Annotated in this window: 53 protein-coding genes (1 of these 53 running past the window's edge); 27 read left to right on the top strand and 26 right to left on the bottom strand. The window is 65.7% G+C overall.

The window, feature by feature from the left end:
- The 3 genes in view from KVP10_RS18515 to KVP10_RS18505 are tightly spaced (at most 24 nt apart) and all read right to left on the bottom strand, a layout consistent with a single transcriptional unit that may run on beyond the window.
- A protein-coding gene (locus tag KVP10_RS18515) for a sulfurtransferase (RefSeq protein WP_246600834.1) crosses the window boundary here: on the bottom strand, window positions 1-170 show its 5' end (the start). Its footprint begins 715 nt before the window's first position; 170 of the gene's 885 nt are visible here — the first part of the coding sequence; it begins with the start codon at window positions 168-170; the stop codon falls past the left edge of the window.
- 24 nt (window positions 171-194) lie between these two features.
- Window positions 195-1,565, bottom strand: a complete 1,371-nt coding sequence (gene purB / locus KVP10_RS18510; RefSeq protein WP_217966217.1) for an adenylosuccinate lyase — start codon at window positions 1,563-1,565, stop codon at window positions 195-197.
- A 23-nt stretch (window positions 1,566-1,588) separates the two neighbouring features.
- The gene (locus KVP10_RS18505) at window positions 1,589-3,016 is read right to left on the bottom strand and encodes an FAD-binding oxidoreductase (RefSeq protein ID WP_217966216.1); all 1,428 of its coding nucleotides are present in this window, start codon (window positions 3,014-3,016) and stop codon (window positions 1,589-1,591) included.
- Between the two features lie 164 nt (window positions 3,017-3,180).
- On the opposite strand from KVP10_RS18505, the gene KVP10_RS18500 reads away from it, so the two are divergent.
- The 4 genes from KVP10_RS18500 (at window position 3,181) to KVP10_RS18485 (ending at window position 7,123) form a co-directional block, all read left to right on the top strand.
- Entirely contained in the window at window positions 3,181-3,894 is a 714-nt protein-coding gene (locus KVP10_RS18500; RefSeq protein ID WP_217966215.1) for an IclR family transcriptional regulator, read from the top strand.
- 206 nt (window positions 3,895-4,100) lie between these two features.
- Window positions 4,101-5,468: an MmgE/PrpD family protein gene (locus KVP10_RS18495; RefSeq protein ID WP_217966214.1), complete on the top strand. Its 1,368-nt coding sequence runs from the start codon at window positions 4,101-4,103 to the stop codon at window positions 5,466-5,468.
- 141 nt (window positions 5,469-5,609) lie between these two features.
- Window positions 5,610-6,518: a Bug family tripartite tricarboxylate transporter substrate binding protein gene (locus KVP10_RS18490; protein ID WP_246600830.1), complete on the top strand. Its 909-nt coding sequence runs from the start codon at window positions 5,610-5,612 to the stop codon at window positions 6,516-6,518.
- 260 nt (window positions 6,519-6,778) lie between these two features.
- Complete coding sequence (locus KVP10_RS18485) at window positions 6,779-7,123, top strand: carboxymuconolactone decarboxylase family protein (RefSeq protein WP_217966212.1); 345 nt, start codon at window positions 6,779-6,781, stop codon at window positions 7,121-7,123.
- A gap of 12 nt (window positions 7,124-7,135) precedes the next feature.
- Here KVP10_RS18485 and KVP10_RS18480 read toward each other — a convergent pair whose 3' ends face one another.
- Complete coding sequence (locus KVP10_RS18480; RefSeq protein WP_217966211.1) at window positions 7,136-7,906, bottom strand: GntR family transcriptional regulator; 771 nt, start codon at window positions 7,904-7,906, stop codon at window positions 7,136-7,138.
- 344 nt (window positions 7,907-8,250) lie between these two features.
- Here KVP10_RS18480 and KVP10_RS18475 point away from each other — a divergent pair, with 344 nt between their 5' ends.
- On the top strand, window positions 8,251-9,264 hold the full coding sequence (locus KVP10_RS18475; protein WP_217966210.1) for an ABC transporter substrate-binding protein: 1,014 nt from the start codon (window positions 8,251-8,253) through the stop codon (window positions 9,262-9,264).
- 218 nt (window positions 9,265-9,482) lie between these two features.
- On the opposite strand, the gene KVP10_RS18470 is transcribed toward KVP10_RS18475, so the two are convergent.
- From KVP10_RS18470 to KVP10_RS18430, 9 genes are all read right to left on the bottom strand, one after another.
- Window positions 9,483-10,253: a sulfite exporter TauE/SafE family protein gene (locus tag KVP10_RS18470; protein WP_217966209.1), complete on the bottom strand. Its 771-nt coding sequence runs from the start codon at window positions 10,251-10,253 to the stop codon at window positions 9,483-9,485.
- Window positions 10,250-11,296: an Ldh family oxidoreductase gene (locus KVP10_RS18465; protein WP_217966208.1), complete on the bottom strand. Its 1,047-nt coding sequence runs from the start codon at window positions 11,294-11,296 to the stop codon at window positions 10,250-10,252. The genes KVP10_RS18470 and KVP10_RS18465 overlap by 4 nt, the downstream gene beginning before the upstream one ends.
- Window positions 11,297-11,406: 110 nt before the next feature.
- Entirely contained in the window at window positions 11,407-12,339 is a 933-nt protein-coding gene (locus KVP10_RS18460) for a hydroxyacid dehydrogenase (protein ID WP_217966207.1), read from the bottom strand.
- A gap of 100 nt (window positions 12,340-12,439) precedes the next feature.
- Entirely contained in the window at window positions 12,440-13,339 is a 900-nt protein-coding gene (locus KVP10_RS18455) for an ABC transporter permease (RefSeq protein WP_246600829.1), read from the bottom strand.
- Window positions 13,332-14,120, bottom strand: a complete 789-nt coding sequence (locus KVP10_RS18450; protein ID WP_217966206.1) for an ABC transporter ATP-binding protein — start codon at window positions 14,118-14,120, stop codon at window positions 13,332-13,334. Before KVP10_RS18450 ends, KVP10_RS18455 begins: the two co-directional genes overlap by 8 nt.
- A gap of 293 nt (window positions 14,121-14,413) precedes the next feature.
- Window positions 14,414-15,583, bottom strand: coding sequence for a UxaA family hydrolase (locus tag KVP10_RS18445; RefSeq protein ID WP_217966205.1), 1,170 nt, complete (start codon window positions 15,581-15,583; stop codon window positions 14,414-14,416).
- A gap of 114 nt (window positions 15,584-15,697) precedes the next feature.
- Window positions 15,698-15,979: a UxaA family hydrolase gene (locus tag KVP10_RS18440; RefSeq protein WP_217966204.1), complete on the bottom strand. Its 282-nt coding sequence runs from the start codon at window positions 15,977-15,979 to the stop codon at window positions 15,698-15,700.
- Window positions 15,980-16,308: 329 nt separating this feature from the next.
- The gene (locus tag KVP10_RS18435) at window positions 16,309-17,436 is read right to left on the bottom strand and encodes an FUSC family protein (RefSeq protein WP_217966203.1); all 1,128 of its coding nucleotides are present in this window, start codon (window positions 17,434-17,436) and stop codon (window positions 16,309-16,311) included.
- Between the two features lie 161 nt (window positions 17,437-17,597).
- On the bottom strand, window positions 17,598-18,377 hold the full coding sequence (locus tag KVP10_RS18430) for a transporter substrate-binding domain-containing protein (RefSeq protein WP_217966202.1): 780 nt from the start codon (window positions 18,375-18,377) through the stop codon (window positions 17,598-17,600).
- 464 nt (window positions 18,378-18,841) lie between these two features.
- Here KVP10_RS18430 and KVP10_RS18425 point away from each other — a divergent pair, with 464 nt between their 5' ends.
- Window positions 18,842-19,849, top strand: coding sequence for a pseudouridine synthase (locus KVP10_RS18425; RefSeq protein WP_343218770.1), 1,008 nt, complete (start codon window positions 18,842-18,844; stop codon window positions 19,847-19,849).
- Between the two features lie 164 nt (window positions 19,850-20,013).
- On the opposite strand, the gene KVP10_RS18420 is transcribed toward KVP10_RS18425, so the two are convergent.
- Window positions 20,014-20,916, bottom strand: coding sequence for a LysR family transcriptional regulator (locus tag KVP10_RS18420; RefSeq protein ID WP_217966201.1), 903 nt, complete (start codon window positions 20,914-20,916; stop codon window positions 20,014-20,016).
- Between the two features lie 60 nt (window positions 20,917-20,976).
- Between KVP10_RS18420 and KVP10_RS18415 the strand changes: the two genes are divergently transcribed.
- The gene (locus KVP10_RS18415) at window positions 20,977-22,062 is read left to right on the top strand and encodes a 4-oxalomesaconate tautomerase (RefSeq protein ID WP_217966200.1); all 1,086 of its coding nucleotides are present in this window, start codon (window positions 20,977-20,979) and stop codon (window positions 22,060-22,062) included.
- Window positions 22,063-22,081: 19 nt separating this feature from the next.
- The gene (locus KVP10_RS18410; RefSeq protein ID WP_246600828.1) at window positions 22,082-23,047 is read left to right on the top strand and encodes a Bug family tripartite tricarboxylate transporter substrate binding protein; all 966 of its coding nucleotides are present in this window, start codon (window positions 22,082-22,084) and stop codon (window positions 23,045-23,047) included.
- Window positions 23,048-23,083: 36 nt separating this feature from the next.
- Here KVP10_RS18410 and KVP10_RS18405 read toward each other — a convergent pair whose 3' ends face one another.
- Entirely contained in the window at window positions 23,084-24,373 is a 1,290-nt protein-coding gene (locus KVP10_RS18405; protein WP_217966199.1) for a Glu/Leu/Phe/Val family dehydrogenase, read from the bottom strand.
- Between the two features lie 608 nt (window positions 24,374-24,981).
- Here KVP10_RS18405 and KVP10_RS18400 point away from each other — a divergent pair.
- From KVP10_RS18400 to KVP10_RS18390, 3 genes are read left to right on the top strand one after another with little or no spacing between them, the layout of a single operon-like run.
- A complete protein-coding gene (locus KVP10_RS18400) occupies window positions 24,982-25,797 on the top strand; it encodes a phosphoadenylyl-sulfate reductase (RefSeq protein WP_376810986.1) in 816 nt (271 codons plus the stop codon).
- A 13-nt stretch (window positions 25,798-25,810) separates the two neighbouring features.
- On the top strand, window positions 25,811-26,719 hold the full coding sequence (cysD, locus tag KVP10_RS18395; RefSeq protein ID WP_217966198.1) for a sulfate adenylyltransferase subunit CysD: 909 nt from the start codon (window positions 25,811-25,813) through the stop codon (window positions 26,717-26,719).
- On the top strand, window positions 26,719-28,014 hold the full coding sequence (locus KVP10_RS18390; protein ID WP_217966197.1) for a sulfate adenylyltransferase subunit 1: 1,296 nt from the start codon (window positions 26,719-26,721) through the stop codon (window positions 28,012-28,014). Before cysD ends, KVP10_RS18390 begins: the two co-directional genes overlap by 1 nt.
- 190 nt (window positions 28,015-28,204) lie before the next feature.
- On the opposite strand, the gene KVP10_RS18385 is transcribed toward KVP10_RS18390, so the two are convergent.
- Window positions 28,205-28,690, bottom strand: coding sequence for an acyl-CoA thioesterase (locus tag KVP10_RS18385; protein ID WP_217966196.1), 486 nt, complete (start codon window positions 28,688-28,690; stop codon window positions 28,205-28,207).
- Window positions 28,691-28,867: 177 nt separating this feature from the next.
- On the opposite strand from KVP10_RS18385, the gene KVP10_RS18380 reads away from it, so the two are divergent.
- The 6 genes from KVP10_RS18380 to KVP10_RS18355 all read left to right on the top strand — a co-directional run bounded on the left by KVP10_RS18380 (window position 28,868) and on the right by KVP10_RS18355 (window position 35,003).
- Entirely contained in the window at window positions 28,868-29,590 is a 723-nt protein-coding gene (locus KVP10_RS18380; protein ID WP_217966273.1) for a YggS family pyridoxal phosphate-dependent enzyme, read from the top strand.
- 311 nt (window positions 29,591-29,901) lie between these two features.
- Window positions 29,902-30,735 (top strand): ABC transporter substrate-binding protein, encoded by an 834-nt coding sequence (locus tag KVP10_RS18375; protein ID WP_217966195.1) that lies wholly within the window; start codon window positions 29,902-29,904, stop codon window positions 30,733-30,735.
- Between the two features lie 40 nt (window positions 30,736-30,775).
- Complete coding sequence (locus KVP10_RS18370) at window positions 30,776-31,579, top strand: amino acid ABC transporter permease (protein ID WP_217966194.1); 804 nt, start codon at window positions 30,776-30,778, stop codon at window positions 31,577-31,579.
- 55 nt (window positions 31,580-31,634) lie between these two features.
- Window positions 31,635-32,432: an amino acid ABC transporter ATP-binding protein gene (locus tag KVP10_RS18365; protein WP_217966272.1), complete on the top strand. Its 798-nt coding sequence runs from the start codon at window positions 31,635-31,637 to the stop codon at window positions 32,430-32,432.
- A 178-nt stretch (window positions 32,433-32,610) separates the two neighbouring features.
- Window positions 32,611-33,576, top strand: a complete 966-nt coding sequence (locus KVP10_RS18360; protein ID WP_217966193.1) for a Bug family tripartite tricarboxylate transporter substrate binding protein — start codon at window positions 32,611-32,613, stop codon at window positions 33,574-33,576.
- Between the two features lie 410 nt (window positions 33,577-33,986).
- Window positions 33,987-35,003, top strand: coding sequence for an amino acid ABC transporter substrate-binding protein (locus tag KVP10_RS18355; RefSeq protein ID WP_217966192.1), 1,017 nt, complete (start codon window positions 33,987-33,989; stop codon window positions 35,001-35,003).
- A 160-nt stretch (window positions 35,004-35,163) separates the two neighbouring features.
- On the opposite strand, the gene KVP10_RS18350 is transcribed toward KVP10_RS18355, so the two are convergent.
- The 3 genes from KVP10_RS18350 to dprA all read right to left on the bottom strand — a co-directional run bounded on the left by KVP10_RS18350 (window position 35,164) and on the right by dprA (window position 38,245).
- Window positions 35,164-35,685, bottom strand: coding sequence for a hypothetical protein (locus KVP10_RS18350; protein ID WP_246600827.1), 522 nt, complete (start codon window positions 35,683-35,685; stop codon window positions 35,164-35,166).
- Between the two features lie 87 nt (window positions 35,686-35,772).
- Complete coding sequence (locus KVP10_RS18345; RefSeq protein ID WP_217966191.1) at window positions 35,773-36,681, bottom strand: hydroxymethylglutaryl-CoA lyase; 909 nt, start codon at window positions 36,679-36,681, stop codon at window positions 35,773-35,775.
- A gap of 241 nt (window positions 36,682-36,922) precedes the next feature.
- Window positions 36,923-38,245: a DNA-processing protein DprA gene (gene dprA / locus KVP10_RS18340; protein ID WP_217966190.1), complete on the bottom strand. Its 1,323-nt coding sequence runs from the start codon at window positions 38,243-38,245 to the stop codon at window positions 36,923-36,925.
- A 345-nt stretch (window positions 38,246-38,590) separates the two neighbouring features.
- Between dprA and def the strand changes: the two genes are divergently transcribed.
- Window positions 38,591-39,106, top strand: a complete 516-nt coding sequence (gene def / locus KVP10_RS18335; protein ID WP_217966189.1) for a peptide deformylase — start codon at window positions 38,591-38,593, stop codon at window positions 39,104-39,106.
- Between the two features lie 236 nt (window positions 39,107-39,342).
- A complete protein-coding gene (fmt, locus tag KVP10_RS18330; protein WP_217966188.1) occupies window positions 39,343-40,296 on the top strand; it encodes a methionyl-tRNA formyltransferase in 954 nt (317 codons plus the stop codon).
- Between the two features lie 137 nt (window positions 40,297-40,433).
- Here fmt and rimO read toward each other — a convergent pair whose 3' ends face one another.
- A complete protein-coding gene (gene rimO, locus KVP10_RS18325; protein ID WP_217966187.1) occupies window positions 40,434-41,750 on the bottom strand; it encodes a 30S ribosomal protein S12 methylthiotransferase RimO in 1,317 nt (438 codons plus the stop codon).
- Window positions 41,751-42,206: 456 nt separating this feature from the next.
- On the opposite strand from rimO, the gene rsmB reads away from it, so the two are divergent.
- The 4 genes from rsmB to KVP10_RS18305 all read left to right on the top strand — a co-directional run bounded on the left by rsmB (window position 42,207) and on the right by KVP10_RS18305 (window position 47,303).
- Window positions 42,207-43,496: a 16S rRNA (cytosine(967)-C(5))-methyltransferase RsmB gene (rsmB, locus tag KVP10_RS18320; protein ID WP_425514662.1), complete on the top strand. Its 1,290-nt coding sequence runs from the start codon at window positions 42,207-42,209 to the stop codon at window positions 43,494-43,496.
- A gap of 160 nt (window positions 43,497-43,656) precedes the next feature.
- On the top strand, window positions 43,657-44,220 hold the full coding sequence (locus KVP10_RS18315; protein ID WP_246600826.1) for a DUF4390 domain-containing protein: 564 nt from the start codon (window positions 43,657-43,659) through the stop codon (window positions 44,218-44,220).
- A complete protein-coding gene (locus KVP10_RS18310) occupies window positions 44,175-46,526 on the top strand; it encodes a sensor histidine kinase (RefSeq protein ID WP_376810983.1) in 2,352 nt (783 codons plus the stop codon). The genes KVP10_RS18315 and KVP10_RS18310 overlap by 46 nt, the downstream gene beginning before the upstream one ends.
- Window positions 46,527-46,616: 90 nt before the next feature.
- Window positions 46,617-47,303, top strand: a complete 687-nt coding sequence (locus KVP10_RS18305) for a response regulator (RefSeq protein ID WP_217966185.1) — start codon at window positions 46,617-46,619, stop codon at window positions 47,301-47,303.
- Window positions 47,304-47,470: 167 nt separating this feature from the next.
- On the opposite strand, the gene KVP10_RS18300 is transcribed toward KVP10_RS18305, so the two are convergent.
- The gene (locus KVP10_RS18300; RefSeq protein WP_217966184.1) at window positions 47,471-48,394 is read right to left on the bottom strand and encodes a methyltransferase domain-containing protein; all 924 of its coding nucleotides are present in this window, start codon (window positions 48,392-48,394) and stop codon (window positions 47,471-47,473) included.
- An 87-nt stretch (window positions 48,395-48,481) separates the two neighbouring features.
- Between KVP10_RS18300 and KVP10_RS18295 the strand changes: the two genes are divergently transcribed.
- Both KVP10_RS18295 and KVP10_RS18290 read left to right on the top strand, forming a co-directional pair.
- The gene (locus KVP10_RS18295; protein ID WP_217966183.1) at window positions 48,482-49,288 is read left to right on the top strand and encodes a ComF family protein; all 807 of its coding nucleotides are present in this window, start codon (window positions 48,482-48,484) and stop codon (window positions 49,286-49,288) included.
- A 218-nt stretch (window positions 49,289-49,506) separates the two neighbouring features.
- Window positions 49,507-49,977 (top strand): tRNA (cytidine(34)-2'-O)-methyltransferase, encoded by a 471-nt coding sequence (locus tag KVP10_RS18290; RefSeq protein WP_217966182.1) that lies wholly within the window; start codon window positions 49,507-49,509, stop codon window positions 49,975-49,977.
- A 472-nt stretch (window positions 49,978-50,449) separates the two neighbouring features.
- Here KVP10_RS18290 and KVP10_RS18285 read toward each other — a convergent pair whose 3' ends face one another.
- The 5 genes from KVP10_RS18285 to KVP10_RS18265 form a co-directional block, all read right to left on the bottom strand.
- Entirely contained in the window at window positions 50,450-51,454 is a 1,005-nt protein-coding gene (locus tag KVP10_RS18285) for a Bug family tripartite tricarboxylate transporter substrate binding protein (RefSeq protein WP_217966181.1), read from the bottom strand.
- Window positions 51,455-51,489: 35 nt separating this feature from the next.
- Window positions 51,490-52,527 carry an NAD(P)H-dependent glycerol-3-phosphate dehydrogenase gene (locus KVP10_RS18280; protein WP_343218769.1) on the bottom strand — a complete coding sequence of 346 codons (1,038 nt, stop codon included), beginning with the start codon at window positions 52,525-52,527 and terminating at the stop codon, window positions 51,490-51,492.
- 208 nt (window positions 52,528-52,735) lie between these two features.
- Window positions 52,736-53,248 carry a protein-export chaperone SecB gene (secB, locus tag KVP10_RS18275; protein ID WP_217966179.1) on the bottom strand — a complete coding sequence of 171 codons (513 nt, stop codon included), beginning with the start codon at window positions 53,246-53,248 and terminating at the stop codon, window positions 52,736-52,738.
- Between the two features lie 37 nt (window positions 53,249-53,285).
- The gene (gene grxC / locus KVP10_RS18270) at window positions 53,286-53,543 is read right to left on the bottom strand and encodes a glutaredoxin 3 (protein WP_217966178.1); all 258 of its coding nucleotides are present in this window, start codon (window positions 53,541-53,543) and stop codon (window positions 53,286-53,288) included.
- Between the two features lie 124 nt (window positions 53,544-53,667).
- Window positions 53,668-54,078: a rhodanese-like domain-containing protein gene (locus KVP10_RS18265; RefSeq protein WP_343218768.1), complete on the bottom strand. Its 411-nt coding sequence runs from the start codon at window positions 54,076-54,078 to the stop codon at window positions 53,668-53,670.
- Window positions 54,079-54,167: 89 nt separating this feature from the next.
- On the opposite strand from KVP10_RS18265, the gene gpmA reads away from it, so the two are divergent.
- Window positions 54,168-54,917, top strand: coding sequence for a 2,3-diphosphoglycerate-dependent phosphoglycerate mutase (gpmA, locus tag KVP10_RS18260; RefSeq protein WP_217966177.1), 750 nt, complete (start codon window positions 54,168-54,170; stop codon window positions 54,915-54,917).
- Window positions 54,918-54,966: 49 nt separating this feature from the next.
- Window positions 54,967-56,003, top strand: a 1,037-nt coding sequence (locus KVP10_RS18255; protein ID WP_217966176.1) for a murein hydrolase activator EnvC family protein, incomplete at its 3' end; no start/stop codon positions are given.

Raw genomic sequence — 56,003 nt, 5'->3', positions numbered from 1 at the left:
CCCGGAATGTGGCCGTGCTCGTAGCTCTGGCGGCCTGCCTGGGGCTTGGCCAATTCGAAGCGGCAGTCGCAAACAAGCATGTCGGATTGCGGGCCGGCCAGTTGCCGGGCCAGCTCGGCGACGCTGATCAAGGGAGGAAGGTTCATGGCGTTTTCAGTGCGAGAAGTCATGGGAGGTTTATTCATGCGGCGATGTCATGCTGCATCTTCCATCCAGCCGCTGGACTTTTGTATGGCCAGCGTGCGGTCGATACTGGCCCCAGTCTGGCCGAGATAGTTGATCGGGTCGGTGTAGTCCGTGATTTCCGCGTCGGACAGCACCTCCACGATTTTCGGGTGCTTGCTGATGGCGGTCTTGAAATCCAGCTTGTTTTCGATGCCATGCATCGATGCCTCGTAGATCCATTCGTGAGCGTGGTCTTTCCCGATCTTTTTCCCCAATTCCAGCATGACGCGCTCGGACAGCAGATATCCGCCCATCTTGTTCAGGTTCGCCGCCATGGCATCGGCGTCGACCCGCAGGCCCGCAAACAGATTCCGGGACTGCAGCAGCAGGGCGCCGGCAATCAGGCAGCATTCGGGCAGGGCCTTCCATTCGGTCTTCCAGGCGATGCCGTCTCGTTCATGTTCCTGTAGCATGGCTTCGGTCATCATGGCGGCGTTGTAGCGCAGCGCCCGGGACAGCCCCGCTATGTTTTCGGAAGAGGTGGGGTTGCGCTTGTGCGGCATGGTGGACGAACCCAGCTTGCCCTCGGAAAAGCCTTCTTCCACTTCGGAAAATTCATTGCGCTGCAGATTGCGCAGCTCGTTTCCTATCTTGGACAGTGTCGCGCCCAGCATGCCCAGCACATTGGCATATTCGGCAAAGCGGTCGCGCGCCGGGCCCCAACTGATGTTCGGCACACCCAGGCCGAGGGCCTCGCAGGTCCGCTCTTCGAGGAGCCGGGCGTGCTCGCCCAGAGACGCCTGCGTGCCCACCGCGCCCACCAGCATGCCGACGAACAGGCGCGGCTCGACTTGCCGCATGCGTTCATGGTGGCGTGCAAGTTCATCCAGCCAGATGGCGCATTTATGGCCGAAAGTGATGGGAAGCGCTTGCACCCCGTGAGTGCGCCCCACCATGGGGGTGTCGCGATATTTTTCCGCCAGCCTGGCCAGTTCCTTGCCGCAGGCCTTCAGGTCGCGTAAAAACACGGCATGCGCTTCTTTCAGTTGCAGGACGGTGCCGGTGTCGAGCACGTCCTGGGTGGTCGGCCCGTAATGCACCCATTGGCCATGACTGCCGCAATGTGCGATCAATTGCTTGAGCATCGGAACCAGGGAATGCTTGATGCGCCGCATCTCCGCAGCCATGAGGGGGATATCGATTTTCTCGACGCGGGCGTTCGCCGCAATCGCATCGGCGGCGTCTTGCGGAATGATGCCCAGGGACGCTTGCGCTTGCGCCACAGCGGTTTCAAAGTCGAGCCATTTCTGGACTTTGTTTTCTTCCGAAAAAATTTGCCGCAGCTCGTCTGTGCTCCAGAGATGCTGCATCGTTATCGAGTCAAAGACAGAAGACGTCATGTGTGATTCCTCGTGGGCCTTTATCAGGAGTTGCGCAGGGGCAGCAAGCGGCCTGGGTTGAACAGATTTTCCGGATCCAGGGCAGCCTTGATCCGGTACATGGCCGATATCGCTACCGGGTCTTTGTAGTGCATGAAAATTTCCTGCTTCTGGCGGCCGATTCCATGCTCGGCCGAAATAGAACCTTGCATATGCGCTGCCGTCTCGTGCACCAGGTCGTGGATTGCATCGGCCTGGGCGAGAAAGCTTTCCTTGGCCATCCCGGGAGGCATGCTCTGGTTGAAATGCAGGTTGCCGTCGCCGACGTGCCCGAAGGTGATGCACTGGATGCCGGGCACGATGGCGCTCATCTTCGGGACCGTGGCGTCGATGAAATCCGCGATGCGGGGGATAGGCACGGAAATATCGTGCTTGAGCGATGGCCCTTCCTTGCGTTGGGCTTCGGGGATGCTCGCGCGTATCTGCCACATGGTTTGGGACTGGCGCTCGGACGAAGCCACGGCGGCGTCCAGAATCAGCCCTTGCTCCATGCTTTCGGCCAGTGCCAGTTGGAATTCTTCCTGCAGCGGATATCGAACGGATGTGTCGGATACGTCCACCAGCAGTATCCATGGCCTGGATCCGGGCAGAGGCTCCTGCAAATCCGGAAAATGCCTGAGCACCAGGTCCACCGTGGCCCTGGCCATGATCTCGAATGCCGTGATGCGATCGCCCAGGACATCGCGCAGGCGCGCCAGCAGCGCCACCGCCTGGCGCGCATCTTGTACGGCGATCCAGGCCGTGGCTTGCTGGCGCAGCAAAGGGTAGAGCTTCAGCGTCGCGGCCGTGATCACGCCCAGCGTGCCTTCGCCGCCTATGAATAAATGCTTGAGGTCGTAGCCCGAATTGTCCTTGCGCAGGGGGGAAAGGCCGTTCAGTATGCTGCCGTCGGCCAATACGACTTCCAGGCCCAGCGCCTGCTCGCGCGTATTGCCGTAGCGTATGACCTGGTCGCCGCCGGCATTGGTCGACAGATTGCCGCCTATGGTCGCGCTGCCTTCGGAACCCAAGGTCAGGGGGAACATCCGGCCATGGGCTGTTGCGGCTTCTTGTACACTTTGCAGGATGCAGCCCGATTCAACTGTTATGGTGTTGTCCAGCGGGTTGACTTGCCGAATTCGTCTCATGCGTTCGAGGCTCAGCACGACTTCCTGCCCCGAATCATCCGGGGTCGAGCCTCCGACCAGCCCGGTATTGCCGCCTTGGGGAATGATGGGCGTACGTGCATGGGCACAAGCCTTGATTACCGCGCTGACCTCGGCCGTAGTCCGGGGCCGGACGACTGCGAGCGCGCGGCCGGGGAAATTGCCCCGGTGTTCCAGGTTATAGGCGGCTGTGTCGGCTGTGCTTGTAAGTATGCCGCCGGGGCCGACAATGGTTTCCAGGCTCGTGAATAAGTCATCGGATCGCATGGTGGTGTGCGGGAAAGTCGCGAAAGAGGTTGAACCGCAATAATTTTATTTAATGAAATACGTTTCTTTGAATAAAATATAAGGTAGCGTGTCGCCATGTGGGTGTCAAGGGAAATTGACGCCAATGGCCTGGATGGTCGAACCGAAAATGGAGTAACAAGCCTATGCCCAAAGCCGCGCCAGCGCCCAATCCGCCTTCCGGGGTATTAGCTCGCGGACTGGTAATCCTCGAATGCTTCTCTGAGCAGAATTTGCACCTGCATTTGCGCGAGCTGGCGGCAATGACGGGCCTGGACAAGGCGACTCTTTCCAGGCTGCTGAACACTTTTGTCGAGTATGGCTATGTGCAGCGCGGCCTCGACGGACGGTATGCTCCGGGGCACAAATTCTTGCGCCTGGGGGCGCTGTATCGCACGACTTTCGACCTGGGCCAGCGCGTGCAGCCGGTGCTGCGCAAGATCATGGAACAGACCCAGGAGAGCGTGGCGTTTTATATCCGCGAGGGCGATCAGCGCGTATGCCTGTATCGGGAAAATGTCTCCCGCGACGTCCGCTATGTCTTCGAGGTAGGCACGCGCGTTCCTTTGTCCGAGGGAGGCTCGGCGTCCCATGTGTTGCGTGCCTACACGGATCGCAGCAGCCCGATCACGGATGACGTGCTGGCGAAGGGCTATGCGATTACGCGCGCCGAAAGATCGCCCGAACTTACCTCTGTGTCGGTGCCGATTTCCGAGCACGATGGCGCCTTGCTGGGCGCCATACAGATCACCGGCATCCTGAACCGGCAGACCACGGAAGAACAAGTACAAGCCGCGGGCATCGCGGTCAGCTTGCTGGAAGAACACGGGTTTTCATCGCGCCCTCGTACTGCTGCCTGAGCCGGCTCATCGTCCGCCGGCTGGCGGATAGCCGCCGCACCGCTGCGGCTGGTGGATTTATGTCCAGGTAAGGCGGATCGGCCTGCCTGCCGGATTTCCGGGCGCCCAAATTTCCCGAGCACTGCTGCTTCCGATTGCATTCGGAGAAAACTTGTGTCATAGTAAATTCATTAAATGAAATAAATTTCATTAAATAAAATATCACTATGGCAACTCGGGAAAGCGCGCTGTGTGGATATCTTGCTTCGCTGGAGCAAGGAGAATTCTCTGCAAGGACACGGCATCGCGTTGCCCTGGCGTTGCTGGACTGGTTCACTGCCGGCTGGTCCGGCGCCGCGATGAAGGGGGCCGAGCGCTTGCGGGGCTTGTCCCGGATGCTGTTTCCGGGCGATGCGTCCGCGCCGGTCTTTGGCGCGGACCTGTGGCTGACGCCGCTGGGCGCGGCGTTCTGCAATGCAGGGATCGCGCATTTGCGCGAAATAGACGACGCGCATCGTACGGCGATGCTGCATCCGGGGATTGTCGCAATTTCCCCGGTATTGGCCATGGCCGGCACTGTGCGCATGACCCGGCGCCGCTTCACGGCTGCCATCGCGGCGGGATACGAGATGGCGATCAGGGCCGGGGAGGCCCTGGGTGCCGAGCACTCCACGAAATTCCACGCCACCGCCACCGCGGGAACCCTGGGCGCCGCGGCAGCGTCCGCCGTGGCGCTGGGCTCGAATGCCGAAACGCTGCATGATGCCCTGGGCATAGCCGCAACGCAGGCGGCCGGCCTATGGCAATTCATGGACGACGGCGCCCAGGATTCCAAGGTATTGCATCCGGCCATGGCGGTTCGCAACGGCATGACTGCCGCATACGCGGCGCAGTCGGGGTATCCGGGGGCGCGCGCATTCATGACGGGCCCCAGGGGCATGCACGCATTGCTGCACGGCAATGGCCCGCTCCAGCGGCTCGACGAAGACCTGGGGCTGGATGAACTGATAAATACCACGACCAGCAAGCCCTGGCCCGCATGCGCACAGTTGTTCACGCCCATAGGCGCCACCGCCGCATTGATCGAACGCCATGCGATCGATCCGGCGCATATCGCATCGGTAGTCGTATCCATATTCCCGCAGGCCTTGCGTATCGCCTGCGTGGACTGGCCGAGCAAGCCGTCCGAGACTTGCTTTTCGGCACGCTATTGCGTGGCGATCCTGCTCTTGACTCGGCAACTGGGCATAAAAGAAGTCGAGGCGCCCGATTTCAATCGCAGCGGCTTGAACGAGCTGGCGGCGCGCATAAGCGTGCATGCCGAGCCGAAATATGCCTCCGCCTATCCGCAGCGTCGCCCCTGCACGGTAATCATCACCATGAAGAATGGGCAAGTGCTGACCGCAACTCAGGAAATCCGCCGAGGCGACCCGGAAGATCCGCTGGATTGGGATCAGATGGTGGCAAGAATGCAAAGCTTCGCGCCCACGCTGACGGAGCAGCGGGCTCGAGAGATCGCATCCTGGTGCTCGGAGCAGGCGCTTGCGGATGATGCGCGAGAACTCGTGCCGCCACCCGCCTTTGTATATCGATAGCAACCCCCGATCGTGGCGCCTTTAATCCGGCTTCCACTGAATTTCGCAAAAAAGGAGAGTGCAGTGCATTACTGGAGACATATGCCGAGATTCCTGAAAATAGCGTTATTGTCAGCCCTGGTTTTCAGCGCGGGGCCGGCGATGGCGGCAAATTATCCGAGCCGGCCCATCAGGCTGGTGGTCGGCTTTCCTCCGGGCGGAGGCGGCGACTTGTATGGGCGTCTGCTCGCACAAGGCCTGAGCAAGCGCCTGAACAACCCGGTAATCGTCGAGAACAAGCCGGGGGCGGGCGGGAACATCGCCGCCGAGGCCGTGGCCCGCAGCGCGCCGGACGGATATACCTTGTTATTGGCCATGAGCGGCAATGTCGCGGTTGCGCCCGTCGTGCGCGGCGCGAAGCTGCCTTATAAATCGCCCGGCGATTTCGCGATGATAGGGATGGCGGTAGAGGCCCCCTATGGCCTGTTCGTGGCAGCCAAGTCTCCGCTCAAGAGCGGCAAGCAGTTTTTCGACGATACCAAGCACAAAGAGATCACTGTAGGGTCCACATCGCCAAGCAGCGCCGCGCATATGGTGATGGAGATGGTGAAATTCAAATCCAAGGCGAAGATGCTCTACGTCCCGTATAGCGGGTCGGGGCCTGCCGTCACGGATCTGATCGGCGGCCAGATCGAGGGCTTCTTCGTCACGGCGCCGCCGCTGGTCGGGCAGGTCAAGGGCGGCATCCTGCGCTTGTTGGCGATTACCGGCGACAAGCGCTCGCCTGTAATACCCGATGTGCCGACGTTCAAAGAGCTGGGCGTGCCGGTGAATGTGACGCAATGGTATGGGTTGGTAGCTCCCAAAGGCACCCCTGCCGAAATCCTGGACAAGCTCTCCAGGACTCTTTCCGAGGTCTTGAAAGAGCCCAAGGTGCGCAAAGTCATACAACAGGACGGAGCCGCTGTCGCCGACATACCCAGGCAGCGTTTCGCGGCATACGTGGACAACGATATCGCCGGCTATCGCAATGACATCGACCCCGGGATCCTGGCCTCGCTGGCACACTGAGCGCGTCCGTGCGAGGGCTTGTTGATCGGACTGCTTGATCATGCTCTCGCATGGGTTTCCCGATTTCCGGCTTTCCGGATCCGGCACGGATGCCGCGTGGATTCCGTCGTGACCGTAAATCGCACGGAATGTATGGCGCATAGCTTGTCCGCGGCCTGGAAAGACGCATCGGGTTTGGTTTTCTGACTGTTTTCTAGGTGGCGGCTCATTCGCCGCCAATTAACTACTCTCTCACTACTCTCTGGAATGGAAGCCGTATCATGCTGAATAATTGGGTCGCCCAAATGGAAAACACGCGTGCCGCAGCCGCACCCTTGGCCAAGAACAATCCCAAGCTTCTGGCTGCTTTTCAAGGCCTGAATGCGGCCCAGACCGAAAACGGGGCGCTCGATGCCAAGACGCGCGAATTGATCGCGCTGGCCGTCGCGGTCACTACCCGATGCGACAGTTGCATTGCCGCCCATGCCAATGCCGCCCGCAAGGCCGGCGTGACGGAAGCCGAATTGGGCGATGCCCTGAGCACGGCCATTGCCTTGAATGCCGGCGCGGCATATGTGTATTCCTTGCGCGCCATGGAAGCCCACGGGCAGTTTTCGCAAGCCTGACGGGGCCCCGATTCACTGCGCCATCTTCGGCACGTACTCGTATTCCTGCGTGTTCAGGTACGACAGGCGATATTCCACCGGCTGGTGGTGATAGGAAAACGCGGTGCGATGGATCTGCAGCAGGGCGGTGCCGGGCTGCACTTGCAGCAAGTCGGCGAGGCGCTGGTCGGCGACGCAGGCGCGCACGCGCTCTTCGATGTGGATGACATTCAGCCCGAAGGCGGTCTGGTACAGGCTGTAGATGGTGCTGGGGCGAGTGCGCAGCTGGGCTTCGCTCAGCCCGGCGAACAGCGCCTCGGGCACGGTGATCTCGTCGACCTCCACCGGGGCGCCGTGCAGGCTGAGCAGGTTGGTGTAGGTGAAAACCTTGGCGCTGTGGGCGATGCCGAGCTTGTCGCAGACTTGCTTGTCGGCGCGGGTCTTGGCGAACCGTTCCAGGGTGATGGCCGGTTCGGTGCGCTCGCCGTCGTGCCTGATCACATTGAAGAAGTGAAACAGGTGGTGGTCGCGGCTGTGCATCGCGACGAAGGTGCCGCGGCCCTGGTGGCGGATCAGGATGTTTTCCGCGGCCAGTTCGTCGATAGCCTTGCGCAGCGTGCCTATGGATACCTTGAAACGCTGGCTTAGCTGCTTTTCGGCGGGAATGACTTCGCCGGGTTTCCATTCGCCCGCCGAGAGCCCGGCGAGCATCTGGCGCTTGACCTGCTTGTATAGAGTCAGGCCGACACTCGGGGGGGCTGCGGATTCACGCATGGTCGATGCAGTCTTGTCGTTGTAATTCATGATGGTCGGGCCGCTATTTTAGCGGCGGCAAATCGGGCGCCGGCCGGTTGCGTGATTATAGGCAATAATGCTCGATTGATACACATCATATAGTTGACATCAATATTTCCAACACCTATGATGGGTCGCATATCATCGTCTGCATGCTATATGGTGGATGCCGTGCGGCATTCGCCGCTTCTGGTTCTTCGAATTCTTTGTCCATGAGTCGTCCAGGTCGGGGGCGTGTCGGGGTGAGCATACATCCCGGCGCATACCGGGCCTGATGGCCCGGCCCGCAATGCCGGACGGGTTGTAAGCGGGGCGCGCAATGCGCCTTTCTGAAAATCAAAAAGGAGACAACATTGAAATTCAAGAAAACCGGATGGCCCGCCTGGGCCGCGGCGGCGCTGCTTGCCGCCACCAGCGTCGGTGCGTCGGCGGAAATCAAGGTAGTGCACGTCGCCCAGCAATATGGCATTGCCTATCTGCCGCTCATGATCATGCAGGACCAGCACCTGCTCCAGAAACAGGCCAAGGCCGAAGGGCTGGGCGATATCGAAGTGAAATGGGCCAAGTTCGCCGGCGGCAATGTCATGAACGATGCCATTTTGTCGGGCGACCTGCAGTTCGCGTCGGGCGGCGTGGGGCCGTTCGTCACGCTATGGGCCAAGACCCGCGGCAATATGGACGTCAAGGCCGTCTGTGCCATGGATTCCATGCCGCTGCTGTTGACCACGCGCAACCCTGCCGTGAAGACCATCAAGGACTTCACCGACAAGGACCGCATTGCCCTGCCGGCGGTCAAGGTGTCGATCCAGGCCATTACGCTGCAAATGGCTGCCGAGCAGGCTTTCGGCAAGGGCCAGGAAGGGCGCCTGGACAAGCTTACGGTGACGCAGTCGCACCCCGACGGCATGGCCGCCATGCTTTCGGGCAAGGGGGCGATAGACGCCCACTTCACCTCGCCACCATACCAGTATATGGAGCTTGCCCGGCCCGGCATCCATACGGTGCTGAATTCCTACGACGTCACGGGCGGCCCGCACACCTTCAATGTCATCTGGACCTCGTCCAAGTTCGCCAAGGAAAACCCCAAGACCTACGACGCCTTCCTCAAGGCCTTCGAGCACGCCATCGACTACATCAACCAGGACAAGAAGCGCGCAGCCGAACTGTACGTGCGCTTCAACAAATCGAAGGAGCCGGTCAGTTTCTTCGAGAAAATCCTCAACGACCCGCAAGTCAAGTTCACCACGACGCCCCAGAACACGATGAAGTATGTCGACTTCATGTACCGGACAGGCCGTATCAAGGTCAAGCCTGCCTCATGGAGCGACATGTTCTTCCCCAATATGAAGGGCGCCAACGGCAGTTGATCGCAAGGCCGCACGGGCAAGGCCGGGCCTGGGGCGGCGCGCCGCTCGCCGCCCGGCCTGCGGCGAATCCCCAAGGCCTATGTACTCCGCTGCTCTATGCGCCGCCCCGGTGGCGCGACGGACGATGGCCCTGGTCCGCATCGGGGCTGGCCGTATAAGGACAAGCCCGCATCAGAGCAAGCCCATATCGGGCAAGCCCCTGCCAGGATCGGCGCGTATCAGGACAAGCCCTTGAAGATGGCGCTGGCCCCGCCCACCAGCAGTATCACCCACACTACTTTTTTCACGCCGTGCGACGAGACCTTGTCGTGCAGCAGGTTGCCCAGCAGGAAGCCGGCCAGGGCGACCGGCAGCGCCAGCAGCGCAAGGCGATATACCGCGGGATTGGACAGCAGGCCGGTCGCCGCGAACATGGCCAGGCGTATCAGCGCGGTAGTGCCGATCAGCACCCCGAGCGTGGAGCGCAGCGCGCGCTTGTCGTCGATGCGACCGGCCATATAGATGGTGTAGAGCGGGCCGCCGGTGCCGAACAGGGTCGTGAAGACCCCGCCGCCCAGCCCCAGCGGCAGCGCCAGCCAGGTCGATATCCGCGTAGTCTTGCGGTTGAACACATTGTTCCACAGGAATACCGCCACGACGAACAGGCCCAGCAGCAGGAACAGCGGCTTGGCCGGCGCGCGCACCAGCAGCAGCAAGCCCACGAACGAGCCCGCCAGTATGCCCGGCAATATCCGCTTGAGCTCGGGCAGATCGACATGGCGGCGTTCGCGCAGGTTCAGCACGGTGCACAGCACCAGGTCGATCAGCAGCATCAGGCACACCACGGTGTGCAGCGGCAGCACCTGGATCAGGAAGGGTACGGCGGTGATGGAGGAGCCGAAGCCGGCCAGGCCGAAGATGCAATAGGCGAGCAGGATGGCGCCCGCGGCAAAGGCAAGATGGCTGGCGGGCGGCAGCAAGTGCAACTGGTGCTGCAAGGCTTCTATCATGATCCGCCGTTGCCGTTGCCGTTGCTGTTTGCGGGGCTGGCGGCGCCGGCCAGTTCCTGCAGTTGCTTGTACAGATTGTCGGGCACCTCTATGCCCTCGCGCTCGGCGCGTTCCCGCAATGTGCGGCGCCGGTCGCCGGGCAGGCGCACTTGTTCGTCCTGCAGCATGGCGGCCAGCAGGGTTTCGATGCGTTCGTAATAAACGTCGGTGCCGGCCAGCGCGCCCGGGTCTATGGCCAGGAAGAACTGCCCCAGGCGCGGCTGGTTGCCTTCTTCGGTGAAGAACGAATCGGCCTCGAAGCCGAAAGCGGCGCCGCTCAGGGAGCAGGCCAACAGTTCGACCATCAGGGCCAGCATGGCGCCCTTGACGCCGCCCATGGCCAGCATGCTGCCGGCCAGCGCTTCTTTGGCGTCGGTGGTGGGCTGGCCGTTGCGGTCTACCGCCCAGTTGGAGGGTATGGGCTTGCCCTCGCGGGCGGCGACCATGATCTTGCCGCGCGCCGCTTCGCTCAGGGCCAGGTCTATGACCACCGGTTCGGCGCCGCGCCGCGGGAAGACCGCGGCAATGGGGTTGGTGCCGAATAGCGGGGTCTTGCCGCCCCAGGCGGGCATGGCGGCAGGCGAATTGCCGAAGGCCAGGCCGATCATGCCGGCAGCGGCGACGGGCTCGAGGTGGATGGCAGCAGCGCCGAAGTGATTGCTGTTGGTCACCGCGGCGCAGGCCACGCCGTATTCGCGGGCGCGCTCGACGATGCTGTGTACGGCCAGTTCGCAGGCTTCGAATGCCATGCCGTACTGGGCGTCGATCAGGCAGGCGCCGCCGCGGGCCTGCGCGACTTTGGCGATGGCGTCGCGGCGCGTGCGGCCGTTGCGCAAGAATGTGGCGTATTGCGGCACGCGCGAGACGCCATGCGAGGCCAGGCCCCGGGCGTCGGCAGCGACCAATGCGCGGGCTGCGGCCTGGGCGGCCCGCGGACTGGCGCCGGCGGCCTCCAGCCCTTGCGCGGCCAGCGCGGCGAGTTCCTGCTGCGGGATCAGTGCCATGGAATAGGCTCCTTCGAAATGATTGCGAAATAAAAAACGGTGTTCATGGCGCCGGCCGCCCGGCCCGATGGGCTTGGGGGTATGCGAGGCGCGACGGGAGTGAAGCCATCTCAGCGCGGCGCGGACATGAATTCTATGACTCTATCGGCGATCAGGCTGCTGACCCGCACATTGGATTCGGCCGTGACGCCGGCGATGTGGGGGGTCAGCAATATATTCGGCGCGTCGGCCAGCGGGCCGCCGCCCGGCAGCGGTTCCTGGGCGTATACGTCGATGGCCGCGCCGGCCAGGCGCCCCGCCTTCAGGGCCGCGCCCAGGGCGGCTTCGTCCACGATGCCGCCGCGCGATGTGTTGATCAGGATTGCGGTCTGCCGCATGCGCGACAGGGCTTCGCGGCCGATCAGGCCGCGAGTCTGTTCGGTGAGAGGCACATGCAGGGAAACCACATCGGCCTGTGCCAGCACTTCGTCCAGGCGCGCCGGGCCAACCCCCGCCTGGCCCCAGGCGGCAGCGTCGGGCGCGAGCATCGGGTCGTGGGCGACGACCTGCATGCCCAGGCCCTGAGCCAGGCCGGCGGTGAGCCGGCCGATGCCGCCGAAACCCACCAGGCCCAGGCATTTGCCGGAGATCTCGCGGCCTTGCGACAGCGCGGCCCGGGGCCACTCGCCCGCAGCGGTCGCCGCGTTGCCGGCCCAGTATCCGCGCAGCAGCGCCATGGCCGTGCCGATCACGTATTCGGCCACGGCCTGGGCATTGGCGCCCGTGGCGGGAATGACCTCGATGCCGCGGCCGGCGCAGGCCGGAACGTCGATGTTGTCCAGCCCGACCCCCAGGCGGCCGACCACGCGCAGCCCGGGCGCCGCTTGCAGCAGGGCCGCGTCGACCCGACTGCGATTGCGCACGATCAGGGCGTCGGCCTGCGCCAGCGCGGCCAGCAAGGCCGGCCTGTCGTCCACCAGGGCAGGGTCGTAAGTGGTGTCGAAGACCTGCGCCAACTTGTCTACTGCCGCCTCGTCCATGAATTCCGAGATGACGAGCTTCATTGTGTTTCTCCGGCGGCTTGCCGCCATAGTGTGCCCACCAGGGCGTTGCGTGGGCCCGCCGCCGGCGCCGGGACGCCGCGCTGCGGGGTGGTTGCGGGGCTCATTCCTGCATGCCCCACCTGCGTATCGTGTGCTGTTCGATCAGGCGGAAGATGAAATGCTCGACGAACAGGCCGATCAGGATCACGGTCAGCAGGCCGGCGAACACGCTGGGGATGTCCAGCTCGTTCTTGTTCTCGTAGATGAACCAGCCCAGGCCGCCGCTGCCCGAACTGACGCCGAACACCAGTTCGGCGGCGATCAGGGTGCGCCAGGCGAAGGCCCAGCCTATCTTCAGGCCGGAAAGAATGGCGGGGAAAGCCGCCGGGATCAATATCGCGAACACATAGCGAAAGCCCGACAGGCCATAGTTGCGCCCGACCATGCGCAGCGTGGCGCTGACGGACTGGAAACCCGCGTGGGTATTGAGCGCCACGGCCCAGAGCACGGAATGGATCAGCACGAAGACCAGGCTGCCGGTGCCCAGTCCGAACCACAGCAGTGCCAGCGGCAGCAGTGCGATGGCCGGCAGGGGGTTGAACATGGACGTGATGGTTTCCAGGAAGTCGCGCCCGAGGCGCCAGCTTATGGCCAGTATCGTCAACAGGGCCGCCAGCACCAGCCCGGCGGCATAGCCGATGAGCAGGACGTGGATGGAAAACCAGGCCTTCTGGATCAGGCCGCCGCTCTCGATGGCGACGATGAAGGCCTTTACCGTGGCCGAGAAGGTCGGGAACAGCAGTTCGTTGTGGATGGCTCGCGCATAAACTTCCCAGATGACGGCGAGTATCACCAGTATGAAGATCTTGCGCGCGGCATTGTTGTCGCAGATTTTTTCCCAGGTGGTCAGGGGTTTCTCGACCACGCCGAAATCGCCGCTGACTTCGCGCTTGTGGAGGATCTCGGGCCGCGGGAAATTCTCGATCGGAGCCTGGCGCGGGGACATTGCGGAATCAGACATTGCTCGCCTCCTCGGACTCGACGGGTTCGGAAAACAGTATGGAGTTGATGCGCTCGGACAGGTGCACGCCGTTGGCGTCGCAGGTGTCCTCGCCGCTGCTGTTGAGCTCGGCCGTCACCTGGCCGGGATGCGGCGACAGCAGCAGGATGCGCGTGCCTATCTTTACCGCTTCTTCGATGGAGTGCGTGACGAACAGCAGCGTGAAGCGCGTGTCCTGGCCCAGCAGCAGGAGCTCGTCCTGCATCTTGCGCCGCGTCAGGGCGTCCAGGGCCGCGTAAGGTTCGTCCATCAGCAGGATATCGGGTTCCATGGCCATGCCGCGGGCGATGGCGACCCGCTGCTTCATGCCGCCCGAAAGCTGGTGGGGATAATGATCGGCAAAGGCCGCGAGCTTGACCAGCTCTATGTATTGCATGGCCTTTTCTTCGGCTGCCTTGCCCTTGAGCTTGCGCGAGGCCAGCAGCGGGAACATCACGTTCTGCTTGACCGTCTTCCAGGGCGGCAACTGGTCGAATTCCTGGAACACCATCATGCGGTCCGGCCCCGGCCCGTCGATGGTCTTGCCCTTGAGGCGGATCTGGCCTTCGGTGGGCATCAGGTAGCCGCCCACCGCCTTGAGCAGGGTCGACTTGCCGCAGCCCGAGGGCCCCAGCAGCACGAAACGGTCGGCCTGGTACACATTGAAGTCCACCCGGTAGGTGGCAGTGATCAGGTGTTCTTTGGTCTTGTATTGCAGGGTCACCCCGTCCACTTCGAGCAGGGGCTGCGGCATGTCGCTCATCTTGTCTCCTTTGCGGCAATCGGCCCTTATGCTTTTATGTGGCCGGTTATGGCGTAGCGGCGCCGTGAACGGCGCAAGGCTAGTGTCGCACGACGAGTGGCCGGTGGATAGCCATGGCGCCTCGCCCGTGCCCTGGCGAACGAGATATCGCCGGCTGTGCACGGCCGGCGATACGCTGCCTGGGGTTCGTGGCGACGGCTTGCGGCGGCGCGAGGCGCATCTGGCCGATGCGCCCCGGCTGTCGTGTTCGATCTGCCGTACCTGTCGGAGATGCCGCCGGCCGCGCGACCGCCTTACGCGCTTTCGTACAAGCGCGTCATGACGAATTCGCGGTGGCCCAGCGCCTCGGCAGAGGTCAGCCGGCCATTGGCGGTGGCCAGCATCACTTCCAGCAGCTTGTCGCCGGCTTCGTCCAGGTTCATTTCGCGTTGCAGCAGCGGCGAGCAGTCGAAGTCGATATGCTCGCTCATGGTGCGCACGGTACGCGGATTGGCGCTCAGCTTGATGACCGGCAGGATGGGGTTGCCGATGATATTGCCCTGGCCGGTGGGGAAGAAGTGCACTACATAGCCCGAGGCCGCGCACAGCGTCACCATCTCGGCCGCGGCCGAGGAGGAATCCATGAACCACAGGCCCGGATGGGTGGGGGTTTCGGCCTTGTCCAGCACGCCGTCGACCGTGCATTTCTTGCCGATCTTCTGGATGTTGCCCATGGCCTTTTCTTCGATGGTCGTCAGGCCGCCTTCGATGTTGCCCTTGGTGGGCTGGGAATCCGACAGGTCGGAGGTCTTGTGGCGCTCGATGACTTCCTGGTAGCGGTCGAACATGGCCATGAACTGCGATCGGACCTCGTCGTTGATGCAGCGCGCGGCCACGATGTTTTCGCCGCCGGTGATCTCGGTGGTTTCGCCGAAGACCAGGGTGGAGCCCAGGGCGTGCAGCTTGTCGAAGGCGTTGCCCACCGAGGGGTTGGAGCCGCAGCCCGAAGTGGTGTCGCTTTCGCCGCACTTGGTGGAAACCCACAGCTCTTTGATGTTGCAGACTTCGCGCTGTTTTTCGGAAGCCCACTGCACGTATTCTTTCGCCACTTTCGAGGCTTTCATGATGGTTTCGTGGTCGCCGTGGCGTTCGATGCCGAAGCCGGTGACCGGCTTGCCGGTGGCGGCGATGCCTTCGACCACTTTCTGCGTCCAGCCGTCCTCGATGCCTATCACCACTACCGCGGCGACGTTGGGGTTGGATCCCGCGCCGATCAGGGTGCGGAAGTGCAGGTCGAGGTCGGCGCCGAATTGCAGGCGGCCGTAGGGGTGCTGGATGGCCATCGTGCCTTTGATATTGTTCGCGACGGCTTCACAGGCGGCGTTGGACAGGTCGTCCAGCGGCATGATGATGACGTGGTTGCGTACGCCGACGCGGCCGTTTTCGCGGCGATAGCCCAGGAATGTGGTGTTCTGATTGATCATGATCGGTCCATGTATGGGGACATTGATGAATGGAGTGGCGCTTGTTGGCCGCCTGGCTGCCCGATGGGGCGCTGGCGCGGCTGGCCGGGTGTGCCCGCAGGGGCTGGGCCCGCGTTACCAGCGCTTGGTCTTGATGTTGTGCACGTGGGCGTGCTCGCCGGTCTTGATCGGCGCCACGACTTTGCCGATGTCCACGCCGTACTTGAGTACGGTGTCGCCCACGGCCATATCCGTGAGGGCGATTTTGTGGCCGATGGGGATGTCTTGTTTGGCCTTGACCGTGATCATGCGGTCGTCGTCCATGATCCAGGCGTTCAGGTCGGTTCCGGCCTTGATGCCTTCGACGACGGCCACGGCCACCATGTCCTTGGCGTCGTGCAATACGAGATGAATCATTCCAGGCTCCTTTCCTAGGCGTTGATTGCGTTCGTTGTCGGGTGTTGCGATTTCGGGTCATCTTAGATACGAATTCTGCCAAAGTCAACTAGATGACCTATATCTTTTGTTTGAATTTGGATAGGAGGGGGAAAAGGGTGCAAGGCACCGATGTGTACGTTGCTGTGGCTGTGTCCGTCGTGGGGTTTGGTTCTTTAGGCGCGGCCTAGAACGGGGTACCTCCCTGCGGTGCGATACCCCACGCACCTCCGGGAGGCACCCCGTTCTCTCCGCTGGTTTTGTAGACGGTTGGGGGACTGGAGGTCGGCGGGGGAGTGGTTTGCCGGGCGCTATACCTCGAACAGGGCGGAGCCCTGTTCGAGTCCGTGGTCGAGGCCATCCATCTGCTGCAGGATCTGGCGGCACAGCCAGTGGGGGCCTTCCAGGTCGGGGCGTTCGTATGTGGTGGCGGGTGTCGGCGATTGCCGGGTGGGGGCGGGCAGCAGGCTGAGGTCGCCGGCCCGCAGGGCGCGGGCGGTAAGCAGGGCCGCCCTGCGCAGTTCGTGGAGGTCCGTGCGGATTTGCGCCACTGGCGTCGCGGCGCTCGTGTCGCCGGGCGTGAGGGTGAGGCCGGCTCGGCCCGCGTGCGCGGGCGGCCTGTCCGGCACGCAGGCGCAGCCGCCTGATACCAGCATTTCCAGGCCGCTCAGTACCGCGCGGTGGCGGGCTTGTATGGTCTCCAGCACTGCTGGGGGCACGTTGGTTTCTTTTGCGACGGAAGGCATTAGCGATCGCAGTTCGACCAGGCGCTTGCCGAGTTCGGCGTGGCGTTTCAGTTGTTGCTGCAGGTCGAGCGGTGTGCCGGCCAGCATGCGCCGGCAGATTCGCGCTACGCCGCGCATATTGGCCGCCAGGCCGTGGCGCCAGGAATAGGTGGCATAGAACGGCAGCACGAAGGAAAAGGCCAGGGCCAGCGTAATGCCTATCACCACGTCGGCGGTGCGCCATAGTGCGTCCTGCATGGGGGCTTCGCCGTGGCCGGCGACGATGAACAAGGTGATGGCGGTGAGCAGCGCGATGTAGCCGCCGCGGCCTATGGCGTGGTAGCCGCAGATTCCGGCGATCACGGCCAGGAGAAGGTAGTTGAGGGCGGACGAGCCGATGAGGGTGTATTGCGCAATCAGCGCCAGGCCCAGTAGCGCGCCGATGAGCGTGCCGAGGCTGCGGTCGAATGCTTTTTTGCGGATATTGCCCTGGTGCTGCAGGCCGCCTATGACTACCAGCAGCGACACTGTCGCCCACAGGCCGTGGGGAATGTCGATGCCGGTCGTCAGGGCGATGGAGGCCAGCACCGCCAGCGTGACGCGCAGGCTGTGCAGCAGCCGGGCGTGGCGATAGCGATGGGCCGGCGAGGCCAGCCAGCGCGGCAGCGCGGCCAGGACGCCGAGGTGGCGCCGCAGCTTATGCAGCAGCCGCATGGCGCAAGGCCGGGACGTGTGGCTGAGCGTGCGGCGGGACGTGCGGGGCTTGGACTGCGGTCATTGCTGCACCTTTGCGTTGTGTCTGCCTTTTGCCATTATGGCGCGTCGTGGCCCGCCGTGGCCGCGCCCGTCACCTGCCGTCTGCCGCCCGGCATTTGTTATTGCGGCACCCATTTGCCGGCCAGCCTGGCGTATTCGCCGCTGGCCTTGCTCAGGTGCAGCCACTGGTCCACGTACAGTTTGAAGCGCATGTCGCCCGAGGGCAGCAGGTAGCCCATTTCGGCGTATTGCAGCGGCTTGTCGGGGTTGACCGGGCACAGCTTGGGGTTGAGGCGGCTTTGCACCTTGGCCTCGGCCGCCTCGGTCACGAACACGTCGGCGTGCCCGTCGGCGACTTCCTTGAAGATGCCGATATTGTTCTCGTGGGTGATGAGCTGCGCTTTGTTCAGGTGGGTCTTGGCGAAGGTCTCGTTGCTGCCGCCGGGGTTGACGATGACGCGTACGTTGGGCTTGTCGATATCGGCGATGGTCTGGAATTTCTTGACGTTGGTGCACAGCGTGATGGGGGTCTTGCCATTGACCATGTAGGGAGCGCTGAAGTACGCCCGCTGCTGCCGCGCCAGGGATACCGAGATGCCGCCGGCGCCGATGTCGCACTTGCCGGAGGTGAAGTCGTCCATGAGCTTGGCCCAGGAGGTCTTGACGAACTGTGTCTTGGCGCCGAGCGACTTGGCCAGGGACTGCATGAGGTCTACGTCCAGCCCCTCGAACGAGCCGTCGGGGTTCTGGAAGCTGAAGGGCTTGTAGTCGCCGGGGCTGCAGACCCGCAAGGTGTGGCTTTGCATGACCTGGGCCAGGGTGTCGGGGCCGGCCTGGGCCGCCTGGGCGCTTATCGTGGCGGAGACCGCCATCAGAAGCATGGCTGCGAGTTGTTTCATTGCTCTTTCCCTGTATGGACGGGGGCGTGACGCCGCCCCTTGTGCGGCGCGGGCATTCTGCGGCGTCATGAGCCGCCCCGCCGCGGCGGAGGAAGGCGCGCCACGGTATTTTTACGGCATTGCCGCGGCACGGCAATGCGTACTTACGCTCAGCGCTCGAGGGCTGGGCGTGCGGATGCTGCAGGTGGCGGTGGCGGCCGTCGCGGCGGCGTCGTCCGAGGCGGGTGGCGGGGCTTCTCATGGGGCTCTCGTAGAGGGTTCGGGGGCGCGAACTCCTGGCAATTGTCGCCGCGGGTATGACGCGGGTATAAGATAGCGGCGATACCCAAGCACGAAGTCCGCCGCGGAACATGGCCTTGTCGCCTTGCTTTCGGGTTGCGCGCAATTCCGGGGCGCGCATGGCTCCGGGCCATGCTCCGGTCTCGCGCGCGTGCGGGCTCGGTTGTGGCGGCGGCCGCGCCGGTATGGCCTGCGCCGATATTTTCTACAAGGCTGAACACATCATCGATGGTCCTCGATCGCCCGCAGTGACGCGGCCCGGCGACGCGAATGCGCCGCTGCCCATGCGCGACGGCGTCGCGCCCAGCCGCGTATTCCTGCCGCCCGGCTCCTGGGCGAGCCTGCTGGAATTCATGCTGCAGCGCTTCCCCTATGTGGCGCCGGAGGTGCTGCGCGCGCGCCTGGCGCGCGGCGAAATCGTCGACGGTGCGGGCCTGCCGCAGGCGGCCGACGCGCCGTATGTGCCGGGGCGCTGGCTGTGGTACTACCGCGAAGTGCCCGACGAAGAGCCCTTGCCCTTCGACCTGCCGGTGCTGCATCGCGACGAACGCCTGATCGCGGTGGACAAGCCGCATTTCATGGCCAGCACGCCCGGCGGCCGCTACCTGCGCGAGACCGCGCTGTCGCGCCTGCGCGCGGCGCTGGACATGCCCCTGCTCAGCCCCCTGCATCGTTTGGACCGCGATACTGCGGGTGTCTTGCTGTTCTGCGTGGACCCCGCCAGCCGCGGCCGCTACCAGGAATTGTTCCAGTCTCGCCAGGTGCTGAAAGAATACGAGGCGATCGCGCCGCTGCGCGAGGGGCTGGAGCTGCCCTGCGTGCGGCACAGCCGCATACGGCAGATACCGGGGCGCTTCGACATGCAAGAGGTGGCCGGCGAGCCCGACAGCGTCAGCCGCGTCGAGCTCATCGAGCGCCGCGGCGCGCTGGGACGCTACCGGCTGCGTCCCGCCTCGGGCCGCAAGCACCAGTTGCGCGTGCATATGAGCGCGCTGGGCATACCGATCTGCAACGATAGTTGCTACCCCGTGCCGCTACCCCATCCGGCCCGCGACGATTATTCCCGCCCCTTGATGTTGCTGGCCCGCGCCATAGAGTTCGTCGATCCCTACAGCGGCGCCACGCGCCGCTACGAAAGCCGCCGCCGGCTGGAATGGCCGGAGCAGGAGCCGGCCATACTGCCACGCGCCTAGTCGCCGCAATATTGCGCCGCCGCGCCGCCTCATCGCCGCATCGCCGCATCGCCACAACGGCGCAACGGCGCAACGGCGCAACGGCGCAACGGCGCAACGGCGCAACGGCGACAGGGCGACAGGGCGACAGGGCGACGGAGCCACAAGGGCCCGGGATACAGGCGCTAGAGCCGCCCTGGCTCTTTCTTGATCAGGTCGTAGAGCACTTTGGCCGCCGGCGGCAAAGGGAGGCTCTTGCGGCGCAATAGCCCCAAGGTGCGGGAGACTTCCGGTTCGACCAGCGGGATGCCGCGCAGTGTCGAGTGCTTTTTGCGCGGCAAGGCCAGCCGGGGCACGGCGGCCACCCCCAGGCCGGCCTCGACCATGCCGAGCAGCGAGGAGACGTGGGCGACTTCGAAGAAGCTGGCCGGGCGCTTCTCGATCTGCGCCAGGGCGGAATCGATCAATACCCGATTGCCGCTGGCCTTGGCCACGGTCATGAAGCATTCGTCGCAGAGCTCTTCCCAACGCACTTTGCGTCTCGCGGCCAGCCTGTGGTCGGCGCGGACGGCCAGGACGAATCTTTCGGTGAAGACGGGATCGAATTCGAGATCGGCCTCTTGGGTCCCTATGAAATTGATGCCGAAATCCGCCTGCCTGCCGGTTACCGCGTTGAGCACCGTGTTGGCGCTTTCGTCCAGGATACGCACCCGGATGTGCGGGTAGTTCTTGCTGAAGCGCGCAATGACGGCGGGCAGGAAATAATAGGCCGCCGACGGCACGCAGGCCACGGTGATGATGCCGCGCCGATGCGAAGCGATGTCGGCGATTCCCAGCATGGCGCCTTCGAGTTCGTCGAGCGCGGTGCGCGAATGGTCGAGGAAGCTGCGCCCGACGCCCGTCAGGACCACGTGGCGGGTGCTGCGCTCCAGCAGCCTGACGCCCAGTATGGATTCCAGTTTCTCGATGCGCCGGCTCAGCGCGGGAGGGGATATATGCAGGTCTTCGGCCGCAGCGCGAAAGGACAATCGCTCGGCTACGGCGACGAAGGCCTGGAGTTCCTGCAAATCGAAATTGATGCGCGGCATGCAATAGTTCTTGAGAAAGTTGCAATTCACTAATGTCTTGCGCAATTGCATCATAGCCGCATGGAAAAGGAAATACCTTGTGTGCTGATGCGCGGCGGAACTTCGCGCGGGCCTTTTTTTCGCGCCGATGTGCTGCCGCCCGATCGCGCCGAGCGCGACCGCCTGCTGATCGCGGCCATGGGCTCGCCCCATGAACTGCAGATCAACGGCCTGGGCGGGGGGAATTCCCTGAGCAGCAAGGTGGCGATCGTGTCGCCGTCGAGCCGGCCCGGCTGCGATGTGGATTATCTGTTCGCCCAGGTGCTGGTCGATCGCGAACTGGTGGACACCCGGCCCAATTGCGGCAATATGCTCGCCGCCGTGGGCCCCTTCGCGCTGGAGCAGGGCCTGGTGCGGGCGCATTGCGGCGAAACCGCCGTACGGATATTCAACGTGAACACCGGCTCGACGATCGAGGCGCTGGTCCAGACGCCCGGCGGCCGGGTGACATATGACGGCGAGACGCGCATCGATGGCGTGCCGGGCACGGCGGCGCCCGTGATCCTCAATTTCCTGGGCGCGGAAGGCAGCCTGACGGGCAGGCTGTTTCCGACCGGCGCCCCGATGGACATCATCGACGGCGTCGAGGCGACCTGCCTGGATGCGGCCATTCCCCTGATGATCGTGGACGCCCGGTCCCTGGGCCTGAGCGGCGGCGAGAGCCCGCAGGAACTGGACGGCAATGCGCCGCTGCTGAGGCGCATCGAGGCGCTGCGCATCGAGGCCGGGCGGCGCATGGGCCTGGGGGACGTCACCGACAGTGTCGTGCCCAAGCCGGTGCTGGTGAGTCCGGCCGGAGACGGCTTGTCCATACGCTCGCGCTACTTTACGCCGCATCGCTGCCATCGCGCCCATGCCGTGACGGGTGCCATCGGCGTGGCCGGCAGCCTGGTCCTGCCGGGCACGGTATCTTCGGCGCTGCGCGGCGCAGCGCCCTTTTCCCGAGGCGTCGTGTCGGTGTTCCATCCGGCCGGGCGCATCGAGATATCCATCGAACTCTGCAGCCGCGACGGCGTGCAGGGGATCGCCAAGGCGGGCGTGGTGCGCACCGCTAGAAAAATCATGCAGGGAACGGTGTGCATTCCGTCCCCGCTGTCCGATAAATAACCAAGGAAGGAGCAGAAAGATGAAATTCACCAAGACAGCAAGCTGGACCCTGATTTGCGCGGCCGGCATGGTCGCGAATGCCGCGCAGGCCGGCTTTCCCGACCGGCCGCTGACCATCGTCGTGCCCACGGCGCCGGGCGGCGGCAACGATGCGATGGCACGGATCCTGGCCAAGACCATGGGCACCGATCTCGGCCAGGCGGTGGTGGTCGAAAACAAGCCCGGCGCCAACGGCGCGATCGCGTCCAGCTACGTGGCGCGGGCCAAGCCCGACGGCTACACCATCTTGTTCGGCTATATCGCCACGCATGCGATCAATCCCGCGATACGCAAAGTGTCTTATGACCCCGTGGGCGATTTCGCCCCGATCGGCGAAGTGGCGACATCGCCCACCTTGCTGGTGGTCAACGACACGCTACCGGTCAAGACGGTGCCCGAATTGATCGCCTATTCGAAGCAGGCGGGCGCGCATCTGAACTATGCGTCGGCAGGTACGGGGACCGCCCCGCACGCGGCGGGAGAGCTGTTCAAGCTGGCGACGGGGGCGGTGATGCAGGACGTACCCTACAAGGGCTCGGCCCCGGCCATGATGGACACGATTTCGGGCGTCACGCAGGTCATGTTTCCCAGCCTGTTCACGGGCGCGCCGCAGATCAAGTCGGGCCGCGTGCGCGGCCTGGCGGTGGTGGGCGAAAAGCGCTCGCCGCTGTTCAGCAGCCTGCCTACGCTCAAGGAACTTGGCGTCGACGTATCGGTGGACGAGTGGTACGCGCTGTTCGCGCCTGCCCGGACGCCTCCCGCCGTGGTCGCCCGCCTGAACAAGGCCTTGTCCGACGCCCTGCATGACCCCGAGGTGGCGCGCAAGTTCAGCGATCAGGGTGCGACGGTGCAGGGCGGCACGCCCCAGGCTTTGTCGCATCTGGTGAAGACCGACCTGGCCAAATGGAAAAAGGTGGTCGCCGCCACCCATATGTCCGTGGACTGAGGGCGGCGACCGCCGGGTGCAGGCGCGTCGCGCTGCTCAGGGATAGAGCCCGCGCACTTCGCGGGCTTCCAGGATGCGCGAGCAGGCCACGATGTAGGCGGCGGTGCGCATGCTGACGCCGTGCTCGCGGGCCACCGCCGAAATCGAGGTGTAGGCCGAGCGCATCATGGCCTCGAGCCGGTGGTTGATCTCGGTTTCGGTCCAGAAGAAGCTGGAGAAGTCCTGCACCCATTCGAAGTAGCTGACCGTCACGCCGCCGGCATTGGCGATGACGTCGGGGACGATGATGGTGCCTTTGGCTGCCAGGATGTCGTCGGCTTCCGGCGTGGTGGGGCCATTGGCGCCTTCGACCACGATGGCCGCGCGGATCAGGTCGGCGTTGTGGCGGGTGATCTGGCCTTCGAGCGCGGCCGGGATCAGGATCTCGGTCTCGAGCCCCCAGAATTCCTCGGCCGTCAGGCTGTCGCAGTCGGGGGCGCCGGCCACCCCGCCATGTTTTTCGACATGGTCGAGCAGGGCCAGGATGTTCAGCCCCTTGGCGTTGTGCACGCAGCCGGTATGGTCTTGCACGGCGATGACATGGGCGCCTAGCTGGTAGAACAGGCGCGCCGCCGTGCCGCCCACATTGCCGAAGCCTTGCACGATCACGCGCGCGCCCTGCAGGGTGATGCCGTGTTCGCGCGCGGCCTCGCAACCCACCACGAATACGCCGCGGCCGGTGGCCTCGACACGCCCCAGGCTGCCGCCCAGCGCGACCGGCTTGCCGGTGACGACCCCGGTGGCGGTGGCCCCTTCGTTCATGGAATAAGTGTCCATCATCCAGGCCATGGTCTGGGCGTTGGTGTTGACGTCGGGCGCCGGGATGTCTTTATTGGGGCCGATAATGACGCCGATCTCGCTGGTGTAGCGGCGCGTGATTTTTTCGAGTTCGGCCATCGAGAACTTGCGCGGATCGATGCGCACGCCGCCCTTGGCTCCGCCGAAGGGCAGGTTGACCGCCGCATTCTTGACCGACATCCAGGCGGCCAGCGCCATGACTTCGGACAGCGTGACGTCCTGGTGGAAGCGCACCCCCCCTTTGCCGGGCCCGCGCGACACGTTGTGCTGCACCCGGTAGCCCTCGAAATGGGCCACTGTGCCGTCGTCCAGTTCTACCGGTATGTCGACGATCAGGGCGCGCTTGGGGCGCTTGAGCGTTTCGACCCATTTGCCCAGGCGCCCCAGGTAGGGCGCGACCCTGTCCACTTGCTCGAGGTAGATGCCCCAGGGCCCGAGGTTGGCGGGATCCAGATAAGAGGGAAGGGCGTGCGACGCTTGTGTGGACATTTGATGGCCTTTGCTTGGAAGAGACGAAACGGAAATAGGCAATGTCGGTATATGGGCCGGCGGCAATGCCGGAGCCGGGTGTACGGGCCGGCCGCGGCTTGCTTGGCGTCGTCACGGCCGGTGCTCATGCTGATTATAGTGCCGATATATTAATACGTCCCCTTTTTAATCTATAAATAATTAAATAGGGACATATTAAAAAAACAGAAATCGAGTCGCGGGTGTTGCGGCGATGCCCTGTTCAGGCCGGGACGAGGCGCAAGCCGTGCAAGCCCCCCGCGATACAAAAATCGGAACCAGGCTTCTCACCCGCGGCCCATGAGCTTATGTGCGGGGGGATTAATGTCCCGTGACCATAAACAGCTAACGAATAATTCGTTCCTTTGTGCGCATGCAGCGGCCACACTGGAGCTCCCCCAAATATCGCCTCGGGATGCCGGCACGTCCGCGTCCTGGGGTCCGGCATCAGGCATCTCGTGAGCACGACTACGATTCCACACCCTGTTGCGGCCTCGCCCGCCGCGGCGCCAGACACGGCGCGGACCGGGCTTTGGCGCCCCGATCAGGCGCGTCCCGTAGCGGCCCGGCCCGGCCTGTCGCGGCCCGGCCTGTCGCCGGAAGCGGCGGACCTATGGACGGCCTTGGTCGAGCGAGTGGCGGCGATAGGCGCGCGCCATCCGGACGCGGTCTTTGCATCCTCGCTGGCAGCCGAGGACATGCTGCTGCTGCATGCCATCGCCGAGGCGCGCGCGCCCATCGAGGTCTTTACCCTGGACACCGGGCGCCTGCACGCCGAGACGCTGGGCATGATCGCCGTGATTGCCGGGCGCTACGGCATCGAAGTGCGCCGCGTGCGCCCCGACGAGGCGGCCGTGAGCGCACATGTGCGGCAACATGGCGAATACGCTTTCTATGAAAGCCTGGAGCTGCGCAAGGCCTGTTGCGGCATACGCAAGGTCGAGCCGCTGCGCCGCGCCCTGGCGGGCCATTCGGCCTGGCTCACGGGACAGCGGCGCGAGCAGTCGGCGACACGCACCGAGCTGTCGGAAGCCGAATTCGACGCGCTGTTCGGCCTGCGCAAATACAACCCGCTGGCGGCCTGGACGCAAGCGCAGCTCTGGGGCGCCATCCGCGGCCTGGACATTCCCTACAACCCGCTGCACGACCAGGGCTATCCCTCCATAGGCTGCGAACCCTGTACACGCGCCGTGCGCGTGGGCGAGGACGTGCGCGCCGGCCGCTGGTGGTGGGAACAGCGCGACTCGCTGGAGTGCGGACTGCATGCCGGCAATATGGCGCCGGCCGGCGCCGGTGGGGCAGCCGTGGCGGCCGATGCGCAAGGCGGCGATCAAGCGGATACGAACGGCGCCGACGCGCCGGTGCCGGCGGCGGCAGAGGCCGCCGCGCAGAAACTAGGTATTTAAGAGGAAACGAAACATGGGCGATATCTCATCGCGTACGCACCTGGACTGGCTGGAATCCGAAGCCATATATATATTGCGCGAGGTGGCCGCCGAGTGCGAACGGCCGGTGCTGCTGTTCTCGGGCGGCAAGGATTCCGTGGTGCTGCTGCGCCTGGCCGAAAAGGCTTTCCGGCCGGCGGGCTTTCCGTTTCCCCTGATGCACATCGACACGGGCCACAATTTCGACGAGGTCATCGAGTTCCGCGACCGCCGCGTCGCCGAGCTGGGCGAGCGCCTGATCGTGCGCAGCGTCGAAGATTCCATCGCGCGCGGCAGCGTGGTGTTGCGCCGCGAGACCGATTCGCGCAACGCCGCGCAGGCCACTACGCTGCTCGAGGCCATAGAGGAATTCGGCTTCGACGCCTGCATAGGCGGGGCGCGGCGCGACGAGGAAAAGGCCCGCGCCAAAGAGCGCGTGTTCTCGTTTCGCGATGAATTCGGGCAGTGGGACCCCAAGGCGCAGCGCCCGGAACTCTGGAACCTGTTCAACACCAAGGTCCACAAGGGCGAGAACATGCGGGTCTTCCCCATTTCGAACTGGACCGAGCTGGACGTCTGGCAGTACATCCGGCGCGAGGGGCTGAGCCTGCCTTCCATCTATTACTCGCACCAGCGCCAGGTGGTCGAGCGCAACGGCATGCTGGTGCCGGTGACGCGGCTCACGCCGCCCAAGCCGGGCGAGGCGGTGGAGACGCGCAGCGTGCGTTTCCGCACCGTGGGCGATATCTCCTGCACCTGCCCCGTGGCCTCGACCGCGGCCAGTCCCGAGGCCATCATCGCCGAGACCGCCATCACCACCATCACCGAGCGCGGTGCCACGCGCATGGACGACCAGACCTCCGAGGCATCGATGGAGCGTCGCAAGAAACTGGGGTATTTCTAATGAATGCAGTCAATGAATCCTGGCTGTCGGCGGCCGACTCCGGCGTGCTGCGCCTGATCACTGCGGGCTCGGTCGACGATGGCAAGTCCACCCTGATCGGCCGCCTGCTGTACGACAGCAAGGGCGTGTTCGCCGACCAGCTGGCGGCCATTTCGCGTTCCAAGTACAAGCGGGCCGCCGCCAGCGAGATCGATCTGTCGCTGCTGACCGACGGCCTGGAGGCCGAGCGCGAGCAGGGCATCACCATCGACGTGGCCTACCGTTATTTCGCCACGCCGCTGCGCAAGTTCATCGTCGCCGATGCGCCGGGCCACGAGCAATACACACGCAATATGGTGACCGGCGCCTCTACCGCCGAAGTGGCCGTGATCCTGATCGACGCCAGCCGCGTGACCGACGGCAAGCTGCTGCCGCAGACCAAGCGCCACACGGCGCTGGCGCACCTGCTGGGCTTGCGCCACATCGTGGTGGCGGTCAACAAAATGGACCTGGTCGGCTGGGACCCGCAGGTGTTCGAGCGCATACGCGCCGCCTATGCCGAATTGGCGGCCAGGCTGGGCATTGCCCATTTCCATATCGTGCCCCTGTCGGCGCTGGAAGGCGGCAATGTGGTGCGCCGCTCCGAGCATACGCCCTGGTACGACGGCCTGCCGCTGCTGGCCCTGCTGGAGAACCTGCCGGTCGGCGGCGCGCTGCCGCGGGCCGAGGCGCGTTTTTTCGTGCAGTGGGTGATCCGCCACGACGGGCATGCGGTGGATGATTTCCGCGGCTATGCGGGCAGGCTCGCCGCCGGCAGCTTGTCGGTGGGCGACGAAATCAAGGTACTGCCGGCCGGCGCCGGCGCCAGGGTGGCGCGTTTGGTGCAGTTCGATCGCGACGTCGATACGGTGCATGCCGGCGACAGCGTTGCGGTGGTGCTGGATCGCGACATCGATGTGTCGCGCGGCGACCTCATCGTCGCGCAGGATGCGCCGGTGCGGGTGGCGCGCGAATTCGAGGCCGAACTCTGCTGGCTCGACCAGCAGGCCCTGAGCCCCGTGCGCCAATACTGGCTCAAGCAGGGCACGCGCCTGACCCAGGCGCGCATCAAGGCCGTGCATACGCGGCGCGACATCCACGAGTTGCAGGACGTGGGCGCCGGCGGCGCCCTGGCCATGAACGACATCGGACGGGTGACTGTGTCCACACGCGAGGCGCTGGCCCTGGACCCTTACGACGAGCAGGCGGCCACCGGGGCCTTCATCCTGATCGACGCCGCCACCCACCAGACCGCCGCCGCCGGCATGGTGCGCTGAAGACGGGGCCGGCCGTTCGTCGGCCTGTCATCGGCCATATACCCAGCGGGCGTGGCATGTGCTTTGCATGCCACGCCCATGCCGCTACTTGGTCTTGCGTCCGTCGCGACGGGGCCCGATCATGGCCCCGCCATTCTGGCCATTCTGGCCATCCCGGCCATCTCCGCCTTCGCTCGTCGGCCGCCGCGCCTCAGCCCACTTCGCGCTTGATTTCCTGGTGCCTGCGCTCCATTTCCTGGCGCAGCTCGCGGCGCAGCTGCGCCGCCTTGAAGCGCGTCTTTTCTTCCTCGGTGGCGGGGACCAGCGGCGGCACTTCCACCGGGACGCCCTGGTCGTCGACCGCGATCATCGTGAAATAGCAACTGTTCGTATGGCGCACCAGCTTGCGCCGTATGTCTTCGGTGACGACCTTGATGCCGATTTCCATGGAAGTGCGGCCGGTATAGTTCACCGAGGCGTGGAAGGTGACCAGCTCGCCCACGTGTATGGGTTGGCGGAACATTACCTGGTCGACCGAGAGCGTGACCACGTACGTGCCCGCATAACGGCTGGCACAGGCATAGGCCACCAGGTCCAGGTGCTTGAGTATCGAGCCGCCGTGGACATTGCCGGAGAAATTGGCCATGTCCGGCGTCATGAGTATGGTCATGGAAATCTGGTGCGAGGCGTCGTTCATGGCGTGGCGGTCCGTGCGTAGGGCAAAAAGGTGGGGGCGGGCGCCGTACGCGGATAAAATCCGCCGCGGCGTCCCGGAGATTTCCGGGCAAGACCGTTACTGTAAAGAAGTAAAGCAAAAAGAAGAAGTACAGTAGTAGCGCCCGACGAAAAAATATAGTGTGCAATGACGACAGATATGCCGATACCGGATTCCATGGAAAGCCGCCTTGCGGCGATACGCGAGCGCATCGCCGCGGCCTGCGCCCGCGCGGGGCGTGCGCCCGGCGAGGTGACGCTGCTGCCGGTCAGCAAGACCTTCGGCGTCGAGGCGCTGCGCCAGGCCATGGCCCTGGGGCTGCGTCGCTTCGGCGAGAACAAGACCCAGGAGATGCGCCAGAAGGCCGCGCAGTTCGGCACCGACGCGCCGCAATGGGTGATGATCGGCCACCTGCAGACCAACAAGGCCCGCGACGCGGCACGGCTGGCGGCCGAAGTGCAGTCGCTCGACCGGATCGAACTGGCGCGCGAACTGGACCAGCGCCTGCAGAAAGAAGGCCGGGCGCTGGACGTGCTGGTGCAGGTCAAGACCTCGCCCGAACCCAGCAAGTTCGGGCTCGACCCAGCCTGCTTGCCGGACTTCCTGCGCCAGCTCGCCGCGTTCCAGGCGCTGCGTCCGCGCGGCCTCATGACCCTGGCCGTGCAGTCCGACGACCCGCAGGCGGTGCGGGCTTGCTTTCGCAGCTTGCGTATATTGCGCGAACGCCTGCGCGAGGACGGTTTCCAGGGCCTGGAGCGCCTGTCCATGGGCATGAGCGGCGACTTCGAGCTGGCCATCGAAGAGGGCTCGACTGAGGTCCGCATCGGTTCGGCGCTGTTCGGTGCGCGCAGCTACCCGGCGCGTGAGCCGGGGGCAGCATAGGCCCGCATGGGCGGCGCGCCTGGCCTTCGGTTGGCGGACAGGGGTACGGGCGAACAGTCGCATAGGCGAATAGGCAGGCGGACGGACGGGCATACAGGCGGCTAAGCCATGCCGCAGCCGTGCACGAGCCCGCGCCGCGAGCCGGATTCGCGCGCCGGGCCAGGGTATCTCGCCCGCTGCAGCGCAATGCCACGGCGGCCGGGCTTCTGCTAGAATTTTCGCGGACTTCGCCGCGGCCTCATGCGGCGGCGGGCCGGACGGCGTGGGCATCTACCATGCTTCGACACAAGAAACGAAAACCAGGAGCAACGATGCGATATTTCCAGAAACTCATGTTGGCCGCCGTGCTGCCCGCGGTGTACGCGACACTGCCGCTGGCGGCGCAGGCCGCGGCCCCGATCACGGCCGGTTCCATCACCAATAGCCCGCCGATGATTTCCTATGCCTCGGACGGCACCACGCTGCAGGGCGTCATCGTCGACCTGGCCGCGGCCATGAGCAAGCAGATGGGCCGCGAGATCGTCTTCAAGGCCATGCCCTTCAGCGGCCTGCTGCCGGCCATGCAGGCCAAGCGCATCGACATCTCCTTCACGCTGATGAACGATACGCCCGCGCGCGAAAAGCTGGTGGACTTCGTCGACTTCTTCAACCTCGGCACCATGCTGCTGATCAAGAAGGGCAACCCGCAGCATGTCCAGAGCCTGGAAACCATGTGCGGCATGACGGTTTCCACGGTGCAGGGCTCGACGCAACTGGCGCTGGTCGACGAAATGAGCGCCAAGTGCGCCGCCGCCGGCAAGCCGCCCATCAAGAACATGCAGTACGCCCAGCCTTCGGACGCCCGCCTGCAAGTCCAGACCGGCCGCGTGGCGGCATTCCTGGGCAACTCGCCGGTCATGGTCTACCTGGCCAAGACGGCCGAGAACGGCAATCTGTTCGATGTGGTGGCCGGCCATGAATACCAGCCGGTGCCGCTGGGCATCAGCGTGGCCAAGGACGACACCGCCTTGCGCGACCAGTTGCAAAAGTCCCTGAACGCCCTGATCGCCGACGGCAGCTACCTCAAGATCCTGCAGAAATACGGGGTCGAGGGCGGCGCACTGAAGTCGGCCACGATCAACGCCGGCAAGAACCTCAAGCTATGACCAAGGGCCAGCGCCCCGCCGCCCGAGCCGGACGGCCCGCATGACGCGCATCGTTCCGTTGCGGCGCCCCTGGCTCTGGACGGGCAGCGCGGTCGTGGGCGTGCTGCTGGTGCTGCTGGCCATATCCGTATTCCGCAATCCCAACATCCAGCACCCCGTCATCGCGCAATACCAGTTCGCGCCGGCCATCATGCAGGGCCTGCGCACCACGGTGGTGCTGGCGGTGCTGGCGGAAATCATCGGCCTGGCCCTGGGCACGGTGCTGGCGCTGATGCGCCTGTCGTCCAGCCCGGTGCTGCGCCTGAGCAGCGGCTTCTATACCTGGCTGGTGCGCGGCACCCCGCTGCTGGTGCAGATCCTGCTGTGGGGCAACCTGGCGCTGCTGTTCCAGCACATAGGCCCGTTCGACACCAATACGCTGATGACGCCCTTCGTCGCCTCGGTGGTTGCCCTGGGCCTGAACGAAGGCGCCTACATGGCCGAGATCATGCGCGCCGGGCTGCTGGCGGTCGATCATGGCCAATACGAGGCCTCGCAGGCGCTGGGCATGAGGCGCGCGCTGGCCATGCGGCGCATCATCCTGCCGCAGGCCCTGCGCGTCATCATCCCGCCGGCGGGCAACCAGTTCATCTCGCTGCTCAAGGCCACTTCGCTGGTGTCCGTGATCGCCGGGGGCGACCTGCTGACGGCCGCCGAGAACATCTCCTCGGCCAACCTGCACACCATAGAACTGATGCTGGTGGCCACTTTCTGGTACCTGGTGCTGACCACCATCACCAGTATCGGCCAATATTTCGTAGAGCGGCGCCTGGCGCGCTCGGGGACGGGGCATGGCGCACGCTGACACCCTTGTCGCCGGAAAACCGGGGCTCGCGGGCCGCGAGGCCGCGCCGCGGCCCATGGTGCGCGCCGTCGATGTGCACAAGCGCTACGGGCGCGACGAGGTGCTCAAGGGCATAGGCCTGGAAGTCGCCGCCGGCGAGGTATTGTGCCTGATCGGTCCTTCGGGTTCGGGCAAGAGCACCTTCCTGCGCTGCATCAACCATCTGGAAAAAATAGACGGCGGCCAGCTCTGGGTCGACGGCGAGCTGATGGGCTACCGGGCCCGCGGCGACCGTTTGTACGAACTGGGCGAGCGCGACGTCTGCCGCCAGCGCTCGGCCATAGGCATGGTGTTCCAGCGCTTCAACCTGTTTCCGCACATGACGGTGCTGGAAAACGTCATCGAGGCGCCGATGCGCGTCAAAGGCGAAAGCCGGGCCCAGGCGGTCGAGCACGCGCAGGCGCTGCTTACTCGCGTGGGCATGCAGGCCAAGGCCCAGGCCTATCCGGCCCGCCTGTCGGGCGGGCAGCAGCAGCGGGTCGCCATCGCGCGGGCGCTGGCCATGCGGCCGCGCCTCATGCTGTTCGACGAGCCCACCTCGGCGCTCGACCCCGAACTCGTCGACGAGGTGCTGGCGGTGATGCGCGGCCTGGCCGAGGACGGCATGACGATGGTGGTCGTGACCCACGAAATAGCATTCGCCCGCGATGTCGGCGACACCATCGCGTTCATGGACGGCGGCGTCATCGTCGAATCGGGGCCGCCCGGCGAAGTGCTGATGCGCCCGCGCCACGAGCGCACCCGGGCCTTCCTGTCGCGCGTCATCGCGGCCGATGCGCGCCAGGCGGCGCACGGGGATGATGGTATTTCCTAATGCCTGGCGCCCCGGGCTTCCGGCATAATCCTTGCTGGTTCGCATAATCGTGTTATGCCATGCGTAATACATGCGGATACGGCGCAAGAACGCGCCGGCCATGAATAATGAATCCGAACCCGGCCCGTATCGTATGGTGCTGCACCACGCGGGCCAGCCAGCCTTGAGGAGTTTTCCCATGTCCAGATTGTTGAAAGGGCTCGTGGCCGCATCGGCCCTGAGCATTGCCGGCATTGCCTCCGCCGCGTCCTGGCCGAGCTCGCCGGTGAACTGGGTGGTGCCCTATGCCGCGGGCGGTGGTTCGGACGTGATCGCGCGCATGGTGGCGGCCGAACTCCAGAAGAAGCTCGGCACCAACGTCATCGTCGAGAACAAGCCGGGCGCGGGCACTATCATCGGCGCCACCTATGTCGAGAAAGCCAGGCCCGACGGCTACACCATAGGCACCGCCGATTCCGGCACCCTGGCCTACAACCCTTCGCTCTATTCCCATCTGCAGTACGACCCGGCCAAGTTCACCTACATCGGCGGCCTGGCGCGCTTTCCCCTGATGCTGGCCGTCAATGAAAAGTCGCCCTTCAAATCGTTGGCCGATGTGCTGGCCGCCGCGCGCAAATCGCCCGGCAAGCTGACCTCCGCCTCGGCGGGCAACGGCTCGCCGCACCACCTGGCGCTGGAAATGTTCAACCAGCGCGCCGGCGTGAAGATCGTCAACGTGCCCTACAAGGGCGCCGCCCCGGCCATGACCGACCTGCTGGGCGGCCAGGTCGACATGGCGTTCGTGGATTCGGCCTCGGCCTATGCCAATATCAAGGCCGGCAAGATCCGCGTGCTGGCCACCGCCACGCCACAGCGCATTCCCCTGCTGCCCAATGTGCCGACCATGGCCGAGGCGGGCGTCAAGAACTTCAATGCCTACGCCTGGCAGGGCCTGGTCGGCCCGGCCAAGCTGCCGGCCGACGTCGTGACCAAGATCAGCACCGACCTCGAGGCCGTGCTCAAGAGCCCGCTGATCGACGGCAAGATCCGCGCTATCGGCGTGGAACCCATGCCCATGTCGCCGGCGGAATTCAAGAAGTATTCCGATGACCAGGAAGCCGAATGGGCCAAGGTGATCAAGACCGCGGGCATCAAGCTGGACTGAAGCGGCAATAGGCGGGGGGAAAAATACCCCCACGCTGCGCCTTCGGCTTGCTTTCCACCTCGCGGCTTTGCATGCCGCTCGGATTCGCCAGGCACAGCGCAGTCCGCAGGGACTGCGCCATGTCGGGGCTCATCCCCAAGGGGGCGCTTTTTGCCTTGGGGCGGCCCGGCGGCAAAAAACCCACCCGTTGATCCGGCCCCTGCAAGCCGGGCGGTCGGCAGCCCAAGCCCCAAGGCCTGGGTTCGGCATTGCGCCGGACTCGGGCCTTTTGTTTTGGAGGAATACATTTGGGGATACAGTGAGCAGGTCCTGGCTTCGATTGCAGCGTTGCCGATTGCGGATTGCAAGGCCACCGATTGCGGTAAGATCGCCATGAAGCTTCATTTCAGGGATTCTCATAGGGGATGTTCATGCGTTACGCCAAGTACGCGGCCGCCGCGCTGCTGATGTATTCCGTGACCCAGTTGGCCTGCGCCGGCACGCTGGACGTGGTCAAGAAGCGCGGCTACGTGCAGTGCGGCGTGACCACCGGTTTTGCGGGCTTTTCGGCACCCGATTCCAAGGGCGAATGGAAGGGGCTGGACATCGATATGTGCCGCGCCGTGGCCGCGGCCACGCTGGGCGATGCCTCCAAGTTCAAGGCGGTGCCGCTGAATTCGCAGCAGCGCTTCACCGCGCTGCAGTCTGGCGAGATCGACCTGCTGGCGCGCAACACCACCGTCACGCAGCAGCGCGATACGGCGCTGGGCGCGATCCATGCCGGCATCAATTACTACGACGGCCAGGGCTTCCTGGTGCCCAAGTCACTCAACGTCAAGAGCGCCAAGGAACTCGACGGTGCGACGGTCTGCATGCAGACCGGTACCTCCAACGAAAACACCATGGCCGACTGGGCGCGCGCCAACGGCGTCCACTACAAGCCGGTGGTCATCGAGCAGTTCAACGAGGTCGTCAACGCCTTCGCAGCCGGGCGCTGCGACGTCTTCACCACCGATGCCTCCGGCCTGGCGTCGATCCGCATTTCCAAGCTCAGCAAGCCCGATGACTACATGGTGCTGCCCGAGATCATCTCCAAAGAGCCGCTCGGGCCCTATGTGCGCCAGGGCGACGACAACTGGCTGAATATCGTGCAGTGGTCCCTGTACGCGATGATCGATGCCGAAGAGCTCGGGCTGACCTCGAAGAATGTCGACCAGAACCTGGACAGCAAGAACCCCGACGTGCGGCGCCTGCTGGGCGTGATTCCCGGCGCGGGCAAGAACATGGGCGTCGACGAGAAGTGGGCCTACAACATCATCAAGCAGGTCGGCAATTACGGCGAGAGCTTCGAGCGCAATGTCGGCATGGGCAGCCCGCTCAAGCTGCAGCGCGGCCTGAACGCCTTGTGGACCAAGGGCGGCCTGATGTACGCCCCGCCGCTGAACTGATGCCGGGCTGAACCGCCGGGCCGGCCTTGAACGGGCCGGCCATGCTTTTCTGCCGTGTCGGGTGTCGGGCAGCCCCCGTTGCCGTTCGCGCCCATGGGCGCAGGGCGGGTTCGGGGCGCAGGACAGATTCGGGCGCAGGACCCGTGGCGCCAAGGCGCCGCTATCGGCGCCGGTAGACCTGGGCGATGCGGTGGAACGCGGCCTGCAGTTCGCGGGTGCCGGCCTGGAACACCACCGGCCGGCCGTGGCGGCTGAAGCAGATCAGCCGCTTCGAAGTCAGCATGGGTATGAACCTGACGAACAGGATGTCGTCCCATGCGATGCGGCGCCGCCGTATCCAGCTTTGCTCGATGCCGTCCTGCGTGATGCGGGTTTCGGACACCAGCATGAAGCGCGCCACGATCAGCAGGGCCAGGAAGCAGACTATCACCACCGCCGCGGCGATGGGACTGACATCGTGCCTGTGCGGGCCGGTGGCAAAGTGCGTGATTTGCATGCCGACGATGATCAGCACCGCCCAGGCCATGACCTTGATGAGCGTGGGCCACGCGGTGCCGCGCAGCGGCAGCGGCCCGATGTCGCGCAGAAGGGCGGCGCGTTCTTCGGCGTCGGGGCCGCCGGCACCCAGTCCCGGCTCGCCGCTTGCGGGCGCCGGATTGCCGTCCGGGGCGGAGGAGATCATTGCTGTCTTTTCCAACTGGCTGGGATCGGACCCGGCAGGCGCCGCGCCGCCTGCATGGTTTAAGGGTTCGCCGCTATTGCCCATCTATCAGGCCGCCTTGCGGGCCGCCAGCGCATTGCCGGCGCGGCTCGAGGTCTTGCGGCCTATGCTTGCGGAGATCCACATGCCGATGTCGACCACTTCGTTCAGGTCCACGCCGGTGTCCACGCCCAGGCCGTCCATCATGTACAGCACGTCTTCGGTGGCGACATTGCCGGTCGCCCCCTTGGCGTAGGGACAGCCGCCCAGACCCGCCACGGATGTATGGAAGATGCTGATGCCTGTTTCCATGGCCGCCAGGATATTGGCCAGCGACTGGCCGTAAGTGTCGTGGAAATGGCCCGAAACCCGCGCCGGGTCGACCACTTTGGTGACTGCCTCCATTACCTGGTGCACGCGCGTGGCAGTGCCCACGCCTATGGTGTCGGCGACGTCGATCTCGTCGCAGCCCAGCGCCAGCAGGCGCCTGGCCACGTCGACCACGGATTCTATCGGCACCTCGCCCTGGTAGGGGCAGCCCAGCGCGCAACTGATGCTGCCGCGCAGGCGCACGCCGGCCTGCTTGGCCGCCTGCGCCACGGGTTCGAAGCGCGCGATCGATTCCGCGATCGTGCAGTTGATGTTCTTCTGCGAAAAAGCCTCGCTGGCTGCGCCGAATATCACTACTTCGTCGGCCCGCGTGGCCAGGGCGCCTTCGAAGCCCCGCAGGTTGGGGGTGAGCACCGAATAGATAGTGCCCGGCCGGCGCTCGATGCCGCGCATTACCTCGGCGCCGTCAGCCATTTGCGGCACCCACTTGGGCGAGACGAAGGAGGCGGCCTCGATATTGGGAAAGCCTGCCGCCGACAGGCGGTCGACGAGCTCGATCTTGACCTCGGTGGCGATGAACTCTTTTTCGTTCTGCAGGCCGTCGCGCGGCGAGACTTCGACGATCTTGACTTTGGCTGGTAGAGACATGGATAGCCTTCCTGGTGATTGATATTGTCCCGGTGAGAACAGGCAATCGCTCCGGCGAGAACAAGCGATGCCGTGACATCGAGCCCAGCCGCGGTTTTTGCTGCGGCGTCGAGCCGGGCTGCGGTGTCGCCGCGGCAGGCCCATGGACCGGGCCGCCAGTTCCGCATATTCCGCGGCCTGCCTAGGCCGGGCCGATATGGCGCGGACCGGCATGCCACGGCTTGCCGTGCGGATTCAAACTTCAATCATAAGCTTTTTGGCGGCGCTGGTAGCGGCCGTCGTCCAGCCTGGCGATCGCGTCGTCCAGCTCGAGAGCCAGCAGTGCGGCATGCAGCGCCGCCACCGGCAGTTGCGTGCGCCGCTGCAGCGTGTCGACGTCCGCCGGATCGTGGCCCATGGCCTCGAACACGCGCTGCTCTTCGGCGGCGCGGGGCGCCGGCGAGCTGCCGCCGGCCGCGGGCATGTTTGCGGACTGTGTTCCGGCCTGCGCCCCAGTCTGCGCGGGCCGGCCGGGGGGTCTTGCATCGGGCCTTGCATGAGACGTTGCATCGGCTGCGGCGGACTCGGCGGCCATGCCGGGCAATGGAAGCGCGGCCGAGCGCGGCAGACTGCCGGTCGCGGGGACATCGCCTGGAGCCGACGCCGCGCGTGCCGCCGTGGCGGCTCGCGGCCCGAGCTCCTCGAGAATATCGGCGGCGGACTCCACCAGCTTGGCGCCTTGGCGGATCAGCGCATGGCAGCCGCGCGACAGGGGCGAGTGGATGGATCCCGGTATGGCGAACACTTCGCGGCCGATTTCCGTGGCCAGGCGGGCGGTGATGAGCGAGCCGGACTGGCGCGCGGCTTCCACCACCAGGATGCCGCGCGCCAGTCCGGCGACGATGCGGTTGCGCCGGGGGAATTGATGCGGCAGTCCGGGGGTGCCCAGTGGCAGTTCCGAGACCAAGGCCCCGTGTTCGGCGATTTCGTGGGCCAGTTGATGGTTGCGCGACGGGTAGATGATGTCTATGCCTGTGCCCAGCACGGCGACGGTGCCGCCGCCCTGGGGGCCGGCGAGCAGGGCGCCGCGGTGGCTGGCCGCGTCTATGCCCATCGCCAGGCCGCTGGCGATGCACCAGCCTTGCGCGGCCAGGTGGCGGGCGAAAGCCTGCGCATTGTCGATGCCGCCGGCGCTGGCATTGCGTGCGCCCACCATGGCGATGGTGGGCGCCGACAGCAGTTCCGGCCTGCCGTTCACGTACAGCAGCAGGGGAGGGTCGTGGGTATCGAGCAGCGCCGCGGGGTAGGACGGGTCGGCCAGCGTCACCATGTGGTGGCGCGGATGCCGCAGCCATTCCAGCGTACGCGTTGCCAGGTCCTGCGCTGCCTCGGACATGGGCGCGCCCAGGGCTTGCGCCAGCTCCAGGGGCAACAGGCGCGCCAGGGCGGCCGGGCGCGCGGCGTAGATATGCTGGGGCAGGCCCAGGGCCTGCAGCAACTGGCGCGCCTGCACGGGGCCGAGCCCCGGCTCGGCCGCCAGGCGGACCCAGGCGGAAATTTCTTCGGGAGGCAGATGTAGCGGCATGACGCGAGTGTGGCACAGGATGGCGCCTTGGTGCAGCGGTAAGTGACCGGGATAGCCGCCCCCTGTGGCAGGGGTGCGTCTGCTGGCGAATCCCGCCTGTCGCGAGGCGGGCCTCGGGCCGTGTCGCGGGCCGGCCTTTGCGCCGGATCCGCGTGATGTATGCAGGCCTTTGATTTAATATAGAGTTTTGATATATGGCCCGGGCGGCCGTGCTGCGGGGATGTCGTTTGCGGTGCCGCCGGCCGCGCGGACCCGCCGGCTTTGCCGGGCGCGGCACCCAGCGGCCCACGCGGCCCGCGGCTTGCGCCGCCTCGCAAGGCGCCGCCCGACACACTGGATCTACGTATGGCTTTGCTTCCTATTCTTCGCTATCCCGACCCACGCTTGCGCAAAGTCGCCAAGCCGGTGGCCGTCGTCGACGATCGCATCCGCAAGCTGGTGCGCGACATGGCCGAAACCATGTACGAGGCGCCGGGCATAGGGCTGGCAGCTACGCAGGTGGACGTGCACGAGCGGGTGGTGGTCATCGATATTTCCGACGAGTGCAACGATCTGCTGGTCTTGATCAATCCCGAAATCACCTGGAAGAGCGAAGAGCAAGAGATCTCCAAAGAGGGCTGCCTGTCGGTGCCGGACGTCTACGACGAAGTGCGCCGCTCGGCGAGCATCCACGTGCGCGCGCTGAACGAGCAGGGCGAGCCTTTCGAGTTCGACGCCGACGGCATGCTGGCCGTGTGCGTGCAGCACGAGCTCGACCATCTGCTGGGCAAGGTATTCGTCGAATACCTGTCGCCCCTCAAGCAGAACCGCATCCGCACCAAGATACGCAAGCAGGAACGCCTGGAAGCCCAGCGCATGTAGTATGTGGCGCGGCCATGGGCGGCGGGGCGTCTCGATGCCCAAAGCTTCTCGATGGCCATGGCATAGGCTGCTCGTTGCACGCGCTGCTTCGGGGTGTTGCGCGAACGAGGCCTGAGCTTGCCCCCCAGCCCGCCTGCCGCAGCGGGCGGCCCTGACAGGCTCTTCCAGGCAAGCCCCTCGCCGCCGTCGGGGCGCTTGCTATCATGCGGTTTTGAAACCGCCGTATCCATATCATCATGCGACTCGTCTTTGCCGGAACCCCCGAATTCGCGCGCCTGGCGCTGGACGCCTTGCTGGCGCACGGGCACGAGGTCGGCCTGGCCCTGACCCAGCCCGACCGCCCGTCGGGGCGCGGCATGAAGCTCGTGCCCGGTCCCGTCAAGCAGGCGGCCGAGGCGGCGGGCATACCCGTGCTGCAGCCGCGCAGCCTGCGCCTGGACGGCAAATACCCCGAAGAAGCCCGGGCCGCGCGCCTGGCGCTGGAACAATATGCTCCGGACGCGATGGTAGTGGCTGCGTACGGGCTGATCCTGCCGCAATGGGTGCTGGACCTGCCGCGCCATGGCTGCCTGAACATCCACGCCAGCCTGCTGCCGCGCTGGCGCGGCGCGGCGCCGATCCAGCGCGCCATCGAGGCCGGCGACGCGCGCAGCGGGGTGACCATCATGCAAATGGATGCCGGGCTGGACACCGGCGCCATGCTGCTGCGCAAGGAAATCCCCATAACGCCGCAACACAATGCCGCGCGCCTGCACGATGAACTGGCGGCGCTGGGGGCGCAAGCCATCGTCGAGGTGCTGGACCGGCTGCCGGCCGGCATCGAGCCGCAAGCCCAGCCGGCCGACGGCGTCACCTATGCCGCCAAGCTGGACAAGGCCGAAGCCCCGCTGGATTTTTCCCGTCCGGCGCAGGAACTCGAACGGCGCGTCCGGGCCTTCGACCCGGTGCCCGGCGCCACCGCGCGCCTGCCGGGCCTGGCCGAGCCGGTCAAGGTCTGGCTGGCCGAGGCGCTGGCGCGCCCCGCAAGCCGCGCGCCCGGCGAAGTCGAAGCCGTGGGGCCGCAAGGCATAGACCTTGCCACTGCCGATGGAATATTGCGGCTGCTTGTGCTGCAGAAGGCCGGCGGCAAGCGCCAGCCGGTCGACATATTCGTGCGCGGCTGGCAGCCGCAAGCCGATTCCCGGGGCTGAAGCGGCAGGGGCCGGCCCGCGCATGGCCTGGCAACGCTCCTGCGCAAGGCTCCTGCCTTGCGTATTTGTCGCCTGAGGTGCCTGCCTGGCGCGAAGTCTTGGGCGAGAGCCCTCGTCTCTTCGATGGCGCGGCGCTATCAGACGGCTTGCGCGTACAAGTCGTATTCGTCGCTGTCGGTGACGCGGGCGCGCAGCATGTCGCCCGGCTGCAGCGGGCGCTCGCTCTGTACGTAGACATTGCCGTCGATCTCGGGCGCGTCGGCGCTGGAGCGCCCGACCGCGCCGTCGGCGTCGACCTCGTCGATCAGCACGTCGATCTCGCGGCCCACCTTCTGCGCCAGCCTTTCGATGGAAATCGCCTGTTGATGCGCCATGAAGCGTTCCCAGCGTTCCTGCTTGACCTCGTCGGGCACTGCGCCCGGCAGCTCATTGGCGGACGCGCCCTGCACCGGCGAATACTGGAAACAGCCGACGCGGTCGAGCTGGGCTTCGGACATCCAGTCCAGCAGGTACTGGAAATCTTCTTCGGTCTCGCCGGGAAAGCCGACGATGAAGGTCGAGCGCAGGGTCAGCTCGGGACAGGCCTCGCGCCATTGCCGGATGCGCCCCAGCGTGCGGTCTTCGAAGGCGGGGCGCTTCATGGCCTTGAGGATGCGCGGGCTGGCGTGCTGGAAGGGAATGTCCAGGTAGGGCAGGATGCGGCCTTCGGCCATCAGCGGAATGACCTCGTCCACGTGCGGATAGGGATAGACGTAATGCAGCCGCGTCCAGACCCCGAAGCCGGCCAGCGCCTGGCACAGCTCGGTGAGCCGGGTCTTGACCGGCCGGCCATTCCAGAAGCCGCTGCGGAACTTGACGTCCACGCCATAGGCGCTGGTGTCCTGCGAGATCACCAGCAGTTCCTTGACGCCCGCCTTGACCAGGCGCTCGGCCTCGCCCAGCACGTCGCCCACCGGGCGGCTGACCAGCCGGCCGCGCATCGACGGGATGATACAGAAGCTGCAATGGTGGTTGCAGCCCTCGGAAATCTTCAGGTAGGCATAGTGGCGCGGCGTGAGCTTGATGCCTTGCGGCGGCACCAGGTCGACGTAGGGGTCGTGTTCCAGGCTGGGCGGCGCGGCCTCGTGCACCGCCCGTACCACCTGTTCGTATTGCTGCGGCCCGGTGACCGCCAGCACCGCCGGATGCACGTCGCGGATCGCCGATTCCTCCACGCCCATGCAGCCCGTGACAATGACCTTGCCGTTCTCGGCGATCGCCTCGCCGATGGCATCCAGCGATTCCGCCTTGGCGCTGTCGATGAAGCCGCAGGTGTTGACCACCACCACGTCGGCATCGTCGTAGTCCGGCGTAATGGCATAGCCTTCGGTGCGCAATTGGGTCAAGATGCGTTCGGAATCGACCAGCGCCTTGGGGCAGCCCAGGCTGACGAAACCGACTTTGGGGGAATTCATGGATGAGACCTCTGGTATACCCGCGCCCGCGAGGGAAGCCTGGGGGCAGTGCGTAGGGGGCAGGAAAAGACTGTAATTTTAACGGTTGCGGCAGGGCCTTGGAAAACGCGGCGGCGGGTGTGCAAGGCTGATGGGACCCCCTGCCTAGCCATCCTTGGTTTGTGGCCGCGACGGCGTCGACCCGTCCTGAAGCGGGGCGGGCGTCCCGAGGAGCAGGTTCCATGCCCGCGCCCTCTCATGAATTGGTGATACAGTCCCTACCAGATTCCTCCTGCCGCCATGCCCAAGTCCGTATCCGAAACCTCCGCCGGGCCTTCCGGCCCCGCACTGTCCGATATCCTGCTGGCCGCCGCGCACAATGTGCGCGCGGTGTTGTCCGGGCGCTCGCTGTCGGACAGCCTGGCGCAGACGCCGGCGGGGCTGCGGGCGGGCGCGCAGGCGATTTCCTTTCATGCCATGCGCCGCCTGGGCCTGGCCGGCGAGCTGCGCTCGGCCCTGGTGCGGCGGGTTCCCCCCAATCCGTTGTTCGATGCCTTGCTGCTGGTCAGCCTGGTCGTGCTGGACGCCGCCTGCGCCGCGGCTGCCGCGAGCCCGGCTGCAACTGCGACAGCGCCCACGACAGCACCTGCAACCACAGCTGCGGCCGCGCTTGCCGCCGGCGACGAACAGAAAGGCAGGCAAGCGGATGCTGCGGGGCGGGTAGCCTTGCGGCGCGATGTGCCGGTGTACGCCGTGCATACGGTGGTGGACCAGGCGGTGTGCGCCGCGGCCTCGCAAAGCCGGCTCGCGTCCTACAAGGGCCTGCTCAACGGCGTGCTGCGCAATTTCCTGCGCGGCCGCGACGAGTTGCTGGAAAGGGCGCTGCACACGACCCGGGGGCGCTGGAATCATCCCGAATGGTGGGTCAGGCTGCTCGAACGCGCCTATCCCGACGACTGGCAGGCCTTGCTGCTTGCGGCCGACGAGCCCGGGCCCATGACCCTGCGCGTCAATGTGCGCCGCAATACGCCGGCCGAGCTGCTGGCGCGCTTGCGGCAGGCCGGCATCGAGGCGCAGCCGCTGGGCGCGGCGGGCATTGTCCTGGCGCGGCCCTGCCCGGTGCAGCAGATCCCCGGCTTCGAGCAGGGGCTGTGGTCGGTGCAGGACGCCGCGGCCCAGCAGGCGGCCAGTCTGCTGGCGCCGGCCGACGGCATGCGCGTGCTGGATGCCTGCGCCGCGCCGGGCGGCAAGACCGCGCATTTGCTGGAATCGGCCGACATCGAGCTGCAGGCCCTGGATGCCGATGCCGGGCGGCTGGAGCGTGTGGCGCAGAACCTGCGGCGCCTGGGGCTGGACGGCCCGCAGGTGTCGCTGCGCTGCGCCGATGCGGCCGATGTCGAGCAGTGGTGGGACGGGCGTCCCTACGACGCTGTGCTGGCCGACGTACCCTGCACCGCCTCGGGCATCGTGCGCCGCCATCCCGACATCCGCTGGCTGCGCCGCGAGGCCGATGTGGCCCGCACGGCGGCGCTGCAGCGCCGCATCGCCGACGCCTTGTGGCGCACCGTCAAGCCCGGCGGGCGCCTGCTGTACGCCACCTGCTCGATCTTTCCGCAGGAAGGCCGGGTCCAGGCCGAGCAGTTCGCCGGGCGCCATCCCGACGCGCTGCGCCTGCCCGCGCCGGGACAGTTGCTGCCGCTGCCCGGGCAGGGCGCGGCCAGCCTGTATGATGGCTTCTATTACGCTTTGTTTGCCAAGAAGCCTTGAGTCGTCAAAAATAATGGGCCAGGGAAGCTCCGCACTAACGGTCCCGCCTTGCCGGCCAGCCCTTTACCGGGCGTGGCGGCGCCGGGCGGGCGCTGCGGATTTTTCCCGGGGCTTTCGCCTTCGGGCTTTGCGAGAACCTACGCAACTGATGATATTGCGCATGCTGTGTCTGCTGCTCGTATGCCTGGGCCTGTGTGTCCAGGCCGGGCCCGCGTGGGCGCAGGATCCGGCCCAGGTCACCCGGGTCGAGCCCGCGGTGCGCGACGGCGAGCTCTACATCGACGCCGATATCGACTTCGACGTCAGCAGCGAATTGCGCGATGCCGCCGAAAAAGGCGTGCCCATTTATTTCACCGCCGACCTGGAAATCGTCGCGCGTCGCTGGTGGTGGTTCGACCGCACCGTGGTGGACAAGCAGCTCACCTGGCGCGTGGTCTACAACGCCCTGACCCGCCAGTGGCGGGTAGGCACCGGCGACCTGTCCCTGCCCGAAACCTCGCTGAGCGATTCGCTGTCGGTGATCCGGCACATACGCGGCTGGGCCGTGGCCAGCGTCAAAGATCTCGAGTCCGACCGCAAGTACCACGGCAAGATCCGCCTGCGCCTGGACACCTCGCGCCTGGCGCGGCCCTTCCAGATCAATGCGCTCAATAGCAGCGCATGGTCCATGACCACTCCATGGAAAGATTTCACCTTTTCCGTTTCCGTCGCAGATCCCTCCTGACGTGGGGGTTGAGGCTGGTGCTGGCCGTCGCGGCGGTCAGCGCCCTGGCCCTGCTCGCGCTGCTGGTGTGGTCCACAGGCAATGCCTCGCGCTATGCCCAGCAGTACGACACGCTGCTGCTGCTCAACGGCATATTCGCGGTAGCCCTGATTTTCTGGGTGCTGGTGCTTACCGCGAGGCTGCTGCGCCAGATCCGGCGCCGCCAGTTCGGCGCGCGCCTGACTTCGCGCATGGCCTTGTCGTTCGCACTGATCGGCGTGCTGCCGGGCGCGCTGATCTACGTGCTGTCGGTGCAGTTCATGTCGCGGTCGATCGAGTCCTGGTTCAATGTGCGCGTCGATACGGCCCTGGAAGCGGGGCTGAACCTGGGGCGCGCGGCGCTCGATTCGCAGATCAACGACCTGACTTCCCGCGCGCGCGATATTGCGGCCAAGCTGGCCAATTCCAGTGATTCGGACATGGCGCTGGCCATTACCACCTTGCGCGAAGCCAGCGGCGTGGCCGAGGTCATGGTCTTTACCGGCAGCGGCCGGCTGGTGGCCTTCTCGTCCTCGGCCTATGGCCAGTTGCTGCCCGACATGCCGCCGGCCAGCGTCATGAACCAGTTGCGGGTGTCGCGCGGCTACGCGGCGGCGGAAACCTATGACCGCAAGAGCGGCGGCCTGGGCCCGGAAGACGAGGGTTCGGGGCTGCGCCTGCGCATCGTGATACCCATCAATTCGATGGATCGCTTTTCCTATGCGCTGGGCGTGGCGCCCGACACGCGCTGGCTGCAGGTGATACAGCCGGTGCCGGACCAGATCGCGCACAACGCCAACCAGGTGCAGCAGGGCTTTCGCGACTATCAGGAACTGGCCCTGTCGCGCCTGGGCCTGCGCAAGCTGTACGGCATTACCCTGACCCTGGCGCTGATCCTGGCGGTGTTTGCCGCCGTGGTGGCCGCGCTGGCCTTGTCGCGCCGCCTGGTGCGCCCGCTGCTGACGCTGGCCGCGGGCACGCAGGCGGTCGGGGTGGGCGATTACCGGCCCTTGCCCGAGCCGCCCGAAAAGGACGAGGTCGGGCAACTGACCCGTTCTTTCAATGCCATGACGCGCCAGCTCGACGAAGCGCGCCACATGGTCGAGAGCAACCGCCAGCAGCTCGAGCGCTCCAAGGTGTACCTGGAATCGGTGCTGAGCAATCTGTCCTCGGGCGTGCTGGTGTTCGACGAAGCCTTCCGCGTCACCATGTTCAACCAGGGGGCGCAGGCCATCCTGCGCGTCGACCTGCGCTCGGTCAAGGGCCGGCCGCTCGAGACCGTCGAGGGCGCGTTCGAGTTGTCGCACCAGATCCGCCAGGCTTTCGCCGCCCACACCGCGGTGGGCTCGGAGCGCCAGTACTGGCAGCAGCAGTTCGAGCTGGAAGTCGAGGCCGCCAGCGACAACGAGCAGAAGAAACACGTGGTTACCCTGCTGGCGCGCGGCACGCATCTCAGCGTGGACGGCCGCAACAACGGCTACCTGGTGGTGTTCGACGACATCAGCGAAGTCATTTCCGCCAATCGCACGGTGGCCTGGGGCGAGGTGGCGCGCCGCCTGGCGCACGAAATCAAGAATCCCCTGACGCCCATACAGTTGTCGGCCGAGCGCCTGGCGATGAAGCTGGCCGACCGGCTCGGCGAGGCCGACGCCGCCATGCTCGTGCGTTCGACCAATACCATCGTCAACCAGGTGGCTTCGCTCAAGCAGATGGTGGACGACTTCCGCGAATACGCGCGCACGCCGCCCGCCCAGATGCAGGCGATCGATATCAACGCGCTGATAGCCGAGGTGCTGACGCTGTATGGCTGGGATCCGGCCGCCGGTGCGACCGGACGCGAAGAGCGGCGCGGGCCGGCGATCGAGGCCGATTTCGATGCCGAGGTTCCGATCATCGAGGGCGACCCGATGCAGCTGCGCCAGGTCATACATAATCTCCTGGCCAATGCGCGCGACGCAGCCAGCCAGGAACAGCCGCTGTCCGAGGCCCGCATCCAGGTGCAGACGCGCTTGACGCATTCCGGCGCCGACGGGGGCGAACAGCACCAGGCGGTGCGCCTGACCGTCACGGACAATGGCCCCGGTTTCGCGTCGCAAGTGCTGCCGCGCGTCTTCGAGCCTTATGTCACGACCAAGTCGACGGGCACCGGCCTGGGCCTGGCCATCGTCAAGAAAATCGTGGAAGAGCACGGCGGGCGTATCGACATTTCCAATCGGCGCGAAGGCGGCGCGCGCATATCGATTCTGCTGACGCGCCTGGCCCCCGGTTCTGGAAGTGCGCAAGCCTGATGGCGCCGCGCCCAGGGCGCCCGTCCCTGCGGTCTATGGACTCTGCGGCGCAAGGGAACGATAATGCGGGGAAAAGATAAGTGAGGATGTATGGCCAGAATCCTGGTTGTTGATGACGAAATAGGCATACGCGAGCTGCTGTCCGAGATCCTCTACGATGAAGGACACACCGTCGAACTCGCCGAAAACGCCGCGCAGGCCCGGGCCGCGCGGCTGCGCGCGCGGCCCGATCTCGTCCTGCTCGATATCTGGATGCCCGACACCGACGGCGTCAGCCTGCTCAAGGAATGGGGTTCGCAGGGCCTGCTCGACATGCCGGTCATCATGATGAGCGGCCACGCCACCGTGGATACGGCGGTCGAGGCCACCCGCATCGGCGCGGTCGATTTCCTCGAAAAACCCATCACCCTGCAAAAGCTGCTGAAATCCATCGCCGCCGGCCTGGCCCGGCCGGTGCTATCGCCCAGCCTGGCGGCGGCCGCGCGCCTGCCCGAACGACGCCCCGAAACCGGCCAGCCGCTGGTCACCACGCCGGCGCCGGAAGCCGCCGAACCGCAAGCCAAGGACACCGGCAATTCCCTGCTGGGCAGCATCGCGCTCGACCAGCCCCTGCGCGATGCGCGCGACGAATTCGAACGCATATATTTCGAATACCATCTGGGCCGCGAGAATCACAGCATGACGCGCGTGTCGGAAAAAACCGGCCTGGAACGCACCCACCTTTATCGCAAGCTCAAGCAGCTCGGCATCGATTCGTCGCGCAAGAAAAGTAGTTGATAGCTCGGCATCGATTCGTCGTGCAAGAAAAGCAGTTGATCCGGCGGGCGCAGTTGATCCCGCGGGCGGCGAGCTGCAAGAACTAGCTCTACGCAGGAAATAATCGATGCCCGGCCGGCCTCGGCCGGCGCCTCATCGCCGGTCGCCCAACTGGCGCCGTAGCTCTTTCAGGATTGCGTCGGATCGGACTTGCGCTTGCGCACGATGGACGCTACCGAAACCCGCGTCTCGCCGGGTACGCTGCGGTCGATCGCCCCGCGCCAGGCATGCCCGTAGGCGATTTCCAGGCTCAGGTGTATGGTGCCGTCCTGGTGGCGCTGCTTTTCCAGGGCCTCGCACAAGCGGTCGCGCCAGGCGCGCGAGGCCAGCCCGGGCTTGCGCCCCAGCGCGGGGTTGCCGCCCAGGGCGCGCAAGTCCGCCAGCAGCTTGTCCGCATTGCGGTAGGTCAGCGTAAGGATTTCCTGGTCCATGACCGGGTCGGCGAAGCCATGCTCGATCAGCAGGTCGCCGAAATCGTGCATGTCGACGAAGCTGGGCGTGACGGTGTCCAGGCCGGCGCTTTGCAGCGCATCGCGCAGTTCGCGCAGCGACCCCGGGCCCAGGCACGAGAACATGGCCAGGCCGCCGGTCTTGAGCGTGCGCCGCCATTCAGCCAGCACGCGGTGCGGCTGCGGATGCCAGTGCAGCGCCATATTGGACCAGACCAGGTCCAGGCTTTCGGGCGGCAGGCCGCTGTCGGCCATGTCGGCGCGCAGGAAGCGCACGGCGCGAGTGGGCTTGTTGCGCAGCTTCTGCCACAGGCTGGGCTTGGCCGAGTATCTTTCGGTGGCCACTTGCAGCAGGGCGGCGCTGGCGTCCAGTCCGATGTAGTCCACCTCGGGGTAGCGCGAGCGCAAGGGTTCCAGCGCGTGCGCGGCGCCGCAGCCCGCGTCGAGCAGTGCCGTGGGCTGCAGCCGTATGTAGCTCAGGCGCTGCAGCATGCGCTGCGTCACTTCGCCATACAAGAACTGCGCTTCGTCCAGCGGACTGCGGCGCGAGAACTGCAGCGTCACGTGGTCGGGGTTCAGGGGCAGGGTGGGAGGCTGTGACATGATTGCGCGCAAGGGCTGGTGGCTCTGGGAGATTCGTGCTCAGATGCGGCATGAGCTCGGACGAGCCGGCATGCAGTTCCTACTATTATGGCTTATCCCACCCCGGCGCGCGAATCGGCGCCTTCTTCCACGCGGCATCTTTCTTTCGGCAGCGCCTGCGCGGCGCGGGCCTGGAGGCTGCGGCGCGGCTGGGACGACTTGCTGCGCCGGATACCTTGCGACTGCCCGCTATGCGGCGGGCCGGCAGCCGGCAATCTGCTGTGCGGCGTTTGCCGCGGCGATGTCCTGTCCGCGCGTGCCGCCGCGCCCGCGCATTGCGCCGTGTGCGCGTTGTCGCTGCGCGGGCGGCAGTGTCCCGACTGCGCCGTGCTGTGCCCGGCCTTCGATCGCGTCGTCGCCGCCTTCGATTACGCCGCGCCCGGCGACCTGCTCATACGCCACATGAAGAACCGGCACCGCCATGCGCACGCGCGCACGCTGGCGGAACTGCTGGCCGGCGCCGTGGAATGCGCGGCGCCGTCCTTGCCGCGGCATACAATCATGGTTCCCGTGCCCGCCAGCCGGGACGCCCTGAAACGGCGCGGCTTCAATCCGGCAGCCGAGATAGCGCGCGCATTGGCGCGGCGCCTGCCTTATGCGCTGCGGCCCGAACTGCTGCAGCGCACCCGCGAGGGGCGCCGGCAGGCGAGGCTGCCGCGCGAACAGCGGCTCAGCAGTGTCGAGCATCTTTACGCGTGTCCGACGCCGGTGCCCGGCGCGGCCATCGCTGTGGTGGACGACGTGCTCACCACCGGCAGCACGCTGGACAGCATCGCACGCGCCTTCAAGGCGGCCGGCGCCGCGTCGGTGACCGGGCTGGTGGTGGCGCGCACGCCCTACGGCGAGGGCCGCTGATGTGCCGCCGCGCGGCAATGCCGGGCGGGGGGAGGCAAAGGCGCAGAGGCCCTTGAGGCGCCCGGCCTGCTTGCAGTGTTTGAGAGCAGGCGCCGGGAAAGCGCAGGCTCGGCGGGACCCGGCCCGGCCGGAGTGTTCGGCCTTTTTCGGCCAAGAGCCGCATTGGGCTGCGACGGCTGGCTACACACCGGGGCTGCACACCACTTATATAGGAAGCCATGTTTCATATCGTTCTGGTCGAACCCGAGATTCCGCCCAACGCGGGTAATGTCATCCGGCTGGCCGCCAATGCGGGTGCCTGGCTGCATTTGGTGCGGCCATTGGGCTTCGAGCTCGAAGACAGCAAGCTGCGGCGCGCCGGGCTGGATTATCACGAGTGGGTCGATGTGCGGGTGCACGACAGCCTGCAGCAGGCGCTGCAATTCATAGGGGCTGCGGCGCAGCGGTGCTATGCCATGACGACTCGCGCCAGCACGAAGCTGGGCGAGGCGCGGTTCCAGCCGGGGGATGTCTTCGTGTTCGGCCGCGAAACCGCGGGTTTGTCGGCGGCCCAGTTGGAATTGTTTCCGCCGGAACAGCGGCTGCGCCTGCCGATGCGTCCCAATCAGCGCAGCCTGAATCTGTCCAATGCAGTCGCGGTAACTGTCTACGAGGCCTGGCGCCAGGCGGGGTATGAGGGGAGCGTCTGACGCGGGGTGGTTGGGGCGCGCGTTACTGGGTTCTTGAACCGCTGAGGCTGCCCTGCGGAGTTCCGATGCTCGCCCAACCTCGGGCTGTGCTTCGGACTCCTCCGGGGTCCTCAGCTTGCACCGCGACATGCGACGGGTTTAATCCGTTTCTAAACAAAGCCTGGTTTAGAAACGGGACAACAACAGTACAGGATGCCTGGCTGCGAGCCGGGGACCCCGTAGGAGTCCGAAGCGCAGGCGAGTCTGCCGAGCATCGGAACCGCAGGGCAGCCCCGGCGGCTCAAGAACGCAGCACAGCCGAACGCAGCACAGCCGAACGCAGCACAGCCGAACGCAGCACAGCCGAACGCAGCACAGGCGAATGCACCACAGACCCTGATCTTGCGAACAGGCCCGTGCAAACAAATAAAAAGCCGCCGACGTAATCAAACGAAGGCGGCGTACGGACTCTTGCGGCGAGCCGCAAGCGCTATCAATCCAGCGACAGATGCAGCCTGTCGATCACGGCGCCCCAGCGCGCCTTGTCCTTGTTCATCAGGTCGGTGAGCTGTTCGGGCGAAGACGGTTCGGCCGAGAAATACAGCGCCGCCATCTTCTGCTTCACATCGGGGTCGGCGAGAATCTGCGTGATGGCCTGGTTGAGGCGGTCGACGATGTCCTCGGGCGTGCCGCCGGGGGCGAACATGGCGTCCCAGGATATGGCCTCGAAGCCGGGGTAGCCCTGGCTCGCCATCGTCGGGATACCCGGCAGCAACTCGCTGGGCTGCAGGCTGGTGATCGCCAGCGCGCGCACCTTGCCGGCGCTGATCTGCGGCATTGCCACGCCGGGCACCATGAAGCTGGCCTGGATGTCGCCGCTGATGATGGACGAGACGACCTGCGGAAAGCCGGTATAGGGGATCTGCTGCAGCGAAATGCCCGACTGGTGTTCGAACATCGCCATCGACAGGTGCGAGGAACTGCCGGGCCCGACGCTGCCGTAGTTCAGCGCATCGGGCTTGGCCTTGGCCATGGCCACGAAATCCTGCACGCTCTTGGCCTTGGAACTCGCCGGCACGATCAGCACGTTGGGGCTGGTGCCCACCAGGGTGATGGGCGCCAGGTCTTTGGTCGGGTCATAGCCCAGCGTCTTCTTGTAGAGCGTGGGCGCGGTGACCATGGGGCCGTTGATCGTCAGCAGGATCGTGTAGCCGTCGGGCTTGGCCTTGCTGGCATAGCGCGTGCCGATGTTGCCGCCGGCGCCGGGCTTGTTCTCGACGATGACGGGCTGGGACAGGGCCTTGGACAGCGGGTCGGCGATCAGGCGGGCCAGGGTGTCGGGCGAGGATCCGGGCGGGAACGGCACCACCATCTGGATGGCATGGTCCGGCCACGGCGAGGCCATGGCGGCGGGAACGGCGCACAGCGCCGCAGCGCTGGCGGCGAGGCTCAGGATGGTCTTGTGCGCGGCCCTGCGGGACGGCAAGAACTTGGACATGAAAAATCCCTTCGATGTAGGCATGGATCAAGATGTCAGGACAGTGCCGTCTCGGCCCGGGCTTCGCGGGCCAGCAGGTTCGAGACCGCCTGTACGGGTGAAATACCGTCGAATAATACTGCGCACACGGCCTCTGTAATAGGCAGGTCTACACGATGGCGCCGGCCCAGTTCCAGCGCGGCGCGGGCGCAGCGCACGCCTTCGGTCGTCATGCCCCTGGCCAGCACTTGTTCCAGGGTGGCGCCCTGGCCGATCGCCAGGCCCGCCTGGCGGTTGCGGGACAGGGCCCCGGTGGCGGTCAGCACCAGGTCGCCCAGGCCGGTCAGGCCCGCAAAGGTGTCGGCCTGTCCGCCGAGCGCGACGCCCAGGCGTTGCATTTCGGCCAGGCCGCGCGTGACCAGCGCGGCGCGGGCATTGGTGCCCAGGCCCAGGCCGTCGGCGATGCCGCAGGCGATGGCCATCACGTTCTTGAGGGCGCCGCCCACTTCGACCCCGACCACGTCGGTGCTGGTATAGATGCGCGCATGGCCGCCGTGCAGGCTGGCCGTGACCGCCGCGGCCACTGTGGGCCGGGTGCCGGCGATCGTCAGGGCTACGGGCAGGCCGCGCGCGACTTCGAGGGCGAAGGACGGGCCCGAAAGCACGCCCAGGCCGGGAGTGGCGGCGGCGTCCAGGCCGGCCGCGGCCAGGGCTTCCTGGACGATTTCATGAGGCAGTTTGCCGGTTTCCTGGTGGAAGCCCTTGCAGGTCCAGACCAGGGATACGGGGGCGGCGTCGCCGCCGCGCGCGGCCAGTTGCGGCGCCAGGCTGGCGCATACGCCGCCCAGGCCGGCCACCGGCACGCCCAGCAGGAGCAGGCCGCCCGCGGGCCCGCAGGCGTGGCGCGCGGCGGCGTCGAAATCGTCGCCGATCGCGAGTTGCGGCGGCAGGGCGATGTCGGGCAGGTATTTGTCGTTGCGGCCGGTGGCGCGCATGCGCTGCGCCAGTCCGGCGTCGCGCGCCCACAGCAGGGTGTCGGCGCGGACGCTGGCCAGTGCGGCAAGCGCCGTGCCCCAGATGCCCGCCCCCAGCACCGCGACGCGGATGGGGGATGCGGCGCGTCCTTCGGGCGTAGAGGAAGAACGGCCCTCCTGCCGCTGCGCGGCATCCTCCCCGTGGGAGGGAGTACGCCCTCCGGGCGGCCGCGCGGGCGTAAGGGAAGGGCGGCCCTCCTGCCGCTGCGCGGCATCCTCCCCATGGGAGGGAGTACGCCCTCCGGGCGGCCGCGCGGGCGTACTCATCTTACTGCCGCGTCACGCCCGGCGGCAGCACGATGCCGGAGTCGTTCTTGCCTTGTTCTTCGGCCATTTGCGAGATGCGCTGTTCGTACAGGGCCTGGAAGTTGACTTCGGCCAGGTGCAGCGGGGGCAGGGAGGTGCGGTTGATGAGGTCGGCGACGTTGGCGCGCAGGTAGGGGTAGAGCATGGTCGGGCAGACGATGCCCAGCAGCGGGTCGAGCTGTTCGGCCGGGATGTTGGAGGCTTCGAAGATGCCGGCTTGCGTGGCTTCGATCAGGTACAGCACCTTGTCCGAGATGCGCGTGGTGACGGTCGAGGTCACGGTGCATTCGTAGACGGTGTCGGCCAACTGCTGGCCGCTGACGTTGATCGACACTTCGACGCTGGGAGTGTCCTGTTCCAGGAAGATCTGCGGCGCGTTGGGCATTTCCAGCGATACGTCCTTCACGTAGGTACGCTGCAGGCTGAAGCTGGGGTCCTGGGAGTCCTGCTGGGTGTTGGTGTCTTGGTCGGCCATGGGATGGTTTTCCTGGTTATAAGATGTGTGTCGGAATTTAGTGCTGCAGCAGCGGTACCAGACCGTCGGCGCGGTCCAGCGCCGACAGGTCGTCGTAGCCGCCGATGTGGCGGTCATCGATATAGATCTGCGGCACGGTGCGCCGCCCGGTGCGCTCTATCATGACGGCGCGCTGGGAAGGATCCTGGTCGATGCGTATCTTGTTGATTTCGGTGACGCCGCGCTGCTTGAGCAGCATTTCGGCGCGGGCGCAGTAGGGGCAAACCCCGGTGCAGTACATGGTAACGTTGGCCATAGGTCTTGCGCTGGATAGCGCCATCAGAATTTATAGATATAGTACATATGGGGGCCGAATGGCTGCCGACAAGGCCTGCCGCCGGCTCGGCGGGCAGGAAAGGCCGGGCCGGCCGGCAAAAGGCTCAGGCCTTCTTGCCCAGCGGCAGGCCGCCCTGGGTCCAGCCGCGCAGGCCGCCTTCCAGGCTCACGGCCTCGAGGCCTTGCTTGCGCAGCACCGCCACGGCCCGCGCGGATTCGCGCCCCTGGTCGCAGACCAGGATGACGGGCTTGTTCTTGGGCAGCCCCGCGGCCTTGGCGGCGAGTTCGGCCGCCGGGATATTGCGCGCCTGGGCGATGCTGCCGGCCTTGAACTGCTCGGGGGTGCGCACGTCGACGAATATCGCCTGGCGCTGGTTTGCCAACTGTATGGCTTCCTGTACGCTTACCGCGTTGCCGCCGCGGCCTTTGGTCAGCGACGGCCACAGCAGCATGCCGCCCGAAACCAGGGCGATGATCACTATGTACAGGTTGTTTTGGCTTAAAAGAAAATCCACGATCTATCCTGAATTGGCTCCCGGAATAAGAGCCGAATCAGACAATTATAAAATGGAGAAAACAATTCACCTTTCGGGCCTTTCTGACCATGCATAAACTTGTACTCATGCGCCACGGCGAGAGCCAGTGGAATCTGGAAAACCGCTTCACCGGCTGGACCGACGTAGACCTGACCGAAACCGGGCGGCAGCAGGCCTGGCAGGCCGGAGAACTGCTCAAGAGCCAGGGCTTCGAGTTCGACCTGGCGTATTCCTCGGTGCTCAAGCGCGCGATACGCACGCTCTGGATCGCGCTGGACGCGCTGGACGCCATGTACACGCCCATAGGCCTGAGCTGGCGCCTGAACGAGCGCCACTACGGCGCACTGCAGGGGCTGAACAAGGCCGAGACGGCGGCCAAGTTCGGCGATGAGCAGGTGCTGATCTGGCGCCGAGCCTATGCCATCGCCCCCGATCCCTTGCCCCTGGACGACCCGCGCCATCCGCGTTTCGACCGCCGCTACGCCAAGATCGCGGCCGACAAGCTGCCCGCCACCGAGTGTCTCAAGGACACCGTGGCGCGCGTCATCCCGTTCTGGAACGAATCGATCGCGCCGGCCATCCGCGCCGGGCGGCGCGTGCTGGTGGCCGCCCACGGCAACAGCCTGCGCGCGCTCATCAAGCATCTGGACGGCGTTTCGGACGACGACATCGTGCACCTGAACATCCCCACCGGGCAGCCGCTGGTGTACGAGCTGGACGACGAACTGCGCCCCGTCCGCCATTATTATCTGGGCGACCCCGACGAGATCGCGGCCGCGGTGGCCGCCGTGGCGGCCCAGGGCAAGGCTGCCAAATAGGCAATCAGATAGGCAAAGACAAGGAAACCTCCCGGATGCGCGCTTCCTCATGATCGGAACGGCAGACTTGCGGCGCCTGGCCGGCTGTGCCGCGCTGATCGCGGGCGCATGGGCGGGCGTCGCCGTGGCCGCCGATTCCTCGGCGGTGCTGGCGGCCCGCCAGGAACAGGCGCGCAAGCAGCGTTCCGAGCTGCGCGGGCGCATCCAGAAGCTGCAAAAGGACATCGACCACCAGGAATCGTCGCGGCGCGAGGCCGCCGACGCGCTGCAGGCCTCGGAATCGGCCATTTCGTCGATCGACCGGCGCCTGACCGAGCTGGCCGCCCAGAAGAGCGCCGCCGAGGCCGATCTGGCGCGCATCGCTGCCGATACTGCCGCGCGCCGCAAGGAATTGGCGGCGCGCCAGGCCGAGCTGGCCGAACAATTGCGCTCGGAATATGCCAGCGGCCTGTCTCCCTGGACGGCCCTGCTGTCCGGCAACGACCCCCAGGCCATAGGGCGCGAGCTGGGCTATCTGGGCTATGTGTCCAAGGCGCGCGCCGATACCTTGCGGGCCATCCGCCGGGTGCTGCAGGAGCTGGACGGCTTGCGGGTCCGTTCCGAGGCGCGCCGCCAGGAATTGCTGCAAGTGGCGCAGCAGACCCAGGAACAAAAAGACGAACTCGAACGTCAAAAGCTGGAACATCAGAAAGTACTGGCCAGTATCGACGCCCAGCTCAAGCAGCAGCGCGGCCAGGCGCAGACACTGGAGCACAACGACCAGCGCATGGGCCGCCTGATCCAGGGGCTGGACCAGGCCATTGCCCAGCAGCGCGAGGCCGAACGCAAGGAACGCGAACGGCGCAAGGCGGAAGCCGAACGCCGCGCCCGCGAGGCGCGCGAACGGCAGCTGCAGGCCGAGCAGGCCGCCCGCGAGGCCCAGGCCCGCAAGCAGGCCCAGGCTCAGGCCCAGGCGCAGCAGCAAGCGCAGGCGCAGGAACAGGCGCGCCAGGCTCGCGAGCAGGTCGAGGCGGCCCGCGCCCAGGCACGCCAGGCCGAGGCCGAAAAGGCCAGGCAGGCCCAGCAGCAGTCCGCGCGGGCGGCCGC

Origin of the sequence: Candidimonas humi, assembly GCF_019166065.1 — a bacterium.
GTDB classification, from domain to species: Bacteria; Pseudomonadota; Gammaproteobacteria; order Burkholderiales; family Burkholderiaceae_B; genus Candidimonas; species Candidimonas humi.
The sequence above is the reverse complement of the archived record's forward strand: the minus strand, read 5'-3'. Positions and strand labels throughout refer to the sequence as shown.

Coding starts and splice junctions, on each gene's coding strand:
- grxC (WP_217966178.1), bottom strand. CDS start 53,543: ATGGCCAACGTTACCATGTACTGCACCGGGGTTTGCCCCTACTGCGCC.
- KVP10_RS18460 (WP_217966207.1), bottom strand. CDS start 12,339: ATGAAGCTCGTCATCTCGGAATTCATGGACGAGGCGGCAGTAGACAAG.
- KVP10_RS18470 (WP_217966209.1), bottom strand. CDS start 10,253: ATGATAGAAGCCTTGCAGCACCAGTTGCACTTGCTGCCGCCCGCCAGC.
- KVP10_RS18390 (WP_217966197.1), top strand. CDS start 26,719: ATGAATGCAGTCAATGAATCCTGGCTGTCGGCGGCCGACTCCGGCGTG.
- rimO (WP_217966187.1), bottom strand. CDS start 41,750: ATGAATTCCCCCAAAGTCGGTTTCGTCAGCCTGGGCTGCCCCAAGGCG.
- KVP10_RS18500 (WP_217966215.1), top strand. CDS start 3,181: ATGCCCAAAGCCGCGCCAGCGCCCAATCCGCCTTCCGGGGTATTAGCT.
- KVP10_RS18480 (WP_217966211.1), bottom strand. CDS start 7,906: ATGAATTACAACGACAAGACTGCATCGACCATGCGTGAATCCGCAGCC.
- KVP10_RS18380 (WP_217966273.1), top strand. CDS start 28,868: ATGCCGATACCGGATTCCATGGAAAGCCGCCTTGCGGCGATACGCGAG.
- fmt (WP_217966188.1), top strand. CDS start 39,343: ATGCGACTCGTCTTTGCCGGAACCCCCGAATTCGCGCGCCTGGCGCTG.
- KVP10_RS18430 (WP_217966202.1), bottom strand. CDS start 18,377: ATGAAACAACTCGCAGCCATGCTTCTGATGGCGGTCTCCGCCACGATA.
- rsmB (WP_425514662.1), top strand. CDS start 42,207: ATGCGCCGCCTGGGCCTGGCCGGCGAGCTGCGCTCGGCCCTGGTGCGG.
- gpmA (WP_217966177.1), top strand. CDS start 54,168: ATGCATAAACTTGTACTCATGCGCCACGGCGAGAGCCAGTGGAATCTG.
- KVP10_RS18450 (WP_217966206.1), bottom strand. CDS start 14,120: ATGAGCGACATGCCGCAGCCCCTGCTCGAAGTGGACGGGGTGACCCTG.
- KVP10_RS18300 (WP_217966184.1), bottom strand. CDS start 48,394: ATGTCACAGCCTCCCACCCTGCCCCTGAACCCCGACCACGTGACGCTG.
- KVP10_RS18420 (WP_217966201.1), bottom strand. CDS start 20,916: ATGCCGCGCATCAATTTCGATTTGCAGGAACTCCAGGCCTTCGTCGCC.
- KVP10_RS18365 (WP_217966272.1), top strand. CDS start 31,635: ATGGTGCGCGCCGTCGATGTGCACAAGCGCTACGGGCGCGACGAGGTG.
- KVP10_RS18405 (WP_217966199.1), bottom strand. CDS start 24,373: ATGTCCACACAAGCGTCGCACGCCCTTCCCTCTTATCTGGATCCCGCC.
- KVP10_RS18305 (WP_217966185.1), top strand. CDS start 46,617: ATGGCCAGAATCCTGGTTGTTGATGACGAAATAGGCATACGCGAGCTG.
- KVP10_RS18290 (WP_217966182.1), top strand. CDS start 49,507: ATGTTTCATATCGTTCTGGTCGAACCCGAGATTCCGCCCAACGCGGGT.
- KVP10_RS18370 (WP_217966194.1), top strand. CDS start 30,776: ATGACGCGCATCGTTCCGTTGCGGCGCCCCTGGCTCTGGACGGGCAGC.
- KVP10_RS18465 (WP_217966208.1), bottom strand. CDS start 11,296: ATGGCACTGATCCCGCAGCAGGAACTCGCCGCGCTGGCCGCGCAAGGG.
- def (WP_217966189.1), top strand. CDS start 38,591: ATGGCTTTGCTTCCTATTCTTCGCTATCCCGACCCACGCTTGCGCAAA.
- KVP10_RS18310 (WP_376810983.1), top strand. CDS start 44,175: ATGGAAAGATTTCACCTTTTCCGTTTCCGTCGCAGATCCCTCCTGACG.
- KVP10_RS18435 (WP_217966203.1), bottom strand. CDS start 17,436: ATGCGGCTGCTGCATAAGCTGCGGCGCCACCTCGGCGTCCTGGCCGCG.
- KVP10_RS18385 (WP_217966196.1), bottom strand. CDS start 28,690: ATGAACGACGCCTCGCACCAGATTTCCATGACCATACTCATGACGCCG.
- KVP10_RS18490 (WP_246600830.1), top strand. CDS start 5,610: ATGGCGGCAAATTATCCGAGCCGGCCCATCAGGCTGGTGGTCGGCTTT.
- purB (WP_217966217.1), bottom strand. CDS start 1,565: ATGACGTCTTCTGTCTTTGACTCGATAACGATGCAGCATCTCTGGAGC.
- KVP10_RS18350 (WP_246600827.1), bottom strand. CDS start 35,685: ATGATCTCCTCCGCCCCGGACGGCAATCCGGCGCCCGCAAGCGGCGAG.
- dprA (WP_217966190.1), bottom strand. CDS start 38,245: ATGCCGCTACATCTGCCTCCCGAAGAAATTTCCGCCTGGGTCCGCCTG.
- KVP10_RS18425 (WP_343218770.1), top strand. CDS start 18,842: ATGGCCTGCGCCGATATTTTCTACAAGGCTGAACACATCATCGATGGT.
- KVP10_RS18505 (WP_217966216.1), bottom strand. CDS start 3,016: ATGCGATCCGATGACTTATTCACGAGCCTGGAAACCATTGTCGGCCCC.
- KVP10_RS18485 (WP_217966212.1), top strand. CDS start 6,779: ATGCTGAATAATTGGGTCGCCCAAATGGAAAACACGCGTGCCGCAGCC.
- cysD (WP_217966198.1), top strand. CDS start 25,811: ATGGGCGATATCTCATCGCGTACGCACCTGGACTGGCTGGAATCCGAA.
- KVP10_RS18360 (WP_217966193.1), top strand. CDS start 32,611: ATGTCCAGATTGTTGAAAGGGCTCGTGGCCGCATCGGCCCTGAGCATT.
- KVP10_RS18455 (WP_246600829.1), bottom strand. CDS start 13,339: ATGTCTGATTCCGCAATGTCCCCGCGCCAGGCTCCGATCGAGAATTTC.
- KVP10_RS18375 (WP_217966195.1), top strand. CDS start 29,902: ATGCGATATTTCCAGAAACTCATGTTGGCCGCCGTGCTGCCCGCGGTG.
- KVP10_RS18440 (WP_217966204.1), bottom strand. CDS start 15,979: ATGATTCATCTCGTATTGCACGACGCCAAGGACATGGTGGCCGTGGCC.
- KVP10_RS18345 (WP_217966191.1), bottom strand. CDS start 36,681: ATGTCTCTACCAGCCAAAGTCAAGATCGTCGAAGTCTCGCCGCGCGAC.
- secB (WP_217966179.1), bottom strand. CDS start 53,248: ATGGCCGACCAAGACACCAACACCCAGCAGGACTCCCAGGACCCCAGC.
- KVP10_RS18295 (WP_217966183.1), top strand. CDS start 48,482: ATGGCTTATCCCACCCCGGCGCGCGAATCGGCGCCTTCTTCCACGCGG.
- KVP10_RS18410 (WP_246600828.1), top strand. CDS start 22,082: ATGAAATTCACCAAGACAGCAAGCTGGACCCTGATTTGCGCGGCCGGC.
- KVP10_RS18495 (WP_217966214.1), top strand. CDS start 4,101: ATGGCAACTCGGGAAAGCGCGCTGTGTGGATATCTTGCTTCGCTGGAG.
- KVP10_RS18315 (WP_246600826.1), top strand. CDS start 43,657: ATGCTGTGTCTGCTGCTCGTATGCCTGGGCCTGTGTGTCCAGGCCGGG.
- KVP10_RS18285 (WP_217966181.1), bottom strand. CDS start 51,454: ATGTCCAAGTTCTTGCCGTCCCGCAGGGCCGCGCACAAGACCATCCTG.
- KVP10_RS18445 (WP_217966205.1), bottom strand. CDS start 15,583: ATGATCAATCAGAACACCACATTCCTGGGCTATCGCCGCGAAAACGGC.
- KVP10_RS18355 (WP_217966192.1), top strand. CDS start 33,987: ATGCGTTACGCCAAGTACGCGGCCGCCGCGCTGCTGATGTATTCCGTG.
- KVP10_RS18415 (WP_217966200.1), top strand. CDS start 20,977: ATGGAAAAGGAAATACCTTGTGTGCTGATGCGCGGCGGAACTTCGCGC.